Here is a 57,255-nt window from a genome sequence, read left to right on the forward strand (position 1 = left end):
CAAAGAACTCATAAGTTGCATAAATGATTGCGTTACGAATTTGCATCACTGCTACTTGTTTGCGTGAACGCAACCACAAATGGCGGTTATCCATCAAGAAGTCTGTACCGTGTTCTTTTGGAGTGATTGGATAATCTTGAGATTCACCGATGACTTCAATGTCTGTAATATCCAACTCATAACCAAATTTTGACCGCTCATCTTCTTTGACAATCCCAGTCACAAAGACAGACGTTTCTTGGCTCAAGCGTTTGATGGTATCAAATTTTTCAAGACCTACTTCTTCACCGAATTTTTCGATAAAGTTTGGTTTGAAAGCTACACCTTGGAAGAAGGCAGTCCCGTCACGCAATTGCAAGAAAGCAATTTTCCCTTTTCCTGATTTGTTAGCAACCCAAGCACCGATAGTCACTTCTTGACCGACGTAGTCTTTAACTTCAATGATGGTAATCCGTTTTGTCATAATACATCTTCCTTTTCTCGTTAAACTTGTCCGAAGACATGATCACCTTTCATTTTACCACAAATAAGAGCCGATAGCTATCTCTCACAATCTAAAAATCCGGCTTTTTTTACGAAAACTGACTTTTAATAAAAAAATAAATCAACTTTTTCAAATTCTTGAACCGATTTAAATATTTTATCCTATATTTTGATTTTTCAAAGGAAAATCCTGTCATTTTAAGTCTCAATAGCAGTCATTTTTGACAAGTAAAAAGCTTGCAAGTTATACTATCAGTATGTATAAGGAGGAAAATATGAAAAAGAAAATTCAACTCACCACGGGATTGTGTGCAGCTGTTTTAGCCCTCAGTCTCGCAACAACCACTTTTGCTGATGAGCAGACAGCCCCTGTCACTGCTCCTATCTCTGAACGACAAGATACGGTTGCTCCTGTTTCAGTCATTTCAGAGAGTTCAGCTACTGCAATTACCAATGAAACAATATCCCCACTTCCGAGCGAAGAAACAGCTAGCCTGACGGCTGAGGAATCAACCCCAGCTCCTGCTGAGACTCCAGTTGATCCACGAATCTCTGAAATTCGTGTCATCCATCGTCGTCGGACTCTGAAACCAGACTTTTCACCAGTTGCATCTTCAACAGATATCGTATACAAGACAGTTAATGCCCGTGCTTTTACTGAATATGACGTCTCTGGAAATGGACCAGCAACGGTTACAGACGAAAACGGAAAAACATAGTATCGAGTAAGATATTCTGATCTCGATATCAAAGATGGATTTTCATACAATAGCGCTCCTGAAAAAGGCACTGCCACCGCGCCCGTCATTGAAGTCATCCATCTCTATGATGATATCGATTTGAATCCGGAAGTTGTAAAACGTGCTCGTTTTGTAGACGAAAAGGGACAAGAAATTGCACCTTCCCAAGAAAACAGCGTCGAGCGGAGCCTCGATTTGGCTTATGAAGCTGGTCTACCAACAGCACCCGCTCAAATCCAAGCTAATGGAAAAACTTATACCTTCCAATCAGCTGACAAAGAAGAATTGACCTCCCACAAACTTCATGTTTCTAACTTGGTTACTGTGACCTATTTCTATAAAGAAGTCACCACACCAATTGTTGAGAAACCGTCAACACCTTCTGTTCCAGAAAAACCTGTTAAAAAACTGCGTCTTCCAAAAGGAAATAACGGAGTGAAAACACGTGTACCTGTTAGTAAGAAGACTCAATCAAAACCTTCAACACCAGAAGTAAAGAAATTCCGCCTTCCAAAAGGCAACAATGGGGCTAAGACCCGTGTTCCTGTAAAAAAAGGGAACACTATTCTTTCTGTCGATTTCTTATAATTCTAAAGAAAAGAGGCTGGGACAAAAGTCCTAGCCTCTCAATTGTCTTTGGATTGTCGATCAAGACGCAGTGGTTGAGTGGGCTCTACTACGCTGATTTCATCAGCTTTTACAGCCCTACTCAACTGTGCGGAGGTGGGACGACGAAATCGAATTCTAACGAATTACCGATTTCTGTCCCACTCTCTTAATTTTTAATTTTCCATAAATTGATGCAAGCGGCGAACAGCTTCCTTCAGGGTCTCCGAGTCAGTCGCATAGCTAAGACGGACATTCTCTGGAGCTCCAAATCCAGCACCTGTGATGAGGGCAACTCCCACTTCTTCCAGGATGGCAGTTGCAAACTCTGTCACATCCGTATAACCTTTCATCTCCATGGCTTTTTTGACATTTGGGAAGAGATAGAAAGCTCCCTGTGGCTTGATCACATCAAAACCTGGAACTTCGCACAAAAGAGGATAAATGGTGTTCAAGCGCTCCTCAAAGGCTTGACGCATCACCTCTACTGAGTCTTGTGGACCTGTCAAGGCTTCAATCGTAGCATACTGAGAAACAGCTGTCAGATTGGAAGTTGTCTGACCGGTTAGCTTACTCATGGCTGCAATGATTTCTGGGTCACCCACCGCATAACCAACCCGCCAACCAGTCATGGCATAGGCTTTGGAAACCCCGTTGATGACAACGGTTTGTTTGCGAATGGCTTCGGATAAGCTTGAGATTGGAACGAACTCATTCCCGTTATAGACCAGGCGACCATAGATATCATCTGCAAGGATGAGGATATCATGCTCAACAGCCCAATTTCCAATGGCTAAGAGTTCTTCCTTGCTATAAATCATACCTGTCGGGTTAGATGGAGAATTCAAGACCAAAACCTTCGTCTTTTCCGACCGAGCTTCTTCCAATTGTTCAACGGAAACTTTAAAATCATTGACTTGGTGCCCCTTGACATAGACAGGAACCCCTTCCGCCATTAGGACCTGGTCCCCATAGCTGACCCAGTACGGTGTCGGGATAATGACCTCATCACCTGGATTGAGCACAGCCATAAAGAAGGTATAGAGCGAGAACTTCGCTCCAGTCGCAAAAGTGACTTGGTTTGGTGATACTGAATATCCATAATAGCGTTCGAAATAGGTATTGACGGCAGCCTTTAATGCTGGCAGGCCGGAAGCAACCGTATAAAAGGAAGCCCGCCCATCCCGAATGGCTTCTACTGCAGCATCTTGAATATTCTCAGGAGTGTGAAAATCAGGCTGGCCCAAGGTTAGAAAGAGAATATCTTTTCCTTCTGCCTTTAATTTTTTTGCTTTGGCATCACTTGCCAGGGTGACACTTTCTTCCATCTTTAATACACGATCAGAAATTTTCATACCTTACCTACTTTCTATCTGGGACTAGTTCCAGACGAACCAATTTAGACTTAGACTCTACCAGAAACTGTCTACAATACCTATATTATACACCATAGATTAGACTTGGAGCAAGATTTTACTAAGGATTCAAAGAAACTTTACTACTCCTTACTATTCGACAAAAAAATAATTTGACACTAAAGTTAACAGTCATTTTTTCTTCTGTTGATAAATCCATTATCTTGTCACCCGCCTGTAATCTATTTGATATTAAGGCTTAATAGCGTCTAATACTATTTATTGCTAAAATGAAAGTATGAAGAATTTAGAAAAACTATTTGAAGAAGCCCAAACAGAATTAAAAACCATGATTGTCTTTCACAAGGCGGAACGGACTTTTCGTGCAGCAGAGTCTCATGTCTTTAAGGATCATCAGTTGACCCCTACTCAGTTTTCCGTTTTGGAAACCTTGTACAGTAAGGGGGATCTCCGTATCCAGAACCTGATTGACAGTATTTTAGCGACCTCTGGAAATATGACCGTCGTGATTCGAAATATGGTGCGTGATGGATGGATCAAGCGCGAAATCGATCCAGATGACCGTCGTGCTTGTATCGTTTCTTTGACAGAAAAGGGCCGTAAAAAAATTATCGAAGTTCTTCCTGATCATATACGTAATGTTCAAAAAGTCATGGGTGTCTTTAGCGAAGAAGAGCAAAAACAACTTCAAACTCTTCTGAAAAAATTAAAGGGCTCCCACTAAATTCTAACCATTCAATTAGTCGTGTTCATAGCCAACTAACTACAGTTGCCAGCTATGAACACGTTTTTTGATTCTTGAAAAAAAGTACTAGTCTCTGTTGACTAGTACCTTCTATTTTACTCATATTTCACAAAGACTAATTGTTTTTCAGTTGATAAGTCAGACTGGTATGCAAAGCCACTAAAGGTTAGCTGCTTCATCTCTTCTACCTTTGTAATCTGCTTCTCTAATAAAGCTGTCACAAAAGCCCCACGCGCTTTCTTTGAAATGGTTGAGTGAACCTTCAACAGCCCATTCTTCTCTTCAAGGAATTTAAAAGTCACCATCCGATCTTGAATCTCCTTAGAAAAGACGGTTTCAAACTCACTGGAAAGCAAAGAAATAATTAGATCTTCCTCCTGAAGAGCTTGATCATAGCTAGCCTTCCAAAAAGTCTTTAAGGATTTCCCCTGGACCTTAAGCTTCATGAGAAAGTCCAAACGATGGGGAGCAATCGGAGTAAGGGCCGGAATCACCCCATAAAGAGCTGAGGTGATCAAGAGATGGTCTTGCACATAAGCCGCTTCTGCTTCCGTCCAGTCCGTACGGCGGATATTCCGGTACATGAGACCGTCGAAGAGATTCAAAGCTGGATAGGTCTTAGCTGTACCCGACTTGAGCGCTCGGATTCGTTGCTCTTCTTCACTTGCCCGCTCTTCAGTAATCTTATAAAGTGAGGCTAACTCTTCTAGAGATAATGAAGCTAAGGCATCGATGACCGCTTGTGTCTCATTTGATACAGGATAACCCGTTTTTTCTGGGGTATCCAGATTCATTTCTTTTGCAGTTGGAATTAATAGTTTCATAGATTTATTGTACCATATTTCATTTTCGCTTGACATAAAATTACCATCATGTTATCATCTAGTTATTAAAACTAGATAACAAAGAGGTAATAACTATTTTATTCAACTACAGTTATCCCAAGTGGGAAGAAATTCCTGATATTGACCTTTATTTGGACCAAGTCCTCCTCTATGTCAATAAGGTTTGTGCGCCTTTTATCTCAAAGACAGACAAGGGCTTGACAGCCTCCATGGTCAATAATTACGTTAAACACGGCTACCTGCCAAAACCAGATAAGAAGAAATACAAGCGACAGCAGGTTGCCCGTCTCATTGCTATTACAACCTTAAAGACGGTTTTTTCGATTCAAGAGATCGCGGCTACCTTGAACCTCTTGCAGAGTCAAGCCAACTCCGCAGACCTCTACAATAGTTTTGTGGACTTTCTCCATGAAGAGAAAGAACCTTTAGCACCCATTATCGGATCTGCCTGTCGTACCGTTTTGCTCTACCAAGAAACCCTATCCTATATCCATGTTCATTCTGAGGAGGAAAAATAAAAGTGAATTATGCTAGTAAATTAAGTAAACGATTATCCTTTGGAGAAGAAATCGCAAATAGTGTCACCCATGCAGTCGGGGCTGTTTTGATGCTCTTTCTCATTCCAACTTCTGCTATCTATAGTTATGAAACACATGGGACTTTAGCAGCTGTCGGGACCTCGATTTTTGTCATCAGTCTCTTTCTCATGTTTCTCTCATCGACAATTTACCATGCCATGGCCTATGACTCACCTCAAAAGTATGTCCTTCGCATTATCGATCACTCCATGATTTATATTGCCATTGCAGGTAGCTATACACCCGTCGTTCTTTCTCTCATGAACAACTGGTTCGGCTATGCCATTATCCTGATTCAATGGGGGACGACTATCTTTGGGATACTCTACAAGATTTTTGCTAAGAAGGTAAATGAAAAATTCAGCTTGGCCCTCTATTTGATTATGGGATGGTTGGTGATTTTCATTATCCCACAGATCATCAGCCAAACAAGTCCAACCTTCTGGGGTTTGATGCTGATGGGTGGCCTGTGTTATACAGTTGGAGCTGGATTTTACGCCAAAAAGAAACCTTATTTCCATATGATTTGGCACCTCTTCATCTTAGCCGCTTCTGCTCTCCAATATATCGCGATTGTGTATGTCATGTAAGACAGTGACTCTCTTATAGGGAGTCACTTTTTAGTTGCTTTTTTACACCCAATTGACTACAATAAAGAAAAATTGTACGGGGACAGTTATGACAACCAAATACCAAAAGATTTTTACTACATTGAAAAACCAGATTGACCAGGGGATCCTAAAAACTGGAGACCGCCTGCCTTCCGTTCGCCAACTAGCCAGTCAGTATGCCTGTAGCAAAGACACCGTCCAACGGGCCCTTCTCGAGCTCAGCTACAAGAACTACATCTATGCCAAGCCCCAAAGCGGCTATTATGTCCTGGAGGAAGAAACTGGAAAGCACACAGACCTACCTCTCCGACTCAAGGAAGATCGATTCCAGGCCTTTGAAGACTTTCGGACTTGTATCAACGAAACCCTTGTCGGTCGTGATAATTACCTCTTCAACTACTATGAAAAGCAGGAAGGTCTAGTCGATCTCCGTCAATCTATTGCCTCTCTCCTTCGAGAAGATGCCATATACACCCAGGAGCAACAAATCATTATTACCTCAGGGACCCAGCAAGCTCTCTACCTCCTAAGCCAGGTAGCCTTTCCGAACCAAAAAGAAGAAATCTTAGTAGAGCAGCCAACCTACTATCGTATCAATAAGCTCATCAAAGACCAGGACTTGCCTTACCAAAGTATTAGTCGTTCGCCCAAAGGAATTGACTTTGATCAATTGGAAACGATCTTTAAAACCGGCAGGATCAAATTTTTCTATACCATTCCCCGCTACCATTATCCTCTGGGACATAGTTATAGCAAACAAGAGAAGGAACAGATTTTGGCCTTAGCAGAACTCTATGATGTCTATATTGTCGAGGACGATTACTTGGGAGATTATGATCCACATTTTTCTCCTAGCTTTCATTATCTGGATGCATCTGACCGGGTCATCTACATCAAGTCCTTTTCTACCAGCCTCTTTTCTGCCCTCCGCATCACTTCTATGGTCCTGCCCCAAGCTCTTCTTGCCCCTGTCTTAAAACTCAAGGGTACACTCGACTACGAAAGTAACTTGGTCATGCAGAAGGCCTTGAGCCTCTATATTGATAATGGCATGTTTGCAAAAAACAAAGAGCTTCTGCACCAACAGCAATTCATCCAAAAAGAGCAAGCTTCTTCCCTACTCCAGCAACATTCCCTATCCGTCCCTGTATGGCCGGTCATTGGAGGAGTCTTACTAGATTTAAGACAGGTCCCTTCGGTCGCTCGACTGAAACATAGCGGTCTCCCTCTCCACTTCTTCGAATCTGCCTATATTCAAAGCTGTCCCTATGCCTTTGCCCGTATCAATCAGGACAAACTGGAAGAGGTTTTACCCCAAATTATCGCTTATCTATGATTCAATCCCACCCTTCTATTTCTTGAGTAATTTTATATACAAAACTATGTTACGAAAATATTACATTTATTACAAAAATCACTTGACATCTGTAACAATAGGAGTATAATCTAAGTCAGAAAGATAAAGAGGTGATATTATGAAACGATCTTTGATTCGTTGGACTGCAGCCTCTCTTGTGGCTGCATCACTTGGACTTGCTTTGGGAGGGTGTGGCTCAAAAGATAAAACAACTTCCTCATCCGAAAAAGCTTCTAGCTCAAAAGTTGAGAAAAAACCAAAAGCTAGCTTAAATAAAAAAGCTACAGTTTCTTCTTCTCAAGCAAAAGAAAATACTACTCCTTCAAGTCAGGCAAGTAACCCGTCAGCTTCAACTGAACCGAACAAGGCAGAAGATACATCTTCAACTGATCAAGCAGTTGTTCCTGCAGCACTTGTCGGCACTTGGGTAGGATCTAGCCCTCAGGCGGATAGCATCAAAATGACTATTGAAGCTAATGGAGATATTACAACTGTCGTTAGCTTTAAAAATGATAGTGAACCAACCCGCACAGCCACCTATACTGCAAGAGCTATTCAAGCATCTGGTAATGTCTATTACTGGGAGTCAGAAGGTCTTAATGGCGCAGATGCTCTTCTTCCTGGTATTACTGGTTTAGGAGTAGCAAATTTCCGCTTCAAACCAGGATTTATCCTTGAGGAAGGTCATTATACTCCGATAGCCTTCACAACAGATATCAATACAGAATTTGACTATAGCAATTACAGAGATTTCCACTTCTCATTGACCAAAGAGCAATAAGGACAGGAAATTCTCTAATAAAAAAAGAATGTTGACCCTCAACATTCTTTTTTTATGTTTTATTCACTTTCACAAATCAATTGGGTTAAACCCTTACTTCTTAGTCAGGGCCCAGCTCTTAGCCACAAGCTCAAAGAGAAGATCATCCTCCACTCGACCATCCAAGGGAATGCTGATCCAGTACTTCTTGTTCATATGATAAGCCGGATAGAAATGGGGTTCTTCTAAGAGTTGGCTGACATGATCCTGTTTAAGATTTAAGACCTCAATCTTCCCTTCCTGCCTCGCATCTAGCTTGGACCAGTCTATCTTCATCAAGACGCCAAACCATTTGAGATCCTTTTGATGACGGAAGACGCCCGAGTCCGGAGAACGGTCCCAGAGGTATTCGATAGGACGGTCATATTGCCGGCTGATCCAATCCACCAAGCGCTTGGTCTGAGGATACAAAAAATCTTTGACAGCAAAACAGGAGCTTCTGATATCCTCTAAGGCCTGCTGGCAAGCTTCTCTGACTTGGCCAACATATTGACCAACCATCTGGTCCATATGAAGCTGCACATAGTCGTCGCCTGTCTCCTGATCCACTAGCCAAAAATGCACTTGCTTACTTTGGACAGTCACATAAAGTTTGAAGTCTCCATCCAGGATCTGTTGATCATAGTGAAACTTCTCTCCCTGCTTTGAAAACCCATAAGCTAGAGCTTTTTCATTGTCTATACTGTATTTCTCAAAATAATCTGGTAAAAACACGTACTACTCCTTTCCTCCAGTATACCAAAAATCAAGAAAAAAGAGCTGAGATTTCTTCCTCAACTCATATATCTTTAAAAGACAACACGAGTTCCATGGACCTGATCCACCCCTGGAACATCAAGGAAAAGCTGACGATTCTCCAAAGAGACTCCTCCACCTGCCAAGATTTCTAACTGGCGATCTGCAAGCTGGGCATACTCTTCGTAGCGTTGCAACCGTTGTTCTAAGTCTGTTTCTGGACTGCCGGCTCTTGTTAATAGTCTCGTCACGCCTACTTTCTTCATCCACTCGATACTCGCAGCTTGATCTTCTAAAGGAATCTGGTCAAATGCCATATGCATGGTCAATTCAAATCCTTGACTGGCTTCGATGAAACGAAGCATGGCATCTTTATCCAGCTGATTGTCAGCAGTCAAAGCCCCAACAGCTAAACCATCAACACCCAGGTCACGGGCAATTTTCCAGTCTTCTAACATTATGTCTAGCTCTTGCTCAGAGTATACAAAATCTCCACCTCGTGGACGAATCATAACGATGACCTTTGCCTGATAATCTTTAGCAAGCTTCACAGCCTCTTTGATCACACCATAGCTTGGAGTCGTACCTCCAACCGCTAAGTTATCACATAATTCTACACGACGCGCTCCTGCTTGAAAAGCCTTCTCTAACAGTGTTATGTTCTCTGCACAAAATTCATATAACGGCATCCTAAATCTCCCTGTATTTGAAATCGTTTTCTTGTTCTACCTTACTCTTTTTTCATTTCTTTGTCAATTAGAAAAACCATCAGCCTCATCAGAAACCAATGGTTGATGCTTAATAGGAAATTGGAACAATAATCTGTAATACCATGTTCCCTTTTTCGACCTTCGCAGAATGGATTCGGTAGCCACTTGTCGGCATGGTCAATTGGATTTGATTCCCTATCATAGTAGCTCCTGTGCCCTCTTGGTTAACTTTTTCAGCAATCTTTGAAGCAACCAAGCTACGTGGAATCGGCAGATGTCCAAGACGGGCCCGTTCTAGGTTCAAGGTCAATTGTTGATCCGTCACACTAGCTGAAAAGTCCATGCTCACCATGGTTTCCACCGGTCCCAGTTCAATCGGAACCTGAACATTGATATACTCTCCATTCATAGCAACTGCTGTATTGAGGAGAGTTTCATCTGTCATTTCCCCTGCCATGGATTTAATAACTTGGCGCAATTGAGGAGAATTCAGTTGAAGCTCTGTTTGCAGGCCAGAAGCAGTCACGTCTGCTGTAGAGAAGCCTTCTTGAGCCAGATCTACCAGCGAAGTATTCACTGTTACATTTTTAAATTGCTCTTGAGTCGAAACCTTTGCTGGTATCAAGAAAACTGCTAAGACAATAACTAGGAGGAAGGTCAGTCCGATGAGTCGTTTGATCCATTTCCACATATGGTCACCTCTTTTCGTTTTGATGGATAGAAGAGAATTCACCTCTATCACTATTGATCTATTCTTTTTAAAATACGACTTCTATTCTACCCTAATTTTTCAAAAAAAGCGAACGAGAGGAATAAGGTGCACATAAGAAAAGAGGTGGAAAAAATCCCAACCCCTATTTGAATGTTAATGGAATTGCATCCCACCATCCACGATGATGGTTTGTCCTGTAATGTAGTTTGAATCAGGACCAGCAAGGAAGCTAACCGCTGCAGCGACATCTTCGGGTTCGGACAAACGTTTAAGGGTAATATCTTTAGCGAAAGTTTGCATACCCCATTCGTCATCTTTACCAGCGTTCTTACCAACTTCATGAGCGATATCATACATCATTGGAGTCTTAACGATACCAGGTGCATACGCATTGACAGTAATACCTGAATCAGCCAAGTCACGTGCCAAAGTTTGAGTGATACCACGAACTGCAAACTTAGTACCACCATAGACAGTCAAGTTAGGGTTACCTACAACACCTGCTTGTGAAGTTGCATTGATGATTTTTCCGCCATGGCCAAGCGCCTTGAATTGAGCTTGTGCAGCTTGAGCACCCCAGATGACACCACCAACGTTGATGGCAAAAGTGCGTTCAAATTGTTCTTCTGTAATCGTATCAAGTGGTGTAGTTGGAGCAACACCAGCGTTGTTAACGACAACATTTAAATCTCCAAAATGATCCACAACTTTTTGGAAAGCTGCAGCCACTTCAGCTTGTTTGGAGACATCAGCAACGACCGCAAAAGCATTCTCTGCTGATAACTCAGCTACTGCTTTTTCTGCTGTCTCAGCATTGTAGTCTAAGACTCCGACCTTGAAGCCATCTTGTACCAATCGTTTTGCAATCGCAAAACCGATCCCTTGACCTGCACCTGTGACAATAGCTACTTTAGACATATGATTCCTCCTTGGTATCCCCGATACCAGCAAACGTTCATAGAAGAACAGCAAAGGTTGACAGTCAGTTTTGGGTGAATCTATCATAAGTTCCTTCCAAAACTATGCTAACAGTATACTCCTTTGTGAAAAAAGTGTCAAACTCTAGCCTGTTATTTTCTAAAGTATTTTACAATCTATCTTATCTTTATTTAGTAATAGATTAACTGATTATAATAATTTTGAAAAGGGTTTTATATCTTGACAAAAACACTCCTATTGCCTATTGTTTTGGGCCTTATTTCATGCTACACTAATTATAAGACAATCAAATAATAAGGAGATCTAACAATGAAAGAATTCATGGATAAATTGAATAACCTACCTAAACCAGTTCAATACATTATTGCGATCATTATTTTCTTTATTGCGTTTTACATTTCTTATAGCTTGTTTTAAGTTAGAACGTACAAAGCTCTCTTTATCTGATACAGTATTTTAAAAGAGAGTGGGACAGAAATCGGTAATTCGTTAGAATTCGATTTCGTCGTCCCACCTCCTCACAGTTGAGTAGGGCTGTAAAAGCTGATGAAATCAGCGTGGTAGAGCCCACTCAACCACTGCGTCTTGCTCGATAATCCAAAGACAATTGAGAGGCTAGGACTTTTGTCCCAGCCTCTTTCATTTTTTAAAACATTTTAAAGACTGCTACTGCAAGTACTGCACCGATGATTGGACCAACTACTGGGATCCAAGCGTAACCCCAGTCACCATCTCCTTTGTTAGGAATAGGAAGGAGGCTGTGCATGATACGAGGTCCTAGGTCACGAGCTGGGTTGAGAGCGCAGCCTGTAGTTCCACCGAGAGACAAACCAATCCCTGCAATCAAGGTACCAACGGCAAAAGTACCAAGTCCTGCTTGAAGGTCATAAAGACCAAGTGCAAAGATGGTCAATAGCAAGACAAAGGTTCCAAGGATTTCACTGATTAGATTGGAAGTAGTGTCTTTGATAGCTGGACCTGTACTGAAGGTTGCAAGGATATTTCCAGGATTTTCTTCTGCTAGGTAATGCGGTTTGAACTGTAACCAGACAAGGACTTGCCCCACCATGGCTCCAGCAAATTGAGCGATGATATAAGGAATCACAGATGCCCAAGCTAGTCCACCATTAAGAGCAACCCCAATCGTCACCGCTGGATTCAAATGTGCCGGACTTAACTTGCCAGAGATAAAGGCTGCCACTGCAACTGCAATCCCCCAACCAAGAGTAATGACGATCCAACCTGAGTTATGGCTCTTCGTTTTCGGAAGAACCACTCCTGCTACAACCCCATTTCCCAAAAGAATCAGGATTAAGGTCCCTAAAAATTCACCAAATAATTCTTTCATATGATTTATTTCTCCATTATAAAGAGGGGCCGGTCAGATATTCTTCTTTCCAACCCCTTTTTGTTTTTCTTAATTTTTTAATGCTGCCAAGTCATTGTTTTCCAAAGCGACTTGCAAGTCTTGACGGTAGCCAGCTTTTTCTTCTTCTGACCATTCATAGAAGCGTCCCATTTCATCCAAAACAGGTTCGACAATTGCATCTAAGCTATCTCGCATGAAGAGCATGTGGTTCGTCCGACGAAGAAGGAAGTCAACTGGGCTAAGTGCCAATTCATTGCGCATTGCATAGTGAAGTGATAAGGTATCTGCTAGGCTCAATCCAGGTGCTTGTTCCACGCTATGAGCAAGGGCGAAGACCTTAGGTGCATTAGAACCGTATAGGTTAGCTAGGTAGTGAGCTTCCTTGCTATCCAAGCCACGAGATACGCCAAGTTGAGCAAAGGCTTCGATTTCAGAATCCACGTTCGTTGGGTTAATTTCTCCACCTGATACTGGATAGGTCTTAGAGTTGATCAATTTGAACTGACGGTCAAATTCTTCCTTGAGAATGGTCAAGACACGCTCCATCGCTCCTTCAGCCATCTTGCGGTAGTCTGTAATCTTCCCACCAGCCAGGGTCAAAAGACCATTGTCATCGCGGTCTAAGCTTGATCCACGAGAAACAGCAGATGGATCCAAATGTTTTTCAGAAGTGCTGCCTTCCAAGTGGCTGATTGCTGATTCAACATCTTCACGCGATTTTTCTTTAGAAAGATAGCCTTCAACTGTTGCAATCAAAGCATTAAAGCTTTCATCACTGATAGTGCCGTTGTTTCCACCATTGTAGTCAGAAGCACTGTTTCCTGAGATCAACGGACGAAGACCAGCCCAGCTACTTTCGATATCATCGATGGTGATGTGAGCTTCTGGGAAGCGGTTATTCACGATTCCTAACAAGTAGTCGACATCTTCTTGAGTTACTGTTGGATGCTCTAAGTCGCCAGTGTAGTCCGTGTCAGTCGTTCCGAAGTAAGTTTTGTTTTCACGTGGCAAGACGAAGACCATCCGACCATCTCCAAGACCAGTATCAAAGTAGACTGGTTGAGAAACTTTGATCTTGCTTGAATCTACGACCAAGTGAACACCCTTGGTTGGACGCATTTGTGAATGCTGCTCTCCATCGTTTGAGAGGTTACGCACTTTATCGCTCCAAGGACCAGTTGTATTAATCACCAAACGAGCCTTGATTTCAAAGACTTCATCAGTCAAGAGATCACGCGCCACTACACCTGTGATCTTGCCAGATTCATCAAAGAGGAATCCTTCAGCTTTTACGTGGTTAGCAATGAGGGCCCCATCTTGGTTGGCACGTTTGATATTTTCAATCACCAAACGAGCATCGTTGTTACGGAAGTCTAGGTAGACCCCACCTCCGACTAGACCTTCTTGTTTCAACTCAGGCTCACGAGCCAACACTTCTTCTTTGGTCAAGACCTTGTTGGCAGCTGGAGTATTGCTGACACCTGCCAAGAGGTCATAGAGGTCCATGGCTACCTTAAGACGGAAGAGGCTAAAAGTTGCCCCATCTTCATCATAGACTGGTAAGAGCATTGGGTCTGGTTTTGGAATATGAGGAGCAATTTGTTGCACTACTGCACGTTCTGATACCGTATCTGATACCACTTCTACGTCAAATTGTTTGAGGTAACGAAGTCCACCGTGGACCAATTTTGTTGAACGGCTTGATGTCCCTTCCGCAAAGTCCTGCATTTCAATCAAACCTGTTTCAAGACCACTTGCTGCTGCCTGCAAGGCTACCCCAGCACCTGTGATCCCTCCCCCGATAATCAAAAGATCCAGGGTGCGTTCTTGCATTTTCTTAATCGATAATTCACGAGTTTTCTTTGAAAATTCCATAATTCTTCACTTTCTATCCTACTGAAGTCTTGACTAGTCTTCAATTTCTGCAAAGAGTTGGGTAGCTTTAACAGCTTTCTTCCATCCCTTGTAGAGTTGTTCTTTACGAGATTCGTTCATAGAAGGCTCGAAGAGTTCACCAGTTGCATTGAGTTCTTTCAATTCATCTAGGTCTTTCCAGTAGCCGACTGACAGGCCAGCAAGGAAGGCTGCCCCCAAAGCTGTTGTTTCCAAGTTTTTAGCACGAGCGATATCAATACCAAGAATATCCGCTTGGAACTGCATCAAGAAGTTATTCATAGCTGCTCCACCGTCCACTTTAAGGACTTGAATAGCCGTCTTAGCATCAACCTGCATAGTATCGATGATATCCCGTACTTGGTAAGCAATGGATTGAAGAGTCGCCTTAATAAAGTCTTCTTTGGTTGTTCCACGAGTCAAGCCAAAGACAGAACCACGAGCATTTTGATTCCAGTATGGTGCTCCTAGACCTGTGAAGGCCGGTACCACATAAACTTCATCATTGTTGTGAGAATCACGCGCATATTTTTCAGATTCAGGTGAGTTTTCCACCATACGAAGACCATCACGAAGCCATTGAATGGCACTACCCGCGATAAAGATGGATCCTTCTAAGGCATAGTATACTTTCCCGTTAATTCCATATCCAATGGTAGTTAGCAAGTTATTTTCAGATAGCTGCATCTCTTCACCTGTATTCATGATGATGAAAGATCCAGTACCGTAAGTATTCTTGACCATACCTGGTTCGAAGGCCAACTGTCCAAAGAGGGCCGCTTGTTGGTCACCCGCCATACCAGAGATAGGAACTTCTCCACCGTAGAAATGGAAAGGAGCTGTTTTTCCATAGATTTCAGAGTTTGAACGCACTTCTGGAAGCATAGCCTTAGGAATATTGAGGACTTCCAAAATCTCATCATCCCATTTTAGGTCTTTAATATTGTAGAGCATGGTACGAGCAGCATTTGAATAGTCTGTTACGTGAGAAGCTCCGTCTGTCAACTTCCAAACCAACCAAGTATCGATGGTTCCGAAAAGCAATTCTCCTTTTTCAGCCCGTTCTTGTGCTCCTTCTACATGGTCCAAGATCCAGCGAATCTTAGTTGCTGAGAAGTAGGCATCAATGACCAAACCTGTTTTTTGGTGGAATTTTTCGACATACCCTTGGCTCTTAAGCTGTTCAGCTAAAGGAGCAGTTTGGCGAGACTGCCAGACAATGGCATTGTAGATTGGAAGTCCAGTATTCTTATCCCAAACAACGGTTGTTTCCCGTTGGTTGGTAATTCCGATAGCTTCGATTTGTCCTGGTTTGATGCCACTCTCGATAAAGGCACCAGCGATAACAGACTGAACAGAGTTCCAGATTTCATTTGGATTGTGTTCAACCCAACCAGCTTGAGGGAAAATTTGCGTGAACTCTTTTTGGCTAGAGCTTACTTTTTCTCCTTTTTTATTGAAAATGATGGCTCTTGAACTTGTTGTTCCTTGGTCAATTGCCATAATGTATTTTTCTTGTGACATGAACTGTCCTCCTGGGAAAAAGAAATATTCTTTAGGAGACGTACTCCTTACATTTTCTATTATACAAAATAAACCGCTTTCATGATCATCAATTTTTTTAAGAATTTTAAAAAATTTGAGTAGATGGGTTCAGAACCCTTATTTCATAAGGATTTCTAAGACTTAGAAAAAATGAAATTTTTAGAAAAATCTAATAAAAAAGCCAGGCAGAACAATTCGTTTAGAATTTGTTCTGCCTAACCTCAAATTTTTAATTACTACTAATTCAGCTCAATAATATCGTAAAAGTCTCATTAAGCATTGAATAGCTTTATTAACCTTCTTCTTGGTAGATCATCTGGCGAATATTGGCTAGATCGATCATATCTAAATCATATTTTAAATAATAGACAGGAATCCGCTGGGTAAGGCTAATCGGATTGTTGGTCACGATCAAATCGTAATCTGAAGCTGGATCAAAGGCTTCAATGGTAATAAAACGATTGTACTCTAAGTAGCGCTTGAGGACTTCTGTCATCCGTGTATAGCCTAAATAGCCCACTGTTAAGTCTAAGCCGATCTTAATTTGTCTCCCACTATTTTCTGCGATATAATCCATTAACTGGAGCCACTCCCACTTTATTTTTTTATCCAGTGCTGTCCCTTGGCAAAAGATTGGAAGTTTGCTAAAGATAGTGTCTGCTACTTCTCTATAATCATGACTACTAAAGACATAAGGATTGTGGCTTTCAAGTTGGTACTTATACTTGTCTTGAAGAAGGTAGCCTGTAAAAAGATATACCTGTCCACAAATTTGGCTTAATTCATTGGTCACAGGGCCTTCGATATAATCCCCTAATAACTTCTGCGTTTTCATCTCTTGAATGAGTTGCGTTGTCAAATTACCAATCTCTCCCCCAAAGCCTAAGATGTACTCCATAGTATGAAGCGGGAGGATCCGATGGGTGACAAGGAAAGCAAAGAGGACTAACATCTCTCCATCTTCATGGCTAAGAGCGATGTGTTTCCCAGAAAAGAGCTGGTTTACCCGACGAAATAAGCGTTGGTAAAAAATGTTGTCCGTATAGCCCTTCATCTTCTGTTCAATTTCTTGAAACTGACAGGCATTGATCTTAAGTCGTTGCTGGCTAATGTGGGACCATAGAACAAAATCCAAGCGTTGTCCTTGAGACAACTGGGCACCACAGAGCTCTTCTAGGGTTTCAATTTCGGTTTGCCTTTCTTTCTTGGCAAGTTCTTGTTTCCAGTCTGCACTAGCCCAAACCTTTCGTAGCAAGCCAAAATAAAAATAACGAATTTTATGTTCAGGTCCCTTGAGGCGCCCATTTTGAATTGAAATAGAGAACTCAGTTAATAATTTATTCAAGGCAGAAATATGACGCCCTAGTGTGGCTTCACTAATCAAGAGTTCCTGAGCTAGTTGCTGGGCTTGAAACTGGCCCTGATAAAGCAAATAAATCAATAGTTGGTACTTGATCGAATTGTCCAAAAAAGCCCGTCGAATGTCACGCCCCTTGGTATCCGAACCCACAAGAAGGCGAAGATTTTCATCTTCTAGTTCAATGGAAAGGGCCAGCTGATTCTCTTTGGCCTTGTCATTAATCAGTGCAAGATATTTGTTCAAGGTTGCTTTGGAAAATTCCGTCTCAGCCATCACTTCTGACAGACTACTTGGGGAATGCTGTTGCAGATGTGACAAGATTAAAAACTGTCCACCCTCACTTTTTTCCATTAAATCAGCTAAATGCATTTTCAGAAAACCCTTCCATTATTCTATCTTTAGAGTACCATAATTTGCCCAAAAGAAAAAACAATCTGTTTCTACCCTCGTTAGCAGAAACAAAAAGAGCCCTAAGACTCTTCTAAGTCATATTTCAAACGCTTATAAAGATCTGCTCTGATCTAAGCGATTTAAGAATTCCATAGTCGGGCTGTCCTGGTAAAGTTCTTTGAGAGGAATCTTATAATAGGCAGAGATTTCGTCCGAAGTCACACCGTAACGAATCAGGAGATTATAAATACGATTTAAATCATGACGTAATTCCTCCGTGATGAGGACATTATCTCTTGTTTCTTTTGTTTTCCAAGAATAAGATGGCAGAACTTCTTTGGTTTCTATTAAGATAGTTTGTAATAAGGTTCCCCCATGACTATTCTTCTGAGAGATATCTGCCCCAAGTTCCAACATTTTCTCGAAAACCTTGAAAGACTGGTCCGCCTTTTCCTTAGACGAATACATTTCATATTGGCCATTCCAACGTTTGATCATGCGCCTGCAGTCAAATACAGCTCGTCCACCGGCTGTTTGGATGACCGGTTGACAAAATGGATTCAGCTCTGTCGGCTCTTCAATAAAGTTAAGATCTGCCCCTCTATCAATGAGTAAGTCTGCAATATCTAGATGTCCCGATTTGATAGCGACTTGAAGAAGGGATTGCCCTTGATCTCTTTTGGGTTTGTCACCCGAAACAGCATTGACTTCTTCTGGCTTTTTATCCAATATCTGACGGACGGCCTCTAGATCTCCTCTTCGCAACAACTGAAAGGTTTTTTGCATGGTCTTTCCCCCTTGAATCACCGATAATCCTAACTCTGAGTTCTTCGTTAAACTAATTATATCATTTTATAGACTTCTCTATGAAGTCCTATATGTTGGAATGCGTCATTAGCTAAAAAGTTTTATTTTATCACCGTATAAAAAACCTCCCACCGAAATTAGATGAGAGGTACAACACTATTTCTATGATTTTCGTATAGCCACTAGCCAAGAGGATACTAAGATTTCGAAAATAATTTGCTCATTTTACCTCCGTAACAGGAAGATAAATCAGATAGATCGCGCCCTAATCCGCGTCAACCCACAGATGGTATTGTTCACAATGGAGACATCGAAAGAGATAGCCACACATAGAACCATCCTTGACTAAGTATTCAGCTACATCCTGAAATTCATTACGTGCTTCGTATTCTGCTAAGACTTGCTCAGCAATGCCCATTTCTTCCAGTTCACGAGTGCCAACTGTCCCCAGATAGGCACAGTAGTCTTGGCAACAGGAGAGCCAATATTCGCCCTGCCAACTACTATAGCCAGGAGTTTGACAGAATAGGATCTGGTCTTTTTCCTTATCCATGACCACTTGCCAATCAGCATCTTGGATAAACTCTGCTTCAAACATCTGGGCAGCACGACCAGTAAAGATACAAGTTGGACAGAGATGCCTTAGCTCCTCCACACAATAGGGTCTCAACGCATAATAGATAGTGTGTTCTTCCCCACATGAAGGACAGTTCTTGAGCTCCCCTTCCTTAAAGGCACCCGTCGCTAGTGGATCCGGATGATAGCGGAAGGTTGGCAAGGAACTGATTTTCTCTTTATGAGTCTCTTTTTCTTTTTCAGTCAAAGGACGAGGGAGAGCAAAGCGATCTCCATGACTATGACTCATCTTTTCTAAGGTAAAAAGTTTCTTAACTTGCTTGCGATCGGACTTGTCTACTAGCTCTGAGAAGAGAGCAAAGGCACTGGTATACAAGCCCAACTCTTGGTAAACATCCACCAAGACCTGCTTAGCTTCTGGAGTTTCCAGTAAAGCCAGCCGATCCGCAAATTCATAGAGAGCTAGCACGCTGGATGAATCCTTATCTTGTTCTTGGAACTGCTTTTTAAGGCGGATATATTCTTTCATAGAATCGTTCATAGGACTACTCGCTTTCATTTTTAAAGGAATCAAATCGTAGATTCTATTTTTACAGATGATTGTATTCTAACGTGAATCATGTACTTTAAACCCATACCTACCTGTATTTCGTTTGAGCCTCTCCACCAGCTCTTCATTCCGCCTGCTTTTCCCAAAAAAGAAGGGAATAGTCTTTCCATTTCTAAGCTCGATATAAAAAGTATAGCGAGCCCCACCACCAGATCGTCCACGAAAAATTGCATAGGTGATTTGCTTGATCTCTTTCAGTGGGATGCTACGACGACTGAAACACAGAGCGACATGGATATAGAAGATTCCACGGCTAATATGGAAAGGAGCAAAGAAGGGACCTCCACTACGTTTCACGATTGTCCTTCTTCTCAGGAAAAGGAGAAGACTGAAAAAGAGCAAAAAAACTAGCACATATAGAATCGGAGCATAGTCCATTATCTTTCTAAATTCTAACACGCTGTCCTTCATACTCTACTTCATCTCAACCCATTTTTCATTATCCATGATAAAGGGCTTAGCCAGACCTTCGCCCGTGTAGTCTTGGTATTTGGTCTCCAAGTATTTGTAGACATCTTCCTTGGTCGCAAACTTGATCGCTTGATAGGGCTCTTCAAAGGTCAGCTTTTCGACAAAGAGGTAGCCGTCCTTGGCAGGAACCAAGACACCGACGTGCCCGACAAATAGGGTATTGCCATCTAGGTTATCATGAACGATGACGGAAAGCATGCGGGCATTTTCATTGAATTTGAAATTGGCAAAATACTCTTCCATCTTCTTGGCGTGAATCTTGACATCCGTTGTCGCCTCTGTCGGAACCCGTGAATAGAGAATGTTAAAGGCTTCCTTGTCTGCCTCATCGAAGACTTTCCCTTTCTCAATCGCATCATTGTCCACGAACAAGAGTTCACTGTCCGCCTTTTGCTTAGGGATCTCGATGCGGTTCTTCAACAAGGTATAACTATTGATCCGGCAGTTGGTTCCAACGAAATCTCCCTTTTTCTTGGTCCACAAGTCACTAATCTTCTCCACATCGTATTCCGTCTTTTTGAACGTACTAAAGTCGCCCGTCAAGCCAACAGAGCCAACAATGCTATCATAGTCCGTTACTAGACCCAAAAACTTATCTACACTTTCCTGATCCAAATAAGCAGACAAGAGAGCGCGCACTTCTTCGACACTTTCCTTGCTATTGAGGTTGCTGTAAGTTCCCTTGTAGTGCTCCTTGTCTGAACTGGCCTTTTGGACAGTGGAGCTTTCCTGTTTTTCCTTGGATTGCTTTTGGTTGGTCCCACAAGCCGCTAAAGCAAAGATCGCCAAGGCACAGCTAGTAAGGAGCGTGATTTTTTTAGATGGTTTCATAAACTGGTTCCTTTTCTATATACTAAGATGTTTTGTAACATTGAATAGCGTTTTATAACATGATTCTTTTCTTTTTCTTATCGAATCTCCTTATCCTATATTATAGTTTAAAACGGACTTAGCTCCAACTATTTTTCACGAAATGAGGAAACTTTATAGGTAGCAAAAAAAGAGCTGGCAGACTATCCAGCTCTTCAATATGTTACATTGGACTTGTTTTGTATTCATCCCTGTTCAACTAGCAATTACTGGTAGAAAACGTGTTTTGATCATCATTATGCCTCTTTTCATCATTTTCTATCCTAGCTATTTTATATTCATCAGCCTCTTTTAAGTTCTTCAAATCAAAATTAAAATTATTGTTTAATTCAACCAATCTACTTGAGCATGTTCTATTGCGTACTCAGCTTCTTCTTGAGTAAATTTTCTTTTTTTGACAAGTAATTCTAATAACTCCTCTTTTGACATGTTTCCAGGGTTTGCAATAGCTTCCACTTTTTTCACAGCTTCCTCCTTCCAATCGAAATTAACTTGTTCTATAGCATAGTCAGCCTCTTCTTGAGTAAACAGTTCAACATTTATAAGTTGCGAAACTAACATTTCTTTTGAAAAATGAAACATTTGAAGTGATTTTGCTTTTAAAACAGCTTGCTCTTTCCAGTCTATATTAAGTTTATTCATAGCGTACTGGCAAGCATCCTCTGAATACCACCTTGTTAGATCTTGTTCAATTTTCTGTTTCGATAAATGAGAATTTTCTGACAAAAAGAGAGCTTTTACATATGCATCTGTAGATTTATTTGAATTTTTATAATCATAATACTTCGTACTAGAACTTGAAGTCTTACTAGAACTTGAAGAAGAGTATTTTTTATAATCATAATACTTCGTACTAGAATTTGAAGAAGAGTATTCTTGTACAGGATAGGTTACCTTTGATCCTGAATGTGAATTTTGCCATTCATTATAACTTCTTTGATAACTATATACCATAAAAGCTATCCATATTACCATCATTCCAACCATCGCAAAAATAACTATCAAAAATTTTTTCATAATGAATACCTTTACTTGTTTTTCTCCAATGGAATATTTCATCTCTATGAAACTGCTTTCATCAGTATTATATCATGAAATATTGTTCATTTTTATTTACTAGTGTAAAAGTCTTTATGCTAGTGAATAAAAAAGTGACTGCAATCTTTCAACTGCAATCACTCATTCAATTGTGAGATAAAAAATAACAAAGTATTATAAAAGATTATTTAATCTTATGTTTGTTCATCTTTTCTTCAAAGATAGCTGTCATAATGACACGCAATTCTTCCCGTTCTTTTTCAGGAAGGTCTCCTTGACGCTTGGCCACGGCATAGAGTTCAGGATAGTGCATAGCTACACGTTCGATGGTCTTTGTTGTTGCATGCCCTCTGACAAAGAAAGGAATACGCTTGATCCATTCTTGCGGGACAAGAGCGAGCAACTTCTTCGCCGCTTCTTTATCAGAAATCTCAGCTGTACTCAAACCTTGGTTGATTTGTTCTTGTTCTTTTTCTGTAAAATCTTTTAATTCCATATCCATCTCCTTATTCTACTAATTTCTTTACCTAAGGACACATTATACACCTCTGTAGGGGGAAAGTACAATTAAAGGAACTGAAAAATAGAACAAGGGTAAGCCATCCCTCATCTATCTCTTAATCGTTAAATCATATGAAGTTTATTAATCTCCAATTTATTGTGGAGCATCTCCTTTTTGCTTTAAGTAATAGTCACTGTTCAACTAGCGATTATAGATAGTAATCGTGTTTTAATCATCATCATGCCACTTTTTATTAATTTTCTATCCTAGTTATTTTAGATTCATTAGACTCTTTTAGGTTCTTCAGATCAACACTAGAAGTATTGTTTAATTCGACCAATCAATTTTAGCATGCTCTATTGCGTACTCGGCTTCCTCTTGAGTAAATTTTCTATTTTCAACAAGTATTTCTAACATCTTTTCTTTCGTAATCTTGCCACCTCTTACATAAGATTCCGCTTCTTTCACAGCATTCTCCTTCCAATCGAAATTTACTTGTTCTACAGCATAATCAGCCTCTTCTTGAGTAAATAGTTCAACATTTATCAGTTGCTCTGCTAACTTTTCTTTTGAATAACGATACTTTTGAAGTGATTTTGCTGCTAAAACAGCCTGCTCTTTCCAGTCTATATTAAGCTTATATACAGCGTACTGGTTGGCGCCTTCAGAATAATTATAAATCTTTATTTTATCTTTTATAGCCTGCATCGAAATAGGAGAATCCGCTGACAGATTTTTAGCTGTTTCATATGCCCTTTTAAATTCTTTTTCTACTAAAGTTGGAGAAAAAAGTTTTTTAACAAGCAAATTAAATAATAATTCGAAATTATCATTATATTCATCAATTGGATTAGAGTATTTTTCTACAGGATAAGTTTCTTTTGTCCATGAATAACTCGAATGATTATGAGCTTCTTCATAAGCTTTAATATATCCATTATACATAATAGCGAACATTCCTATCAACAATACAAAAATCGCAAAAATAAATATCAAAAATTTTTTCATAATGAATACCTTTACTTGTTTTTAGTCAAATTAATTTGTTATTTTGTTCTTAATAAAAAAATATTGTAAACTCTACGGTCTCATTCATACAAATACTTCCTTACTATATTTGTCTTTTTCTTTAAGGATAGGATAGGATAAACAATCTGTACCCTATTCTTCTTTTGGTTGGACTTGCGTATGGGCTAGCAGATCTCCTAGATGCCTCTTATCTTTCCGAAACACCGTCATTGCCAGTAAGGAGACTGCGAGTGAAGTCGCCGAAATAGAGAGGCTAATGGATAACATATCAAAATCACTATAGAAGCCATGAATCGTGCCCATATGACCGAGTTGCCAAGGTAAAAATTTGATGACATTTCTAATCAAGCTTGCCTGCACTGTTTTTTTCTGGTAGACCAGTTCAAATCCCGCTTTTACCTTCCCCAAACTCCCATTTTTTGCATAATCCAAGAATGTGAACAGGAGCATGATTGGCAAAACAGAGGTGAAAAATACAAGCCACTGCGACTGAATTTCTATAAACTCTGGGACACCATTAAAAAAAATGATGTAAATAAGCATAGAACCTAAAAACAGAAGAAGTAAATAAGCTAGAATGAAAAGATAATCGAATAGAAATTCTATCATTCTTTTTTTAACCGAAATAGGATTGTTTGCTAAGATCTTCATCGCCGGCTCCCCCTTTCTCATCTCCCATTATAATATAAGGGCACAAATAAAGAAACCATTTATATAAAGAGGCTGGGACAAAAGTCCTAGCCTCTCATTTGTCTTTGGATTGTCGAGCAAGACGCAGTGGTTGAGTGGGCTCTACTACGCTGATTTCACCAGCTTTTATGACCCTACTCAACTGTGCGGAGGTGGGACTACGAAATCGAATTCTAACGAATTACCGATTTCTGTCCCACTCTCTTTCTTACTAATTTTCCCTATAAATAACAAAGCCATTTGGCTGAATGATCAAGCGATCATCGGAAATGCTTCCAAGACTCATCAGATCTGCCTGTCCTCTTTCTAAGACAAAGTCTGTCTTCGAGTGGTTAAAGTAGGCTTTGAGAATCTGACCCTCATATTGCCATTCTACTACCACCACATCTGGCTCTACTTCTTTCAGACTCACTTTACCATACTGAATCATGCCCGCTACTTCTTTTCGGAGCTGGATCAATTCCTTCATAAAGTTTAGCATGTCATTGTCCACTGACACGCGATCCCAGGGCATGACACGGCGGCAATCTGGATCTGGACCACCGATGAGGGCTAGCTCCGTTCCATAATAAATACAGGGCGTACCCCGTTGCAGATAGAGGAAGGCGAGAGCAGACTTGACAGATGGAAGATCCCCTTTTGCCGTCGTCAAGATGCGCTCTGTATCATGCGAGTCTAAGAGGTTAAACATAACCTCAGAAATCTGCTGCCTGTAGTACATAGACTGGCTATTGATTTCCCAAATGAAGCGTTGCGTCTCCTTATGCCCCCGCAGGAAATAATCCTTGATACTTTCAGAGAGGGGATAGTTCATCACCGCATGGAACTCATCGCCCTTGAGCCAAGGTTGGGACGAATGCCAGATTTCCCCGAGGATATAGAGATCCGGCTTCTTGGCCAAGACCGCTTTACGGAAATCCCGCCAGAATTGATGGTCGATCTCATTGGCCACATCCAGTCGCCAAGCATCAATATCAAACTCTTCAATCCAGTAAGTCGCCACCTTCAAGAGATAGGCCTTCACCTCAGGATTAGCCGTATTGAGCTTAGGCATAAAGCCCGCAAAGGCAAAAGCATGGTAAGATAAGTTGCGACTATTCCACAGATTTTCTGAGGAGACAGGGAACTCTTTGATATGGAACCAGTCCTTGTAAATCGAATCCTCCCCGTATATGACCACATCCTGCCATTGGGGTGAATCATAGCCAATATGGTTGAAGACGGCATCCAGCATGATCTTCATCCCACGCGCATGGGCCTCTTTCACTAGCTGGCGGAAGGTCTCCTTATCTCCAAAATGTCGATCAATTTCAAAATAATCAATGGTATCGTACTTGTGATTGCTCGGCGATTCAAAAATCGGGCAAAGATAGAGCCCTGTAATCCCTAGATCCTGCAAATAGTCCAAGTGATCGATGATCCCTTGCAAATCACCACCAAAGAAATCCAATACTTGAGGAGCAATAGAGGCATCCCAAGGACGAACACCTTCTGGGGAAATGGCTGGATTCCCATTGGCAAAGCGCTCAGGAAAGATTTGGTACCAAACCGTCTGAGCCACCCAATCTGGAACAGCACACCCATCAATCTCATGGATAAAGGGAAGCTTAAAACCGTTCATGACGAAGTCCAGGTTCTCCTTGTTGTAGGCTGCCACACCCCGATCTCCGTACAAGACCTTCTCTCCCGCTGTGTCCTCTAATTCAAAGAGGTACTGGATCCGGGCATGGCGGACAGATACCGACACTTGCCAATAATCAAAGAGGTCGTCTGTCGTCACCTTGTCCATTTCCTTAGTTGCCTCATAAAGATCCTCTATAAAAATAAAGGGATCCCCATAGTGCAAGACAATTCGTTTGATATCTTCTTTCTTGGTCCGGATGCGAATGTGAAGCTGGCCGTCCTTATAAAGATAGGCGTACTCCGATTCAGGCCTGTGATAAATCGCTGTTAATTCCATCTGTCTCGTCTCCTACTATACTCTCTTTTCATCATTTACCAATTTATGCAAACGATTCCATAAACTATTTCTAGTATACTACTTTATAAAAACGTTTGCAAGATTCTGAGAGATCATTTTAGATTACTCACTTTTTATAATTGTATTGCAAAACAAAAAGCCCAGCAATTGGGCTTAAAGATTTTTGTTGAAGCAATGACTTTACCTTATAAGCATCACTTTATACTGTTTCCTACTAAAATATACTACAGATCTATATTTCTGTTAATAGTTTATTGAACAGTTGTTCGAGCTTACTAGTATCTCCATAAACTGTTCCATCCATATATAAGTGATAGATATCATCATCTAAACCAATTGAAATTTCACATTCATACCCTTTCATCAAAGCTAAAGAACGGATAACTTCTCGTTGAGTACGACCATTTCCTTCTCGAAATGGGTGAAAATAATTTAGATTATCTAATATCTCAGCTAAACTTTTACAAATCTCAATTTTATTATTTGCGTTAAGTAAATAGTTTGAAAGCAAGGTATTTAAAAATTTTTCTGCCATATCAAAAGACTGAACTGGCATAAAAGCATTTCCACTTTTAGAGATATTTACTTGACGGTATTGACCTGCCCAAGTATACATTCCTTCAAAAAGAAACTTATGAATCTTTAAAATATCTGAAACAGTATTTACTTCAATTGGATTAATAAACAGTTTTAAACTTTGGCTTGCTACTAAACGATATTCTAATTCTCGTGCTTTATTATCATTTTTCTCATTAAATTTATTTATGAGAACAGATGAATGGGGATAGGTGTATAAATTATCAGGGTCTATATAATCATACCCATCATATATTTTTCTGACCATTATCCAACTCCTAATGCAACTGCCTCTTCTCTCAGTCGCTCCACGTCTTCTACCGTGGGATGCCATCCTTCAATCATATTGGTGCTCAGAGCAAACCAGACGCTCTTAAAAACCTTTTTGTTGTCAAAAATCACACCCATAATCATCATTTTTTCTTTATCTATATCTAAGGTCATATTCTACCTCCGTCCTATTATTATAGCATATTTTCAATCATTTTAGTTCTCCTATTTAGTACTTACCCTACACAAAGAGCCCAGCGATTGGGCTTTCTCATTATCATAATAACTTATACTCATTCCTTACTTGTATGCCGCTTTCCAAGACTTAGCGCTTGCTCTTCTGACATTTCAACTACTTTCGCAAAGTTGGTATTTCGTGGCATGCTATCTTTAGAATACCAATAAACATCCGCACTCCCATTTCTGGCCACATAAACAACTGGAGCTAGTTGAGGAATTGGTGCTGCAGGCTCGACAGGTTGGACTGGCTGAGCTGGCTCTACTGCTTGACTCGGTTGAGGGGCTTGACTTGGTTGCGTCTCTACAGAAGGACTAGCAGGTTGAGGTTGACTACTTGGTTCTGTCGGCACTAAAGATGGCTTGGCAGTCCCCTTGAGATAGTCAATGGTCGCATTCTTAGAGTAGTTGTCCAAGGTAACGGTGGTGATCCCATAAGCATCTACTGACTCTTTGGGACTACTTAAATTGATTGGTAGAAGGTTGCCATCTCGATCAATTCCTACATATTGCAAGGTCACCTGCCGAGGAATTAATTCATCCCCCGTATAGACCGGAGTCACCTTGTAGTCCAGCCAATAATTGGGGTGGGTGGATAGCCAGCTATCGAGTCGTTTCTCGTAGTAGAGCATGCCCTCCACATTGCTATCTGCTGTCCCTTTATAATTCCCCGTATTGGTCCAGGCAGTTAGAGGAACCAGATTTTTCCCTTCATTGGTCAGACCGCTAAACTGATAGCCGATCAAATGCCCTCTATGGAACAACCAGGCCTTCTTTCCTTTATTTCCATAAGCAATCTTATAATTGTGCCAGCCAACCGGATTATAGCTGAGACGTGGTTCTCTTTTTTTCTTTGGCTCATCCTTGTCCTGCAGCTGAATATGAGCGGAGGTTGCACGACCCAAATGATCAAAATCCCCCAGTACTAGCTGCTTATTGCCATTAAAAGGCAGTAGATGAAGACTCTGGTAATCGAGTCCAGTTTGCTGAGCTTGGGCCCCTTGAACAACGACCAAGAACATAAAAACCGAGACTATCGCAACAATAACATTTTTCAAAAACCGTTTTGTAACCATGATAAACTCCCGTATTACTATCTAGTATTATTATAGCAGAAAAAACGGTTACAGACATAGAAGATAGATAATTTCTTCTCCTATTTCAATTATATGTTTTTAATGAGTTTATTCTCACTTTAATATTCTTTAGTATATAAAATACGGACTATTATTTAAATACATAAAATAATACACAGCTTTCCTAAATCAACTTATATTCATACCACTCTTCATCTACTTTCTGAAATCCCAAAGCCAAAAACATTCTTTGACTTTGAGTATTAAAAGGATAAATTTGAGCAGTTACCCTAACCATTTCTTTCTCTTTGGCCATCTGTATCATTTCAGAAATACACCGTCTTCCGATCTGTAAATTCTGATACTCTTTGCTGATCACTATAGAAAGCTCTGAATTATCTTGAAGAGTCACATCTCCAACTAACACTCCCTCATATTGGATATAAAAGCAAGAACCATGTGAAGTTAGATAATCATACATTTTATGAAGTTTTGTAATATCGTAAATCTGATCAGTATTATCCACTTGTTTGCAAACATCACTATCTTGATACCAAAGAAGGGAGATGGCATCATTCCTATAATAAGGTATAAGAGTGATCTGATCATCTACTATTCTATTCATTATTACTTATTCTTATTTCTATTTAGAGGTTTCTTCCGATACTTCAATATTCCCCATCAACCAATTGGACATCTTTTTGCCCTTGTCTTTATAAGGATTGGGAGGAAACAAGGTGAAAGGGGGAATGCTGGCATCTGGGAAGAATAGTTCTACGCTTATCGTTCGCTCGCGATTATGATCAACGTAGGCTGTAAAATAGATATGGTAATTTCCACTAACATCACCACCATTATCATACTCTCCTCTAGCAGTATTTGGTAAGAGCGTCACAGATTTTATGTCTTGCTTTTCCTGAGCTAAGTGTGCGATGATCTCCTCCTTAATAGTAGCCTCATGATTTCTGACGAAATTCCCATCATCACTATATCCAGGATGATCACTAAGAGAATAGAAAACAATGACCATCAGAAAGGGTAGGGAAATTAAAAAAATAATTAGCTTATTCGATTTTAACATGTGGGTCCTTACTAATCTGAATCAATATTAAGAAATCTCACCCTATAGCTATCTTTGGTATATAAAAATTCTAATTGAAGGGTCATATCCACTAATTCTGAATTAGAAGTCATCTCATAGTCAACGGCAAACCCAGAATGGTCATTATAATCATAAATCTCCAATTGAGAATACTCATAAGGTGGATGGAAATTACATGCCACTCCATATTCATCAATCGTGTCAAAATCATTTAATTCAAGTGTTTTTTCAACATATCCAAAGAATTCATTTAAATCGTCAATCTCAGATTCGTCAACATAATTCTTTATATCTTCATAATTTTTTAAGTGAATATCTTTTAAAATATTTGTGATAACCTCTATAACTTTTTCTCTTTTATAACTATCATCTCTCTTTTTAAATCTATCGAAAAATCCCATAGGGAAATCCTTTCTCACTGTACATATTAGTTTACTGAGATGTACTTATCCCATCGCTTTAAGGGCCTATCCAAATAAGAATAAGACTGATTTTTTATCTAATCTAGGAATTATGAATTAATTGCTCCAATTCTACTTCTGAAAGATATCCATGATTGTATAGTTTACTTAACAAGGCTTCATCTACGGTAATTTCATAATAGTCAGTTACAAACTCATGAAATCTCTCAAAGCTATCAAAGAGGTAAGATAGCAACCATTCTCCGCCATCCTGATCTTGGTAAGTCTGTTGATGCGCGTGACCGCCATACCAGATAAAGAAGGTTGTTTCATCTTTTTGTTCTTCTGAATAAAGTGAGACATACTTTTCATCCAGTCCTTTATAAAAACTATCGATGATATCTTGATTCCACTCGTCAGCACCAAACTGGCTTAAACTACTTTCATGATCAAAGCCTTTTATAAGGATCATTTTATCAGTCAAAATCACATCTAAAGAATCACCAGATCCATTATCAATAAGATAGCGGACTCCATAGTCTTCCTCAGTCTTAATCACGAGTCTGAGCCAATCCTCACTCGGATCTGTCAGATATTCGTCAATGACTAGCAAGGCATCTAAGCGAGTCTTTATCTTGTCCCAATTAATCTTTCTCATCTCTAAAAACCTCCATCTTATTCTTGCTATTTATCAAGATCACAAGCCCTATAACGAGCTGTTAGATAGCCTGAAAAGCTAATCTGAGGGATATTCCACTCATTAGGCAAATAAATGGAACAATCTACCTGATCTCCAAGAGGAGAACTTGCTGAAAAATCATATCTTCCCAAATCTTCGTTATTGGAATTTCTTTCGATTTGGTCAAATTCGCAAACCAAAAAAAGTCTTTAAACAGTAACCAGATTTGCTCGGCATCTTCGTTTAATAGGGAGACTTTCAAGTTGTAGCTAATTCCGACCCTACATCTTTTTTTGAATCCTGACTCATCAGCCTTACAAACTTTTATCGATCCCTTGTCATACTGCCAGTTATCACTATCTAATAGGGGAAATTGAACAGATAGATTGTCTTTAAATCCCTGCATAGTATCAAATAAATCTTTGGAGGCGGCTTCGAATAATTCTAGTTCTTCCATAGTCTTCTCTTTAATTTTCATAGCTAATCACATTTCGATTTAATCTGCATCGACCCAGATCTGGTATTTTTGACAATGGAGACATCTAAACAAATAACCACAGATAGGCCCGTCTTTGACCAAGTAGTCTTCTATCTCTTGATATTCTTCACGCGCTTCATAGTCTGCCAAGACTTGCTCAGCGATTCCCATATCCTTCAATTCTCGAGTTCCAACTGTACCCAAGTAAGCACAATAATCTTGGCAACAAGAAAGCCAATATTCTCCCTGCCAACTAGAGTAGCCTGGGGTCTGACAAAAAAGCAGCTGATTCTTTTCTGGATCCAATTCACCCTGCCACTCGGCATCTTGGATAAATTCCGCATCGAATTTCTTAGCTGCTTGACCGTTTGCAATACAAGTTGGGTAGAGATGTACTATCTCTTCAATACTATAGGGTCTAAGAGCATAATAAACATTACTTTCTTTCCCACAAGATGGACAAAGCTTGGCTTCTCCTTCAACAAATGAACCTGTAGCTAAGGGATCTGGATGATAGAGAAAATGTGGCAAGTTTTTTAACAAGTCCTGTCTTTGCTTCTTCTCTTCTTTTCTTAGAGGACGAGGAAGGGCAAAACGATCGCCATGACTCTGACTCATTTCTTGTAAACGGCTCAGTTTCTTTAATTGTTTTCGGTCTGGTTTATCTAAGATTTCGGTAAATAAGCTATAGGCACTAGTGTAGAGACCCAATTGGTCATAGAGGTCAACTAAGACTTTTTTAGCTTCTAAATTCTCAGACTTAGCTAATTCATCAGCTAAATCATAGAGTGCCGCAACACTGGAAGAATTTCCATCTTGTTCCATGTATTGATTTTTTAAAGTAATATACTTTTCTAGAAATGGATTCATGGGGCTACCTTTCTAATGGAATATAAAAACCTTAACAAATGGTCACTAAGACATTCCCCTTGTGGTTTAAGATTTCCTTGTAAAAGGCTTTCATTTTGACAAAGCAGGTTAAAATATCATCCTTGATTTCTTCCTCTTCCTCAAGATAATCCCAAATATCAGGATACAAGTCGGCTTTCTTGCATGCTTCCATACTAAAGTCTTTCAAAGCCTTGTCCATATCAAATTCTTCTAAAGCTTGACTGATAGCCGAAATTCTCGATTTTTCAGTATAGGCGATATATTCAGATACATCCTCTAGAGGAGTCACCCCTAAAACCGCTTCTCTCAAGGGATTGTCATCCAAAAATTCTGAACTACTAAATCCTGTCATAACAAAGAGAAGAGCATCCCACATTTTGTCAATATCTATTAAGATATCATGAGTATCAGCGGAATCCTCAGCAAAATCTAACAAATCATCTTCTTGGTTAGAAAGACATTTTATTTGTTCTAATTCATTGTCTGGTAAATATTGATAATTGGCAATCATTCCCATGATTTTTCTCCTTTGAATCTTGTAGGATAATACTGATGTTTTTAGCTCTATTTTATAGAAAATGCTATAATGGAGCTAAGAAATTGTTTTATTGAATGTTAAATAGAGGGAATAGTCATGTTCACTAGTATTGTTTTAGGGTTTTATGCTCTTTTCTTTCTATCCTTATCCTTTACTATCTATCTCTATATCAGACTCGTAGTTGCGGTCAGACAAGGGAAAGATGTCCCAAAATGGATCTATAAACTTGGCCAAGCTGTTCAAGGAAGAATTCACGTTGACTATGAAGAAACCACTGATGCTAATGCCCTTAAAGAGATTCATTGGTTCTTGCTAATCTATTTAATCGTAAATCTACTCGTATTGGCTGGCTTCTACTATCATGGCAAGAGCTTTCCTCAAGCAGTTTATGAATGTTTGAAAAAACAATTTTTTATCGTACTTGTTAGTATGGTTTTAAAAAGTATTGGGAAATTTATCGTATTAGCTATAAGCAAAAACTTTCATAACAGTCATGTCTATGCATCAACCAACGCTTTTATCGGGACAGCTTTTTTAACGAGTTATGTTTTTATGTTTTGCATGATGATGAGTGGCCTTCCAGCTCAACCCGTTCCAGTAACCATTCAAGATACCACTGTCATTATCGGGGAGACCAAGGCTTCCGAGCTTTTAGACCAAGGCTATACCTTTGGAGATAAAGGCGCAGAGAGCTCCATCACCAATCCCAAAAACGACCACTTCTACTACGGTCAGCTTCTCGAAGTCAAGCGGGATAATCAATCCTTTGGCTTTATGAGCCTTGCCCCCACAGGTAAAGATACTGATCAGCTCAAAAACTGCATCATCACCTATTACAGATCACCTAAGGATAACAAGCAACTAGAAGAAATTTCCATCAATCATGTCAAGCTAGCAAATCTCAAGCTCCAAGATTTTCAAACACGAAAATTAATCGATATCTTTGAAGTCAATCCAGCTGATTATAACGTCTCTGATAAGGATAACAACTTTATCCTAACCATCCAAACAGCAGATTACGACCTCTGGAAAAGATACCGTATTGAATCCAAGTTCAATTCAGATGGTTCGATTGATAGCTATGGAGTCAGAGCCCAACATAGCATGTGGGAATGATTCACCATTTCCCCCTTTATCACATAAGCATTAAACTGGAAAAATATCGTCGATAAGTTTATAGGTTTCGATGAATCGAAGGCCAGAGGAACCTTTATCTCTAGTGATTTCTTCATAAATATCTTCTAAATTTTGGGCAGGTGCCAACATCCAAAGACTAAAAGGTCTAAGTTTCACCTGTCCAATTTTTTCAATATTTTCTAATAATTGCCCTAAATCTTTGTGATTGAACCAGCAATCTGTAACGAGAGCAAACTTTGTATTGTCCATCTTACAGGAGATTTGACTGGTCAAAAAATCATCGATGGAGGGCTTTTTTGTTTGTAAGAGATGTGTGCAAGCCAAATGATACTCAAGCTTTCTAGGACTCTGCTCAACCATAGATACAAAGACAAGACCATACTCATCTTGGAACTTAACAGCAAGGAGATCTCCTTCTTCAAAATAAGGTTTGCGTTTAGTTTTGGCTTTAGGGACCTTTAGAGGCATAGGATTTTCAGTTTGCAACTGGATAGCAAGTTTATCCAAGAACTTTTGCCTTTGCTTCAAAGCCTTTGAATCTATTTCCAACCAAAATGGATCAGCCCCTTTTTTGATAAGCTCCAAGGTTTTATCTCTGATATCGTCTGTCAGGTGACCAATCTTCCACAGTGAGTAGGCAAGAGCAGTCCAATAAATCTCTGTAAAAAAGTCTGTTTGACAGTAATCTTTCTCCGCATCGAGGATATCCTTGATGATATTCGCTACATGTTCACCGTCTCTATAGCGACCAACTACCTCATTGTAAATGTCATACCCTTGATCACTGTCAATGATTTTAACGCCATCAATTGCCATTCTCAACTCCTAATGTTCAATCGACATCTTATTTCTAAATCTCATAACTTATTTAATCTTATGCTTGTTCATTTTCTCTTGGAAAATATCTGTAAGAATTTGTCGCAATTCTTGAGCTTCTTTTTCTGGAAGTTGGCCTTCTTGTTCAGCAACAGAGTACAATTCCGGATACTCAAGAGAAATTCTCTTAATTGTACGCGTGATAGCATGTTTTCTAACAAAAAAATGGAATCCGTTTAATCATATCTTGAGGAATTAATGCGATAATCTTATTTTACAAGATAGGTTTTCCCGATTTCCATTTTCATGATAGATATTTCTCCTTAAGAAGCTAGATAGTGCTAGATGTTTCTCTTTACTGCTCAGTCCGTCTACTCAAGCAGTGGCATACACTCACAAAGAACTTTGTTTGACTATTGAATATCTTCCATCGCTTCTTTCACATATTCTTCGACATCTTCAATCTCTACAAACAGCGGGTCTAAGTGGCATAAGAAGTGCCAATCTTCAGCGCCACGTTTTCTGTAGAGAATCGCTTCGCCGTCTTCACTTCCGAAAAAGCTTCTGTCAACTTCATATCCACAGCGTTCTAAGAAGTCTTTTGCCTTGCGATAGTTCGCTTCTCTTGCTTCGACATAGGCTTTCACTTCATCGTTGTTAACGACATACGCATCGATTTTTGAATATCCTTCGATCACTTTATCATTTTTAACGGATAGATTCGAAATTTCTTTCCAAATAATGTCCACATTTTCCTCAGAATTAAACGAAAATCTAGATAAAGGGACAATATTTCCATTGAAGACAATCTCCATATAATCCGGTAGATTTTTTGGATTAAAATACTCCACATCAAAACTATCTTCTTTTTCTAAAGTATATCCCGGGATTTGCGCTACAAAGGCTCTTCCCTCTTCTAAAGAATCAAACACGACTAAATCTTTTTTATAATCACCTTGATACAATTCCAATATAACCATCGATAACCCTCTGTCATTCAGTATCGGTCCGCATAACGCCTATCTATTATTTTATTACAACCGTTTCTTCCCATCGTCTGAGGACATCCTTTAAAGGCTCATCTAGATAGGTATAGGCCTTTTTCTTAATCCAATCAGGTATACCATAAGCAGCCTCTGCTATACTCCCTGTGATGGCACCAAGAGTATCACTATCCCCACCAAGAGAGATGGCATTTCGAATAGCATCTTCAAAATCTGTACTTTCAAAAAAAGCAATGATGGCTTGAGGTACCGTATCCTGACAGGTTTCGTTGAAATGATAATTAGGACGAATGTCATCGAGTGATGGAGAAAGGTTATATCCGTACTCTTTCTCTATGTATTCCTTGATGCGTCTCTTACATTCTGCCGGATCATCATTGATTGGTTGCTCGTAGTCGCCACAGTAGCCTCCAAAGTAATAACGACACAGAAAGATAGCATCAGACGTCGCCATTGCCCCTTTGACACCCTCTGGATGATTATGAGTCACCTCTGCAGAAATTCTCGCAAGATTTCTACTAGATGGCCAAGTACCTGTTCGTGCATAGAAACCACAATCCATCATCCAAGCACAAGGAGAAACACGCATTGCAGAGCCATTGCCAAAGCTATTATAAGGGGAACAATCATTGCTTTGAATCCATGTATTAAACCTAGGCCCGTACCCAGCATCGGGATACATTCTACCATATTTCTTCATGGCATCAATAAAGTCATCCTTCTGACCACCGTTCATGATGGCTTCAGCAACAGCACAGGTCATAACCGTATCGTCTGTGAAAAAACAATCCTCACGAAATAATGGAAAGTCTTTCGTTTTAATATTGCCCCATTCGTAAACAGAACCTACAATGTCTCCTACTATTGCCCCTAGCATAAGAATCCTCCTTACAGCATATCAAATTTTCAATAGGTCACTCTTTAAAAATGGTACCACCAAATCAATCCACTCTTGAGGAAGGTAAGCCGATAGATAGCCATGGTTATAGCCCTTTGCTTCATACAAAATCGTATTTGGATGTAGCTGCTGAAATAATTTCGCTGATGCTTTCACACAGTTCAATTCTTTTTCACCATAGATATACAGAACCTGCGCCTTGCTAGCAGAAATCGTGTCCTTGAGCTTGTAACGTCCCATATAGGTTTTGTAAATGGTCACCAATGTTTTGATAGGTGTCCTTGGCAGATCCTCCAAATAATAAGCTTTTATCTCCTCTGGATAAGCCAGTTTAGGATAGAGTTTGTCCATCATGCTTAATTGAAGTTTGCAAGAGAATTTACTGAACATCAGTTTACCAAATAGAGCTACTAGAAAGATGCTGATTTTACCTAACCTTGGTTGAGGAATACAAAGACTTCCATCTATGATGGCCTTCTCAGCTATCTTGCTGTCTAATGATAAAAGCTCCATAGCAATTTGACCACCAAGTGAAACGCCACCGATCGCAAACAACTTCCCACCATAGTTTGCTTTGATATAGTCTAGGATCTCCAAAGCAGAATCTTCCGTAGAAACATAATCGATGTGATATTCTTCGCCGTGGCCATTCAAAGTGGGTAGAATAACACGGTAGTCTTCTGACAAGATCCGCGCTTGACGAAGATAATTCCACCAAGAACTACCACCGCCATGTATCAGTAAGATAGGAGGCAAATTCCTATCACCAAATTCATGGAATTTCATATTTAAACTCCTTACTGTAGGATTTTCACTAGATACATCCCTCGTTTGACATAATTGTACTGATATTTTAGACAGAGTTTTTATTATATATCTCACAAAAAAGAATAAACCTGCCACTCCTTTCTGAAATCTATACCTCCACCTATTTCTCCAGTTTTATCACCTTATCATAGCGCTTCAAGTCCTCTTCACTATAGTGATGAATCACTTCTACGAGTGTTTGAGGGAGGGAGAAGAGAAGTTGACTGATTCTCTCTTGATTTTTAAAGTCCAGATTGGCTTTGACCTCATCAGCTAGGATAAATTGGCGATTGTGATAGAGAGCACGGGCAATTTCCAAGCGCTGCTTCTCACCGCCTGACAGAGTCTGGTTGCTAAGGTTTTTGTTTTGAAGAGCTTTCAAACCAGTTTGATGCAGGATTTCGTCCATCCTTACAGTATCAAGTTCTTGTCCCAAAGCAATATTTTCCTCTAGGCTCAAACCATCAAAGATATGACTAGACTGGAGAATGTAAGCTCCTGCCTGATAGAGTTCATCCGAGGTTAGTTCTTGCCCATGGTAGCGAATCCGACCATGACTAGGTTCAATTTCACCATAGATTAGGTTCAGTAAGGTTGTTTTTCCAGACCCACTTTCTCCGATAATGGCAATCTTTTCCCCTTCCTCAATAGTAAGGTCACAAGAGGCTAGGATTTCTTGACCATCACGCTCAACACTGACTTTCTCTAACTGGATAGGAAAGACGGAACCTTCGAGAACAGAAGGCATATCCAAGTCTACTCCCAACAATTTTTGATATTTATCACAGAGAGACTTGGCTGATTTTCTAGTATTGATAAAGTAAGATAACTCCTGAAATTGATAGCCAATATTATACGATACGAGGTAAATCCCTACAAAGCTGGCTGCAGATAGGTAGTTATAATAGGTCATGAAACCACCAATGACAATAGGCGCAACAGAGCAAAAAGCATCAATTCCATTGATAAAGAGACTATTTATAGTCCGCTGCTTTTCATAGGCGATTTCTTCCTTTAGAGCCTTGTGCAAATCTTTAGAGAACAGTTTGTAAAACAAGCTTTGTCCCCGATAATACCGTATGGAACGAGCACCTGCGATCATATTGGTTGCTTGAGAGACATAGACTTGATTAGCTAAGGACTTCTCCTTCGTAATTTCATCCAAACGTTTAGAGCCAATTCCACTACAAAGGACAGGTATCGAATAAAAAATGATAAAGAGCAGACCAAGATAAAAGTTAGTCCAAAGAGCGTAACAGATAGAGACGGTTGTAAATCCCAAAGAAGAAATGATAATAACAGTCGGCTCAATATAATTATCTTCTAGCTGTTTTACATCATTTTCCAAGTCTGACAAAACTTCTTCATCCGCTATCCGACGGCTATATAGAAAAGTCTGAAAGATCCCCTTCTTAATACCCGACTTGAAGTCTGTCAGCACTCGTGCGTAGTAATAACGTTTCCCCGCCAAACCCAGCAAGAGAATCAGATTTCCAACAATCCCCCAAAACAAGACCTGCCATAGCAAATGCAACTGGTGATTGGTAAAACTGGAGACAATATACTGAATCAAAGCTGGTGTAATAATAGCCTCCAACCAAGTAATCATAATCGCTATAAAATAGAAGAATAAGTGCTTCTTGGTTACATAAGATCTAAGCATAACGTATAAACCTCCTAAAGTTATTTACCAACTTAGATAGTCGCTCTTTAACTCTTTGCTAGGATACAAACACTTTAAAAATATTTCATTCAAATATTTCTAAGCTACTACCAGAAGAACTACAGATGCAACGTGGTGCGTTTGTGGGACTCAAAAGGTTCGGGGAGTTCAAAGCTCCAGTGGAGCTTTGAAACCTCTCGCCTTGAAATGAAAAAGCGAGATCTTTAACTAAGTTTCTATAACAAACTCACATATTCTAATTGAAACGAGTGCTCACTAAGTATGTCAGGTAGTCCTGTCTGTATGTGGAAACATATTTATAAAGCTTTTAACGTTAGCATAAGGTTATCGTTAAAAGATATTACCTAGACAAACTAGGATTTGTTCATTTCATTAAATCAGCTATTTCTTTCTTCCCATACGCCTTTACATTCTGAATTACATTCTGTTTCCTCTTTATTGATTCAAACAATGATATATCTAGTAGATTTGCGAATTCTTCAAACTGAATCTGCCCGATTCTTCTTATTTCTTTAAGTTTCTCAGCATCTCTTACCTTTCTCTCTGCCTCACTTTTTGGGTATCCTTGCCCAAATGGCTCCGAGAAAAGAGCTTCTATTGTTCTTTCGAGATTTTCAGTACCTGACCATGTATAATCTTCACCTAATGGTAATGATATCGCATTTCCATTATTAATCTGGGCAAATAAATAGGCATCATTCGGTGTAGGTGCATACCCGCAAATGACATCAGGCATACTATTACAAGCAAGCATCATTCCTTGTCCAGAAGAACAGCCCGTAACAACGAAATCAACTGTCTTACTTGCCAACAAGATACCTACAAGAATAGAAATCTCTATATACGAATATTTTTCATTTTCTTCTATCGTACAGCCAAAATTTATAACCTCAGATTTCTTTGGAGCGTACTTTACTACAGCATCATAGATTATTTGATTTTTGGGCGCTTGTGAACTTGCTTGAATAACTCCGATTCTCATACTCCCCCCTACAACTTCTAATTTAATTATTTCCTTTTCTTTGGTTTTGATGCAGGTAACTCATCATACATTGAATTAAATAAGCCGGTTAAATATTCTTTGTTGTCAACATCATCTACCAATAGCATTTCCTTTGCACCTTCATACGGCAATTCGTATTCTACATTCGGCATATACGCTATTGCAGATTTGACAGGCTTCACTAAAAATCTATCATCATAAATTCCACCCATGATTTTCCCTCGATAATAAATTATATATTCACCCATCATTGCTCTATATGATATTTCTTCCAACTCAGACAATTGTTCTAAAATGAAATCTAAATATTCTTTACTTGAAGCCATTTTTGCTATCTCCCTTAATTACTAAAATTTCAATAGTCCATTTTCATCAAATTGAAAATTGGGTCCCCAAGAAACTTCCCAATAATATCCATCTAAATCCGAAAAATATGCTTGATATCTACCCCAGAAAAGTCCCTGTGGCTCTTTTACAATTTTTCCACCTGATTTTACTAATTCTATTACTAGCCAATATAGTATAAATTAAATAAGCAATAAAATGATAATAAAAATAACATAGCAGCCAGTCTTACAACTTACTACTTTTCATATGATAATTTACAAATGTCTTTCCAGCCACTCGATCTTTTTAAAATCCTTATTGTTATTGTGATCATTTCGATAGGAGTCTTGAGAAGAAGCTTTGTAAATACTTAGATACTGCTCCAGACTTGGAAGACGAAAAGTGATGCCTTCAATGTGAATAAGCTCTATATCCGATTCCGAAACTCCTGCAAAATCAGGTAAGGAATCGATACTTCCAAATTCAACACTCACTCTATCCTTTTGGAATTCATGCTCATGAATATCTATTAAGACGTAGCCTAAGTCTTTCATCACTTTCATTATCTTGTCCCAGTCATAAATTCTGAGATGATCAGGTGCTTCCCAACCTCTAGGGTCACCAGGCACATGAATGTCAATGTCAGACGGCCCCCAATTTTCTTTCGTTCTAAACTCCAATCCAAAAGAACCCATCAGTGTCGGTGTAATTCCGACTCGATTTAAATGGAAACAAATGGTTTTAAATTCTTTAAATAAGATACTCATGTTAACTCTAAACCTTTCATATAAATGTTCGTTATTTCTATTTTATTACCTTGAACAAAATCATTTTCATTTTCTAGAGTATATCCAGTTATTTTAGATACAAAGTCTTTTCCATCTTCTAAAGAATCAAACACGACTAAATCTTTAGAATAATCATTTTGGTACAATTCCAATAGATACATCTTTCATTCTTCCAATATTTGAAAAACTAACCGATATTCTATGCAACTTACAACCTAATTATCTATCCTTAGTATACACATATATTTCATAACGAAGATAATTAAGTTTGGTTTATCCAGGATCTACATCTATAGAAGTTATTTTGTAACCATCCTCATTGTATAAAAATTCTAATTGTAGGGTTAAATCTACTAATTCAGAATTAGAGGTCATCTGATATTCAACAGCAAAACCAGTTTGATCATTAAATTCATAAACTTGTAGTTGAGAATACTCATAATTCGGATGGAAATTACATTCTACACCATATTCATCAATTTTATCAAAATCGTTTAATTGTAATGAATCGTCAATATATTCAAGCAACTCTCTTAAATCATCAACTTCTGAACCATCAACATTATCCATAATATCTCTATAATTATTTAGATGAATTGCTCTTAAAATCTTTTTTAGTACTTCAATTACTTTTTCTTCATTTTGGTAGTTCTCTTTGTACTCAAAATCATCGAATATTCCCATGATAATACTTCCTTTTCTAGTAGTTAATTTTAAAGCTTTTAAAGCTTATGTATAGTAAAAATGTTTCTCTAACAAGCTGACACACTCGGCAGTTCGGAATTACCGTATCATTTTGTCAGATTCCCTCCTCATTCTACGAGTCCTATCGCATGGGCAGATTATCTACTTCGTTGATGCCTCAGCTCGTACAAGCAGTGATACTGCCTCAACATGTGATGCGTTTGTGGACTCATTGAGGATTATTTGCGTTTTACTAACAAACTTACACACTCGGCGGTTCGGACTTACCGTATCATCTCGTCGGTGCCCCTCCTCATTCTACGAGTCCTATCGCATGGGCGGAACATCTCCTTCTACTTCGCTGATGCCTCAGCTCGTACAAGCAGTGATACCGCCACAACATGATGCGTTTGTGGACTCAAAAGGTTCGAAGAACCTTTTGAGGATTAGCTACGTTTCACTAACAAGCTTACACATTCGACGTGTGCTGACGTTATCTTCCTATACTATGAAACGAAATAAAGACCGTCTAAATATTTGAAGTAAAACATTAAACGTAACTTATCCGGTTACTTAGTACGTCTTCAACATATAGCACAGCATTAAAAATTTTGAGGAAATCGTTCTTACTAATTTGCCCTTCCCATCTTCCATGATTAATCATATGTCGATTCGGTCTTTCTAACGTGAAGTTTTTAGTATCTGCGAAGAACAGCTTTAACCATTCTATAAATCCAGAATCTCGTAAAGATTGATTAGTAAACTCTGAATCTAAAAAATCCACCGCTTTATACCCTACCTTCAACTTGTTGCCGGTATTGCTACCTGCTTCTGCAAATCTATTCAAAGCACCGTCAATTATAATTGTTGCAACTGTGTAAGCTGCATAATAGTTTTCCGATTGATAGCTTTGAACCATAGATTGAGTCAAAACTGATGGAATAAACTGAGATTGCTCTAATTTTGTAATTATATTTTTATCCTCCAAATCAGATTCTAGTAACTCAAACCAATACTCCTCTACTTCCTCAAAATCGTCAATCTTAACATCATAAAACAGATCATAATCAAGGAAATATACTACCCAACCTCGTTCAGCTAAAATATTTAGCTTATACTGTATATCCTTTATTTCCTCTTCAGTATGAGTAGTTGTAGTTTCTAAGATTTTTGTAAAATTAGATAAATCTTTAAAAATCGTTGATTGAAAATTTTTTAAAAATGCTTGCAGAGTTGCCGACATAGAACTAATAGAATCAAAAGGAATATTGGCAACTTTCATTGCATCAGTATAGCTCTTAGTTAGAGTCCCTGCAGCATCTATAAGAGTTTTATTAGTCGCAATCTGTATGGGATTAATGAAAGTCTTAGCCATTGAACTAGCTGCAGCCTGGATAGATTTATTTGTTGGATAATTGACTACTTTAGCAATTTTTTCTAACGGTTGTAGCATCCTGGCGATTTGTTCAGCATTCATACTTGCATACAACTTCGCAAACTCAGTCCTAGTAGCCGCTACACTCCCTATAGTTTCCTTTGGTAATTCCATCTTTTCATCATCCAAAATTATATCTCACCTCCAACTATCCTTCCTTAGCAGATTGCCCACCTAACTTCTTATCTGCATTTTTCTTTGAGTTCACTAGTACATCATATAATTCAAATTCTATCTCGATAAAATAGATAAACGCATCCGCAATTTCTAAAAGGAGAGGGTTAACCTCTTCTCTGATTGGAAGACCAACAGAATAATGAGGGATATCTTCTTTATTACCCCACCAACTCTTATGAACTGCTATATCTGAAAAATGAACATAACCGGATGCTTTCACATAGACATCATCAATCTCAGGACAATAAACTGATATTCTTTTCCTGAGATTATAATCCGTCATCTTATTTCCTTCATCATCATATAGTTTTCGGACAGGTGTACCTTTTAAAACCTTCTTTATAAATTCTGACCTATCTGCAGCTATAAAAGCCGCAAAAACTCTCATCAAATTATCTAATTGTATCCTGACTAAGATACCTGCACAAGTAATATTCCTAGTTTCTAAAAGGTTTGATATTCCATCTAAAATATCCACTGTTCGTCCAATGGCTGAAGAAAAAAACAAATCTTCTTCAAATAAATGTTCCCCTATTACTCCAGCAGCTAAAGTTATAGCTTCTTTTCTTAGGACCTTGAATCTATCTATTCGCTTACTGAGTTCTTCAAAATAGTCCTCATTCAACATTTTCAAATTAATTGATTCATTAGACTGTGATAATTCATCATTACTGCTCATGCCGTACTAGATCTCCATTTTATTGTTAGTTCTATTTTACCGTATAAAAACAAAAAAGGCCACAGCTAGAGTGCTACTCTCTTAGCTATGGCCTTATAAATTAACTTCCGTTCCTTCTAAAAATTTGATAGAGATGCTGCCGTCTTCTCCAAGACTAATTTTCTCAAGAACCTGGCACATCTTCCTTCCATTGAATTCTTCCTGATTACTATTAAGTGTCTCCTTTAATTTAGCTGCATGGTACCTCTCCAGCTTTTGTTCTTCTCTAAAGTTATCCCACTTATCTAGTAGCTTTTCTTTATTTTCCCTTAGAATTTCTAAAGCTCTAAGGAAAGCTTGCTGCAGCGTTTCCTCATCAATATGGCGATTAGTACAGCCCTGAACACCTTTTACCTTGTACCGGTTATTGCACTGCCAGACAGGACGTTTCCCTCTGCTCGTGGTCCAGTTCTTTCTGCCAAATAGTCCTCCGCATTCTTTACAGAATACTTTGCAGGTGAAAGGGTTTTGTTCGCACTGGATAATGTAAAAATTGATGTGATTGTCCTGCCTAAACTGATTTCTCCGCTCTACCTCGAGCTTAACCAAGTCCCATTCTTCCTTATCAATGATGGCTTCATGGTTGCCTTCGATATAGTATTGGTTGACCTGTCCTTGATTCTCACTGCGCTTCTTGGTCAGAAAATCTACCGTATAGGTTTTCTGCAGGAGGGCATCACCCATGTACTTCTCATTTTGGAGCATCCTTTGAATGGTAGTGGGGTACCAGTTGGCTTTCCCATTCCAACCTGGAACCCCTTCTTCTTTTAAAGTTCTCGCTATACTTTCTGGCGTTTCTCCTTGTAAAAAATCCCGAAAGATTCGTCTGACAATCTTGGCTTGCTCCTCATTGATGACAAGATTTCCATTCTCCCCTTTATCATAGCCTACAAACTTGATTGTGTTAACTCTTATTTCGCCCCGTTCGAACTTCTTTCGAATCCCCCATGTCGCATTCTCTGAGATAGAACGAGATTCGTCTTGGGCCAAGGAAGAAAGAATGGTCAAGAGCACCTCACCTTTGGCATCCAAGCTGTCAATATTCTCCTTTTCAAAGGTAACTCCAATTCCAAGTTCTTTTAACTCCCGAACATATTTCAAGCAGTCTAGCGTGTTCCTAGAAAAACGGCTGATAGACTTCACAATGATTCTATCTACTTTGCCTTTTCGGCAGTCAGCTATCAACCTATTAAACTCTGTGCGTTTCTTGGTATTAGTTCCTGAAATCCCCTCATCCGCATAAATATCAACCAACTCGTAGAGAGGATTCTGCTGAATATACTCTTTGTAATACCGAACCTGGTTCTCATAGCTTGATAGCTGTTCGTCTTGGTCGGTGGATACTCGGCAGTAGGCCGCCATTCGGATTTTCTGAATGTGTTGCTTCTGCTCGACTTGTATCGTTTTCTTTGCTGGAATAACTGTAATATTTTTTGCCACCGATGTTCCCCTCCTTTACCACTGTGGGCTCATGGATACTCCAATCCTGTACTACACTGTCTGGCACGCGCATGCCGATGCAGGCGACCTTCCCTTCTCGGATATACTTGCTGCAGACCCACACAACCTTTCCTTTGTAGTACTTCTGTCGTTTTAAAGTAGAGCCACAATGCTCGCATTTCAATAAGCCACTCAAAGGATATCGTCTATTGTAATCAATGCTTAGCTTTGCCTTTCGATTCTGTTTCAGTCGCTTTTTAACGGCTTCCCAATCTTCTCTGGATACAATAGCTTCATGGTTATCTGTAATCAGGTACTGCTGCACCTGACCTTTGTTGAGCCGTTGCTTGGCCTTGATTTCCGCAAAATAGTATTTTTGTAGGATTGCATCTCCCTTATACTTTTCGTTTTTTAGAATATTGGTAATGGTGCTTGAATACCATCGCCCACCGTCTACCGTAGGAACTTCCTCTTCATTGAATAGCTTTGCGATAACATGAACTCCCATACCAGATAAATAAAGGTTATAAATCCGTTTGACGATTTTAGCTTCTTCAGGATTGATGATTAACTCGCCATTCTCATCCTTGTCATAGCCTAAGAAACGCTTAGTGTTAATCACTAGCTCTCCTCGCTGGAACTTCTTCTGAAAAGCCCACCGTTGGTTCTCACTCATGTTGCGCAGTTCTTCTTCTGCATAGCTAGCCAGAACCGTAAGCATGACCTCTCCTTCGTTTGATAAGGTATGGAGATTTTGTTCTTCAAAGAAGATATCCACTTGAATAGTTTTCAGTTCCCGGCATACTGCAAGTAATAACTCAGTGTTTCTGGCAAAGCGAGAAATGGACTTAGTATGAATGACATCAATCTTTCCTGCCCTACAATCTTCCAACATCTGCTGAAAGCCTGGACGCTTGGCCAGTTTTCCTGAAATCCCCTGATCATAATAAACTCCGACAAACTCGACATCTTTTTTATTTTTAAAAAAATGATTATAGTAGGCTTGCTGATTGGTGAGGGATTCCTGCTGTTTTTCTGTCATGGTTGAAACCCGCGCATAGGCACAAACTCTTATCTTTCCTGGCTTCATCCCATTCTCCTTTCTTCCTTACTATATATCACTCTAAAGGCCAAATTTATCAAGTATTCAGCCCACTCATTCAAGCTTTTTCTAGTTGAAATGCTGTCTATGTAAAAGGCCCGCATGGACAACCACACAGACCTTGATGGATTATTCAATTCGTAACACTTGACCGGGATAAATCAAATCCGGATTCTCAATTCCATTGATAGCCGCTAAGTGCTGGTAGTTCGTGCCGTACATAGCTGCAATAGCGGAAAGCGTATCTCCGTTTTCAACGGTATAGTTGGTAGTACTGGATACTTGAGCACTTCCCGTAACCTGCAAAACTTGCCCCGGATAAATCAAGTCAGGATTGGCAATCCCATTGATTGCCGCTAATTCCTGATAACTTGTTCCATAAAGAGACGCAATAGCTGATAGGGTATCCCCCTCTTGAACCGTGTAAGTCCTAGTTGACGCTGGTGCTGGAACCGCAGGGCGAGGTTCAGGGATTTGGCCAGTATAAACAGAACGCAAATCCCGATACATATAGTTGGAATCCACTCGACCACTGATACCGCCAACAACTCCGTCACTAGTAAACTGCCAAATATCTGTTGGAACAGAACAAGCAGCTACCTGCCACTGAGCTACCCAATTCGTATATTGGGATAAGTCACCCATATTCTGGAACCAGTACAGGCTCGCATACACACCAGCCCAGTAACCAGCGGCTTCTACATTGTCACAAAACAGTTGACAAATAGCCGTAGAAGTTTCCCAGCTCACACCTCCATTGTTGGCTTTCCAACCGTCCGCATCTTCCATGTCAATGTAGAGAGGCATAGAAGGATGAAATTGCCGGACAAAATTCAAAAAGGCATTGACCTCAGCTTGTGCTTCTCCCAAATTTCGAGCATAGCTATAATGGTAAAATCCGTACGGAATGCCAACCCGCTCACATTCAGATGCATTTCGCCGTGCACACAGGTCTTCCGCAAAGCTACCCCAAGACGAACGAATAATGACAAAGTCAACATTGTTTTTCAACTGATCAAAATCAATAAAACCATTGTGTTCGCTGATATCTACTCCAAATAATGCCATCTTATTTTTCCTCCGATTTTAATTGTTTCAAAGTTTGTTTGAGTTTCTCTGGAACTGGCAGACCAATCCGTGCCGCATTTTCTATAATACTGAGCCCCTCGTTAGACAAGTAATAGAAAATAATAGCGGTTCGGATGATGCCTCCCTGTTTCAAGATATGAGTATCAATAATCTGCCCCATAGCCACTAACATCAAAATGACAACTTTTTTAAACAGTCCTCGAAAACCAACTGCACTGGATAGCTTCTTTTCAACAACTGCTGCCATCAATCCACTGATATAATCAATAGATATAAAGACAATCAAGGCAAAAATAAAACCATCCCAATCGCCAAAAACACTTCCTAAAAGTCCTCCTACCGTAGTAAATAGTACTTTATTCGCAAAAACTAACTGCTTCATGATGCATTTTCCTTTCTATGCGGTTCACTCCAGTCGGGATTTCCCTTTTCATCAAATTGCATGATATAAAAGTTTTTATGGAATAACTCAGACAAATTCATGGTAGGGACTGTCGCCCCCCACTGAGTCAAAGCTCCCACTGTTTCAATTTCCATCAATTGACGTCGACCTTCTTTAATCACGGGACGCTTTTGTACTTCTCGGTACATATAAAAATCCTCCCCCTCATTCTTGCAGCGAATGAACTCACCATTCTCGCGCATATAAGTGAGTGCCGCCACCAAATCAAAAGGTTCTATAATTCTACTTAGATCAGGTAGTAATTCCTTTTCTTCCATCTTTCTTTCCTCCATCTATTTTTAATGGTGTAGTCGCTTCTTTGAGATTAGCTTCCAATTCTTCTTTCTTCTGAAGGAGAACTTGGTAAGCTTCCTCTTTATGCGTCAATTGAATGGCTAAGAGGTTCTTTGATGTCACCTCATCAGCAAGCTTTCTGCTCAGCTCTTCAATGGTTAAACGAAGAGCCTGATTGACTTCTTCTGGTTTCATTTGTTTCCTTTCTTATAAACGTCCCACTAAGCTTCTGGTATCCCACCAAGCTGGATGCCCTTCACCATGATTAGCCCGATACTCATAAAGTACTCCAATGCTATTAGACAAGCGTTGGAGAATCTCATGGAGTGAGACATAATTTCCACTTGTATCTAAATAAAGCCAAACGTCCCCAACATTAATAGTCGAGTCTCGTCTATCCTGTTTTCTGCTTGGACGGAGCTGAAGCTTTCCTGTTGTTGTCATAACCCAACCATCTTTATTATCATAGGCAGAACTGGCAAAGGACAATTCATCTCCAACTATATCAAGTGAGTCAACATTAACCCCATTCCAAGCCCGAATACCGACAAAGCCACCATCATTAGAGCTTTCATTGCCATAGCGATTAGACCCAATGACCGTCACACCAGCCCTTCCCTTACCATCGACATTTCCTGTCGCAAACTTAATGAACTGGGTTGGATAACCAGCTAGAACTCGTTTCAAGGCAGCTTGGTCTGTATAATACAAAATTTGACCCGCATTGAGACTGATTTCCATAGCTCGGTTAATGGCTGTTAGGATACCACCTGATATCTTGTTCGCAGATAAAGTTACAGACTGCACCTGGCTGATGAAGGCATGATTTGAGAAAAGTTTCCTCAAGTAAGCTTCGGTCGCAGATAACTTGTTAAACAAGGCATCATCTACTTTCAGTTTCTCAGCCGTTACTGCTTCTGCACTTAAGATTGCGGTGGTGACTGATCCCGATTCAAAGTTGGCTGTCTTTAACTTATCCACCATGGCAGACTTAATCACAGCATGGTCAATCCACGTTTCACCAGTAATATGAGTAAGTCGTCCATGAATCCAATTCCGACCGTCTGCTAGAAGATTAATACTGTTTAAAACTCTACCACTAGAAGTCAAATGCTGAACCGACCAACTGTTTGCGAGCTGAGTTTGAACAGTAGAAACTCTCTGGGTCAAATCCGTCACCTTGGTCACATAGGAAGAATCTGTCAGGACAATCTGGGCCAAGTTATGTTTGACACTGTCTTCCTTTGAGCCAATGAGCCGTGAGTACAGATTAACTGTTTCCTGAACCTTTTGAAAATCACTGCTGTTGGTCTTGCCATTGACTGTCTGCAAAATTTCTGAAAAGCGTCCCTCCACTGTTTGAGAATAGGAGGCAATCTTGGTTTCTGTGTACTGCCGGTCATCCTCTGGAGCTGGACTCGGTGTCGTCGCAATTGTCCCATCTTCCAATTGTGGATCCCGAATATAAAGAACATCACCAACAAGCCAGCCATTCGAATAACATACCCAGGACCAATATCTCTCAAACTTCACGGTAAAAGGATGAACAAACCGATGCCATTCAGTTTGAAGTGTCACGGTTGAAACACCACCGGTCTCAAAACCAAACCGAACAACTACCGACCGACTCGCTTTCATGTCGGCCGAATAGACCATTTTCTTCCCTTGCCATTCAGCCCCCCTTAAATCAAAAATGGGCTTATGAAAGCCACCATTCCCTGCTTTGGTACAAGTAGCTTTGAGATAGTATCCACTTTTGGCATTCGTATCCGGTACCCGTTCAAACTTCCATTCTGATACATTAGACGAGAGGGGCAACAGACCATCAAAATCATAATGACGAATGTAGTTGCGCCCACCAATTTGCAAACTCTCAAAGCGACGATTTAAGCCTTTCACATCTTCTGAATAGGAGGCTTTTGCGACATAGTCCTTGGCTACTTGCTCTCGGACAGTTCTGGCCTGATTGGCTGTTTCCGTCCGTACATACTGCTCCAGTCGTTCCCGCCGTTCACCATCTTTTGAAACATACTCCTGAACCTGTTGGAGAGTTGTTTCAAGACCGGATAGAGTTTGCTTGACTTCTATCTTACTGACAAAAGTGCCCATTTTCTGAAGAATTTCTGTTTGAAAAACTTTCAAGTCTGCTGTTGTTCGATTCGTTACTTCTTGGACATTGTTCAGAGCTTTCTGAGTGGCTCCTGTCTTGCCTAAGGCTTCTTCCGTCTTTTGAGTAATCGTATGAAGAGTCGACTCTGTCGATTTCGTAAAAGCAGTAAACGAACTCTGAATCTGATCACGAGTCTGAGCTGCAATTTCCTCTGCCTTTGCTTTTGCCTTTTCAATGCCATCTAATACCTTACTCTCTTGCTTCTCAAAAGCAGCATCAAAGGCCCTATTGGCATTTTCTAAAGCTCGTTCAACCATCAAATCATGGCTGCCTTGAGCAAGGGTTAAGATGGAATGAGCTGCAGCCGTCAATTTTGAAGAGGTATTATGGCCACCTTCTCTGACTTTATCGTCAAAGGTCAATGAGAAATATTCTTTAGTCAGTGCATCGTATTCATAAGCCACGGCTTGCTTTAACAAATCCACATAATGCTTTCGGCTTTTTAGAGTGACCCAGTCTCCCAAATGAACCGTTTGACCATCTAGCTCATAGGCTTCTATCACAATGGCATCCTGCTCTCGGTCAATCTTATCATGATAGAATTTACTCTCACCCCATTTTCGCAATTCTTCAAGGGTTTTAAGATTGTTATTCGTGAACTCTTTTTCATTGATGTAGGGATAAGCATCAAGCAAAGGACTGTCAATAGTCACGGTTAACGTCTTCTCTTCTTTAGCTCCTTCTGGTTTAAAGGTCGAATGAACATGGATACGTGTCACTACAGTTTGCGAACTTCTATTCCGTTTGTAGGATTTCAGGTTCTGATGAGTCGTAATAATGACACCACGATTCTCTCCTCGGTGCTCTTGAATAGAGAATAAGAAATTATCTCGAGTGACCTCACCTTCCCAGGTTCCAACAATGGAATGCGCTCCATCTAGCAGTACACTGTATAGTGTTGTTGTCTCTTTGGTATTGAAATCCCTGTGCTTTACGATATCACTGGTAAAAGAGAAAGGACTAAGACTAGTTTTGGCTGCCTGAACCATACTGGATAAGGCCGTCATACATCCGACCTGAGAATTTCCAATTGGCTTAATGGAATGCTGCATGACATCATCCGTAATGTGATAGCATAGTACCTCCACATGTTCATCCATCTCAACTGGTTTCTTAATCCGAAACAGCTGTTCTCCCAGTTCAGGTACAGGAGCCTTAATGAGTTTATCTACCTTCAACTGACGATAAAGATGGCTGTCCGTTATAGGATACTTGAGGGTTAAGGTAAAATCTCCATTCAAGGTTTCCTTTACCCTAGCAGATACCGCTTCATAAAGGGGGATACCGTTCCATTTAACTGTTTGTACTTCCTTATCCAATAAATAAAGCATTAGGCCCACCCCCAGACAATCTCAAAACGAATGGACTGAATCCCAGTTCCCAATACGACTCCCACTGTTTTATCTTTTGAAGAGTCAATCGTCAAAAAGTCACCAGACCAATTGATTCTTTTTCCTGATAAGGCTCTAAAACTTGGTTTGTCAGGGTTGTTATCCATCACTAGTGTTTCACCAGACTCTATTTTCTCCAAACGAATAACCTGACTACCAATCGTAAAACTGGTTTCAGTTGAAGTGTTTCCCATTATGGTCAATTGGGGAAAAGCCAAAGCCGAACCTTTCGTTCGCAAAGCACCATTTTGAGTGAATGACTGACTATCTGTATCTTTAAAGAATTTTGTAGGATGGCATTGGAAGGTCGCTTCCATCTCATAGACTCCATGCTTGTCCTTTATCATTTTTGAAACAAGTACCTTATAGCACCAAAGACGGACTGTCTTCAACTGCTCACTCTCCAGCCAAAACTGTTCTTTAGAAAAGAGAGTCAAAAACTGAAAAAGTTCTTCTTCACTTGGCTTGACCACATAAATCTTAAATGTCAACTCCATCACATTTCGATGCTTGTTGGTTTCCATGACGGCACCACTGATCCCTCTATGCTCAAGGAGCTGAGTCTTGCTGCCTTTCATGACAATCGGTGGACTGTTTTCCACTATTACCTTAAAAGGAAACGAAGAGGTATGCACTCCATCAATGACTAATTCATTGTATCGAATCATGTTCCCAATCCTTTCAGTTGTTTTTGCCTAGCGAGTTCTTCTGCCAATCTTCCTGCTACATGTTCTGCCAAGCGTTCTAAATCCGCTTCTTCTCTGATCACAACATCTGAAATAGTGATAGTAATCTGTGGCAGAGCATCCAAGGTAGAAACAATTCCACGACCAATCTGACCCAATGTTTCTCGGTTTAAGGGAAGAACCGCTTCTCTGCCTGCCTCCCCTCCTGCTAAGAGATTCGTACCATTTAGGCCAAAGATGGTTGGCTTGGTTAAAATCCCACCCTTGGCATACCATTCAATCCCAATCCGTGGAATATCCCCCTTTAACCAATCAAGCGGATTGGCCGACCCGCTGACACTAAAGTGCGGCAATGGAATATGCGGCCAAGAGATATGAAAATTAAAGAGATTCTTTATGGCATTGATTGCAGAGGATACGGCATTTTTAGCCCCATCAATCGCTCCAGAAATGGCATTTTTGATTCCATCCCAAATATTTCGAACAGTTGAGAAGATGTTGTTTAGGACATTTGATATGGTCTGCAAGATCCCATTCCAGATATTGGATAGTGTGCTTGCAATCCCCTGAACAATCCCTGTCACCGTGGATTGAATGGCATTCCAAATGGATGAAAATAAAGAAGAAAGGGCTGATAGAATATTTGAAACACTATCTCTGATACCGTTCCAGCTATTCACTATAAATTGCCAGATGGCATTAAGAATGGTGCCAATGATGGACTGAATCCCTTCCCATATGGTAGATACAATTTGCTTAATGGTTTCCCAGGCACCAGACCAATCCCCAGTGATCACTTGCATGACCAATGTGATAATGCTAAGAATAACATTTAGGACTGTTTCTATTATCGTCTTGATAATATCCCAGGCTGTTGTGACAACGAGCTTGATATTCTCCCAAACAGCTGTTAGATAAGGCCCAATTAAATCCATAATGGTGGTGATTACCGTCGAAATGGCATTCCAGACTGTTGTTGCAGCATCTTGAATCAACTGGTGATTTTCCTGCCACCAAGAAACCAAGGTTCCCCAAATTTCCATCACAAAGTCTACGACTTGTTGAACGATGAAAGAAATAGCTGAATAGATAGCATTCCAAGCATCCGTAACAGCTGCTCTGAAAGCTTCATTATGTTCCCACAGTTCCTTAATACCAATGACCAATAAAGCAACAGCCGCTATCACCGCAAGTACAATCCCTACAATCGGAGCAGCCGCAGCTAACATCCCTCCAATCGTCGTCCCAAGAGCTAAAGCTGCAGCTTGTAAGGCCACAATAATGGGTAAGAGAATACCCGCAACAGTCACCAGTCCACCCACAACCAGAATGAACTCCCGCACAGGTTCCGGAAGATTCACGAACCATTCCGCAACACTTTTTAAAAGCGGAACAAGTTGTTGAAGAAACGGAGCTAGGGTTTCTGCAATTGCTCCTCCAACTTCGGCCATGGCCTCTTTAGCTGCATTTTGTGCAAGCGTGAACTGATCGATAGGGTCAAGCGTTGCTTCATAGGTGGAAGCAACCACACCCTTTGCTTTTTCTGCAGTTCCTGCTAAATCATCAAAAGATAGAGCTCCCCTCTTAATGGCATCCACCATCCGTGGAGCAGCTTTAGTACCAAAGATACTGGATGCAAGCGTTAAGGCTTCCGTTTCACTAGTGCTGTTTCGGATTTGTTCGACCGTTTCTCTTAAGCCTTCACTCAGTGTCTTGCCCTTAGCCGCATAGTTGACTGCTGCTTTGGAGAGGGAAGAAAGAGTAGCCGAAGAATCGACCCCACTTTTTTCAAACTGCCCCATAAGAGCCACACCCTCATCAAACGAAAGTCCTAAAGCCTTAATTTGTGGAGCACCTTGAATGGCTTTGGTCATCAAATCCTGAACGCTGACACCAGTCGCCTGGGCCGTATAAGTGATGGTATCTAAGACCCGATTTAAATCACTCGTCTCAAGTCCATATGCTTCAATGGCTTGTTTTGCGGAAATGGCTGATTCCGTCACGTCCGAACCATTGATTTCTGCGTACTTAATCAAAGTCGCAGAAGCGTCCTTTAAGGCATCACCAGTCAACCCAAACTGGGTATTAAGCTCACCAACAGCACTGCCCACTGTTTGAAAGTCCGTTGGAATTTCAGTCGCAAGACCTTTTGCAATATCTGTCATCTCATCCAGCGCTTTTCCACTGGCACCGGTTTTGGTGACGATGATATCCATCCCTTCGTCCACTTCCCGAAAAGCTTCCAGTGTTGCTTTTCCGAAGTCAATCAGCTTCTGACTGATTTCGTTCAGTTTTTCACTGAAGTTGGCTAGAATCTCAGACCTTAGAAGATTGTTAGTTTCTACTAAGCTGTGGTTGGCATTATCACTTGCTCCACTCATGCTGCTCATCTCATCTCGCAGATGATGATAAGCTGTCTTGGTTTCATTGAGTGACTTTTCTAGTTTATTGGCTTCAACTGAGTTCTCACCGTATTCAGCCTTGGTCAACTCTAACTGCCGTTCTAAATTGGCAATCTGTTTCTCGACAATCTCTGACTGAGCCGCAACCTTTTTCTGAGCAAGGGCCAGTTTTTCAGATTCACTGGCATTACGACCTAGCTGACTTTCTTGCAACTTAAAGGAGGAAGCGACTTTCTCACTCTCTGATGCTAGTTGATTTTGTTCAGCTCCTAAAGCAGCTAGTTTACTTTTGTTGCTGGTGACACTGGAGCCATTTTGCTCCAAAGCTCGGTTGACACCCTCTAGCTTATTTTCATAGCTTTTGAGAGTGTTCTGAGTGATTTCGACCTCTCTTTGAAAAGCCCGATACTGATCAGCTCCGATTTTCCCGCTTTGAAACTGAGCTTCTACCTGAGATTGGGCTTGACGTAGTGTCTCTAGCTTCTCTTTGGTTGTTTGAACTTGCTTGGCTAAAACCTCTTGTTTCTGAGTTAAGAGAGTGACATTGCCTGTGTCAAATTTTAGTGCCTTATCAATTTGTTTCAGTTCTCGGCTTGCTTCTAAGGCTTCGTGGTTCACCCCTTTTAGAGCTTTTTGTAAGGGCTGGGTATCGCCTCCAATTTCAATTGTGATTCCTTTAATGGTTCCAGCCATACCCTACCTCCTTACCGCTACATCAAAAGTTATCAAAGTCTGTCTGCGTAGCCTTGCGAGTTCTATCTGCTTCTTTGGTACGCACTTCCACATAGTCTGTCTGATAGTCCAAGGCCATGCCAATCGTTATCTCTTTTAAATCTGACATGGATAGTCCTGTCTCTTTACAACAGTGAAGATAGGATTCTACCGTGAAGGTTTCTCTACTCGCTTCTTCCGACGCGTCGACTTTTTTCTGGTGGTCATTCCTTGATTTAACAATTCCATCAGAACCGGTCCTACTGTTTGAAGCGGAAATTCTTCTAAGCCCATAAAGAACTCTTCAAAAGGTTCAATAGATGGGTTAGCTGATTTGGCAAAAACCCAAAAGAGCCGGTGGAAAAACGTCATATCAAAATCCGCTAACATGCTCATATCCACATCCGATGCAGATAAAGTTTTGCCTTCTTCTAGCTGTTCAGCTTTTTTTAGAATCGACTCCGCCTGCAACATTTGAAACAGATCCTGAAAATAATCTTTCCCAAATTCTTTTTTATAGGCAATCGGTGTGTAAGCATTAGTAGCTAGCTCAATGTACTTACCTGATAACTGAATCATTTTTCGCATGATTAACCTCCCGGTTTCACAGTTGGCTCATAGACTTTTGTAAACCAAGTCTTTTTGACATCTTCTGGGGTATCCTCTGTGGTCCTGCGACGGACTAGCTTATCAAGCGGCCGAGGACTGGCTTTGAATTTCAATTCCACTTCATTGATGTCTGAACCGCTCTTTGTTTTAGAAGCTACTGTTGGCCGGCTTGCATAACAATAATAGAGCACATGGAGCGTTTCTTTCTTATCCCCTTCAAATCGGAACATCAAAGCAAAGTTTTTTTTCTCACTGCTTGCAATTTCTGAGATGACTTTACTCTGGGCATCAATAGTTTCTCCCAACACTCGAGTCAAAAATTCCTGTGTCAAAAGAGCCAGTTTCAGAGTTCCTTCATAGCCATCATTAGATTCTGTCGTATAAAAATTGATGTTGTCTGCTTTATAGGAACCAGAATCCCCTTGTGGCTCCAAGGTCAGCTCTGCAGCACCCCTAAGTCGCTCCACTGTCCCGTAGGTCAGCGCCCCATCATCTCCTTCTCTGGTTACTTCTGCCCAATGGACATCCTGCAGACCAAAGGTGACTTTATTTTTCTCCATCGGATTTTTCCTTTCTATTGACTTAAATGATAAATAACCTGATACAGCTTTTCTGTATCCAGATAGGTTTCTTCCTTGTCAAAAAAGAGAGAATGACTATCGAGTGCCGCTTCTATTTTCTCTTCTAAACCAAGGTCTTTTTTCTCGGTATAAAGCTCCAGTCTGACTTGACTTCCTTTGTGATAAGCCAGATTATCTGCTCCATAATTCTGAGAAGCAGGAAACCAATACACCAAAAAGGGAGG

At 40.1% G+C, this 57,255-nt stretch carries 62 protein-coding genes and 3 pseudogenes (2 of these 65 cut by a window edge); 8 read left to right on the plus strand and 57 right to left on the minus strand.

Annotated elements, in window-relative coordinates; genetic code table 11:
* A protein-coding gene (gene asnS / locus ABT997_RS00560) for an asparagine--tRNA ligase (RefSeq protein ID WP_023023415.1) crosses the window boundary here: on the minus strand, positions 1–463 show its start. 881 nt of this gene lie to the left of the window's left edge; only the first 463 of its 1,344 coding nucleotides appear in the window; the start codon lies at positions 461–463; the stop codon falls past the left edge of the window.
* Between the two features lie 295 nt (positions 464–758).
* On the opposite strand from asnS, the gene ABT997_RS00565 reads away from it, so the two are divergent.
* Positions 759–1,202 (plus strand): hypothetical protein, encoded by a 444-nt coding sequence (locus ABT997_RS00565; RefSeq protein WP_350018514.1) that lies wholly within the window; start codon positions 759–761, stop codon positions 1,200–1,202.
* 120 nt (positions 1,203–1,322) lie between these two features.
* Positions 1,323–1,811 (plus strand): hypothetical protein, encoded by a 489-nt coding sequence (locus tag ABT997_RS00570; RefSeq protein WP_350018515.1) that lies wholly within the window; start codon positions 1,323–1,325, stop codon positions 1,809–1,811.
* Between the two features lie 194 nt (positions 1,812–2,005).
* Here the strand turns inward: ABT997_RS00570 and ABT997_RS00575 are convergent, their stop codons facing one another.
* Complete coding sequence (locus ABT997_RS00575; protein WP_120701871.1) at positions 2,006–3,184, minus strand: pyridoxal phosphate-dependent aminotransferase; 1,179 nt, start codon at positions 3,182–3,184, stop codon at positions 2,006–2,008.
* A 298-nt stretch (positions 3,185–3,482) separates the two neighbouring features.
* On the opposite strand from ABT997_RS00575, the gene ABT997_RS00580 reads away from it, so the two are divergent.
* On the plus strand, positions 3,483–3,929 hold the full coding sequence (locus ABT997_RS00580) for a MarR family winged helix-turn-helix transcriptional regulator (protein WP_023026886.1): 447 nt from the start codon (positions 3,483–3,485) through the stop codon (positions 3,927–3,929).
* Positions 3,930–4,045: 116 nt separating this feature from the next.
* Here the strand turns inward: ABT997_RS00580 and yaaA are convergent, their stop codons facing one another.
* On the minus strand, positions 4,046–4,774 hold the full coding sequence (gene yaaA / locus ABT997_RS00585; protein ID WP_023026887.1) for a peroxide stress protein YaaA: 729 nt from the start codon (positions 4,772–4,774) through the stop codon (positions 4,046–4,048).
* A 95-nt stretch (positions 4,775–4,869) separates the two neighbouring features.
* Here yaaA and ABT997_RS00590 point away from each other — a divergent pair, with 95 nt between their 5' ends.
* From ABT997_RS00590 to ABT997_RS00605, 4 genes are all read left to right on the plus strand, one after another.
* Positions 4,870–5,313, plus strand: coding sequence for a DUF1836 domain-containing protein (locus tag ABT997_RS00590; RefSeq protein ID WP_350018641.1), 444 nt, complete (start codon positions 4,870–4,872; stop codon positions 5,311–5,313).
* A 2-nt stretch (positions 5,314–5,315) separates the two neighbouring features.
* Positions 5,316–5,963 carry a PAQR family membrane homeostasis protein TrhA gene (trhA, locus tag ABT997_RS00595; protein WP_023026889.1) on the plus strand — a complete coding sequence of 216 codons (648 nt, stop codon included), beginning with the start codon at positions 5,316–5,318 and terminating at the stop codon, positions 5,961–5,963.
* A gap of 88 nt (positions 5,964–6,051) precedes the next feature.
* The gene (locus ABT997_RS00600) at positions 6,052–7,320 is read left to right on the plus strand and encodes an aminotransferase-like domain-containing protein (RefSeq protein ID WP_350018516.1); all 1,269 of its coding nucleotides are present in this window, start codon (positions 6,052–6,054) and stop codon (positions 7,318–7,320) included.
* A gap of 139 nt (positions 7,321–7,459) precedes the next feature.
* Positions 7,460–8,122 carry a hypothetical protein gene (locus ABT997_RS00605; RefSeq protein ID WP_023023430.1) on the plus strand — a complete coding sequence of 221 codons (663 nt, stop codon included), beginning with the start codon at positions 7,460–7,462 and terminating at the stop codon, positions 8,120–8,122.
* Between the two features lie 93 nt (positions 8,123–8,215).
* Here ABT997_RS00605 and ABT997_RS00610 read toward each other — a convergent pair whose 3' ends face one another.
* The 27 genes and pseudogenes from ABT997_RS00610 to ABT997_RS00740 form a co-directional block, all read right to left on the minus strand.
* A complete protein-coding gene (locus ABT997_RS00610) occupies positions 8,216–8,875 on the minus strand; it encodes an MmcQ/YjbR family DNA-binding protein (protein ID WP_023023432.1) in 660 nt (219 codons plus the stop codon).
* Between the two features lie 74 nt (positions 8,876–8,949).
* Entirely contained in the window at positions 8,950–9,585 is a 636-nt protein-coding gene (locus ABT997_RS00615) for a copper homeostasis protein CutC (RefSeq protein ID WP_023023434.1), read from the minus strand.
* Positions 9,586–9,694: 109 nt separating this feature from the next.
* The gene (locus ABT997_RS00620) at positions 9,695–10,297 is read right to left on the minus strand and encodes a hypothetical protein (protein ID WP_129822000.1); all 603 of its coding nucleotides are present in this window, start codon (positions 10,295–10,297) and stop codon (positions 9,695–9,697) included.
* A gap of 174 nt (positions 10,298–10,471) precedes the next feature.
* Positions 10,472–11,236: a (S)-acetoin forming diacetyl reductase gene (locus ABT997_RS00625; RefSeq protein ID WP_023023545.1), complete on the minus strand. Its 765-nt coding sequence runs from the start codon at positions 11,234–11,236 to the stop codon at positions 10,472–10,474.
* Between the two features lie 667 nt (positions 11,237–11,903).
* Entirely contained in the window at positions 11,904–12,605 is a 702-nt protein-coding gene (locus tag ABT997_RS00630) for an MIP/aquaporin family protein (RefSeq protein WP_155171704.1), read from the minus strand.
* A gap of 69 nt (positions 12,606–12,674) precedes the next feature.
* A complete protein-coding gene (glpO, locus tag ABT997_RS00635) occupies positions 12,675–14,501 on the minus strand; it encodes a type 1 glycerol-3-phosphate oxidase (protein WP_117744339.1) in 1,827 nt (608 codons plus the stop codon).
* Between the two features lie 33 nt (positions 14,502–14,534).
* On the minus strand, positions 14,535–16,043 hold the full coding sequence (gene glpK, locus ABT997_RS00640; RefSeq protein WP_023023551.1) for a glycerol kinase GlpK: 1,509 nt from the start codon (positions 16,041–16,043) through the stop codon (positions 14,535–14,537).
* 313 nt (positions 16,044–16,356) lie between these two features.
* A complete protein-coding gene (locus ABT997_RS00645; protein WP_350018517.1) occupies positions 16,357–17,793 on the minus strand; it encodes an AcpB/EbpR/MafR family transcriptional regulator in 1,437 nt (478 codons plus the stop codon).
* Between the two features lie 132 nt (positions 17,794–17,925).
* Complete coding sequence (locus tag ABT997_RS00650) at positions 17,926–18,600, minus strand: ankyrin repeat domain-containing protein (RefSeq protein WP_195213809.1); 675 nt, start codon at positions 18,598–18,600, stop codon at positions 17,926–17,928.
* 286 nt (positions 18,601–18,886) lie between these two features.
* Positions 18,887–19,738 (minus strand): CbrC family protein, encoded by an 852-nt coding sequence (locus ABT997_RS00655; RefSeq protein ID WP_343093685.1) that lies wholly within the window; start codon positions 19,736–19,738, stop codon positions 18,887–18,889.
* Between the two features lie 66 nt (positions 19,739–19,804).
* On the minus strand, positions 19,805–20,218 hold the full coding sequence (locus ABT997_RS00660) for a hypothetical protein (protein ID WP_343093686.1): 414 nt from the start codon (positions 20,216–20,218) through the stop codon (positions 19,805–19,807).
* Between the two features lie 3 nt (positions 20,219–20,221).
* Positions 20,222–21,109 (minus strand): DUF4300 family protein, encoded by an 888-nt coding sequence (locus ABT997_RS00665; protein WP_343093687.1) that lies wholly within the window; start codon positions 21,107–21,109, stop codon positions 20,222–20,224.
* A 363-nt stretch (positions 21,110–21,472) separates the two neighbouring features.
* The gene (locus ABT997_RS00670; RefSeq protein ID WP_314369653.1) at positions 21,473–22,207 is read right to left on the minus strand and encodes an Ltp family lipoprotein; all 735 of its coding nucleotides are present in this window, start codon (positions 22,205–22,207) and stop codon (positions 21,473–21,475) included.
* A gap of 163 nt (positions 22,208–22,370) precedes the next feature.
* Entirely contained in the window at positions 22,371–22,682 is a 312-nt protein-coding gene (locus tag ABT997_RS00675) for a hypothetical protein (RefSeq protein ID WP_343093689.1), read from the minus strand.
* A gap of 333 nt (positions 22,683–23,015) precedes the next feature.
* Entirely contained in the window at positions 23,016–23,696 is a 681-nt protein-coding gene (locus ABT997_RS00680) for an Ltp family lipoprotein (protein ID WP_350018518.1), read from the minus strand.
* A 153-nt stretch (positions 23,697–23,849) separates the two neighbouring features.
* Entirely contained in the window at positions 23,850–24,389 is a 540-nt protein-coding gene (locus ABT997_RS00685; protein ID WP_350018519.1) for an RDD family protein, read from the minus strand.
* A 229-nt stretch (positions 24,390–24,618) separates the two neighbouring features.
* Complete coding sequence (locus ABT997_RS00690) at positions 24,619–26,367, minus strand: glycoside hydrolase family 13 protein (protein ID WP_350018520.1); 1,749 nt, start codon at positions 26,365–26,367, stop codon at positions 24,619–24,621.
* Positions 26,368–26,620: 253 nt separating this feature from the next.
* Positions 26,621–27,232 carry a Fic/DOC family protein gene (locus ABT997_RS00695; protein WP_023023568.1) on the minus strand — a complete coding sequence of 204 codons (612 nt, stop codon included), beginning with the start codon at positions 27,230–27,232 and terminating at the stop codon, positions 26,621–26,623.
* Positions 27,232–27,408 (minus strand): hypothetical protein, encoded by a 177-nt coding sequence (locus ABT997_RS00700; protein ID WP_141760623.1) that lies wholly within the window; start codon positions 27,406–27,408, stop codon positions 27,232–27,234. Before ABT997_RS00700 ends, ABT997_RS00695 begins: the two co-directional genes overlap by 1 nt.
* Before the next feature lie 119 nt (positions 27,409–27,527).
* Entirely contained in the window at positions 27,528–28,547 is a 1,020-nt protein-coding gene (locus tag ABT997_RS00705; protein WP_350018521.1) for a DNA/RNA non-specific endonuclease, read from the minus strand.
* A 184-nt stretch (positions 28,548–28,731) separates the two neighbouring features.
* Positions 28,732–29,172: a GNAT family N-acetyltransferase gene (locus ABT997_RS00710; protein WP_049483189.1), complete on the minus strand. Its 441-nt coding sequence runs from the start codon at positions 29,170–29,172 to the stop codon at positions 28,732–28,734.
* 18 nt (positions 29,173–29,190) lie between these two features.
* Entirely contained in the window at positions 29,191–29,628 is a 438-nt protein-coding gene (locus ABT997_RS00715) for a hypothetical protein (RefSeq protein ID WP_350018522.1), read from the minus strand.
* 11 nt (positions 29,629–29,639) lie between these two features.
* Entirely contained in the window at positions 29,640–30,050 is a 411-nt protein-coding gene (locus ABT997_RS00720; RefSeq protein ID WP_350018523.1) for a DUF7668 domain-containing protein, read from the minus strand.
* A 103-nt stretch (positions 30,051–30,153) separates the two neighbouring features.
* On the minus strand, positions 30,154–30,708 hold the full coding sequence (locus tag ABT997_RS00725) for a hypothetical protein (RefSeq protein WP_350018524.1): 555 nt from the start codon (positions 30,706–30,708) through the stop codon (positions 30,154–30,156).
* 26 nt (positions 30,709–30,734) lie between these two features.
* Positions 30,735–31,207, minus strand: a pseudogene (locus ABT997_RS00730) (hypothetical protein).
* Between the two features lie 18 nt (positions 31,208–31,225).
* The gene (locus tag ABT997_RS00735) at positions 31,226–32,077 is read right to left on the minus strand and encodes a CbrC family protein (protein WP_350018525.1); all 852 of its coding nucleotides are present in this window, start codon (positions 32,075–32,077) and stop codon (positions 31,226–31,228) included.
* A 31-nt stretch (positions 32,078–32,108) separates the two neighbouring features.
* Positions 32,109–32,615 (minus strand): YfbM family protein, encoded by a 507-nt coding sequence (locus ABT997_RS00740; RefSeq protein WP_350018526.1) that lies wholly within the window; start codon positions 32,613–32,615, stop codon positions 32,109–32,111.
* 117 nt (positions 32,616–32,732) lie between these two features.
* Between ABT997_RS00740 and ABT997_RS00745 the strand changes: the two genes are divergently transcribed.
* Positions 32,733–33,752, plus strand: coding sequence for a hypothetical protein (locus ABT997_RS00745; RefSeq protein WP_350018527.1), 1,020 nt, complete (start codon positions 32,733–32,735; stop codon positions 33,750–33,752).
* Positions 33,753–33,782: 30 nt separating this feature from the next.
* On the opposite strand, the gene ABT997_RS00750 is transcribed toward ABT997_RS00745, so the two are convergent.
* From ABT997_RS00750 to ABT997_RS00880, 27 genes and pseudogenes are all read right to left on the minus strand, one after another.
* Positions 33,783–34,589 (minus strand): hypothetical protein, encoded by an 807-nt coding sequence (locus tag ABT997_RS00750; RefSeq protein WP_350018528.1) that lies wholly within the window; start codon positions 34,587–34,589, stop codon positions 33,783–33,785.
* A 48-nt stretch (positions 34,590–34,637) separates the two neighbouring features.
* Positions 34,638–34,860: pseudogene (locus tag ABT997_RS00755) on the minus strand (hypothetical protein); the annotation flags it as partial.
* 142 nt (positions 34,861–35,002) lie between these two features.
* On the minus strand, positions 35,003–35,569 hold the full coding sequence (locus tag ABT997_RS00760) for a hypothetical protein (protein WP_350018529.1): 567 nt from the start codon (positions 35,567–35,569) through the stop codon (positions 35,003–35,005).
* A gap of 46 nt (positions 35,570–35,615) precedes the next feature.
* A complete protein-coding gene (locus tag ABT997_RS00765; protein WP_350018530.1) occupies positions 35,616–36,470 on the minus strand; it encodes an ADP-ribosylglycohydrolase family protein in 855 nt (284 codons plus the stop codon).
* A gap of 21 nt (positions 36,471–36,491) precedes the next feature.
* Entirely contained in the window at positions 36,492–37,277 is a 786-nt protein-coding gene (locus ABT997_RS00770) for an alpha/beta fold hydrolase (protein WP_350018531.1), read from the minus strand.
* Between the two features lie 142 nt (positions 37,278–37,419).
* Positions 37,420–38,961: a streptosactin export ABC transporter GggC gene (gene gggC, locus ABT997_RS00775; RefSeq protein WP_003003557.1), complete on the minus strand. Its 1,542-nt coding sequence runs from the start codon at positions 38,959–38,961 to the stop codon at positions 37,420–37,422.
* 385 nt (positions 38,962–39,346) lie between these two features.
* Positions 39,347–39,964 carry an RpiB/LacA/LacB family sugar-phosphate isomerase gene (locus ABT997_RS00780; RefSeq protein WP_350018532.1) on the minus strand — a complete coding sequence of 206 codons (618 nt, stop codon included), beginning with the start codon at positions 39,962–39,964 and terminating at the stop codon, positions 39,347–39,349.
* A gap of 26 nt (positions 39,965–39,990) precedes the next feature.
* Positions 39,991–40,311 carry a TfoX/Sxy family protein gene (locus ABT997_RS00785; protein WP_350018533.1) on the minus strand — a complete coding sequence of 107 codons (321 nt, stop codon included), beginning with the start codon at positions 40,309–40,311 and terminating at the stop codon, positions 39,991–39,993.
* A 21-nt stretch (positions 40,312–40,332) separates the two neighbouring features.
* A pseudogene (locus ABT997_RS00790) lies at positions 40,333–40,494 on the minus strand (VOC family protein); the annotation flags it as partial.
* Positions 40,495–40,587: 93 nt separating this feature from the next.
* A complete protein-coding gene (locus ABT997_RS00795; RefSeq protein ID WP_350018534.1) occupies positions 40,588–41,079 on the minus strand; it encodes a phosphoribosylanthranilate isomerase in 492 nt (163 codons plus the stop codon).
* Complete coding sequence (locus tag ABT997_RS00800) at positions 41,076–41,261, minus strand: hypothetical protein (protein ID WP_125330025.1); 186 nt, start codon at positions 41,259–41,261, stop codon at positions 41,076–41,078. Before ABT997_RS00800 ends, ABT997_RS00795 begins: the two co-directional genes overlap by 4 nt.
* 112 nt (positions 41,262–41,373) lie before the next feature.
* Positions 41,374–41,784 (minus strand): DUF7668 domain-containing protein, encoded by a 411-nt coding sequence (locus tag ABT997_RS00805; protein ID WP_125330026.1) that lies wholly within the window; start codon positions 41,782–41,784, stop codon positions 41,374–41,376.
* 550 nt (positions 41,785–42,334) lie between these two features.
* The gene (locus ABT997_RS00810) at positions 42,335–43,333 is read right to left on the minus strand and encodes a hypothetical protein (RefSeq protein WP_350018535.1); all 999 of its coding nucleotides are present in this window, start codon (positions 43,331–43,333) and stop codon (positions 42,335–42,337) included.
* Between the two features lie 34 nt (positions 43,334–43,367).
* A complete protein-coding gene (locus tag ABT997_RS00815) occupies positions 43,368–44,075 on the minus strand; it encodes a hypothetical protein (RefSeq protein ID WP_200771874.1) in 708 nt (235 codons plus the stop codon).
* Between the two features lie 93 nt (positions 44,076–44,168).
* Positions 44,169–45,533, minus strand: coding sequence for a recombinase family protein (locus tag ABT997_RS00820; protein WP_433916224.1), 1,365 nt, complete (start codon positions 45,531–45,533; stop codon positions 44,169–44,171).
* A complete protein-coding gene (locus ABT997_RS00825; protein ID WP_200771875.1) occupies positions 45,421–46,644 on the minus strand; it encodes a recombinase family protein in 1,224 nt (407 codons plus the stop codon). The genes ABT997_RS00820 and ABT997_RS00825 overlap by 113 nt, the downstream gene beginning before the upstream one ends.
* Before the next feature lie 141 nt (positions 46,645–46,785).
* Positions 46,786–47,724, minus strand: a complete 939-nt coding sequence (locus ABT997_RS00830) for a LysM peptidoglycan-binding domain-containing protein (protein ID WP_350018536.1) — start codon at positions 47,722–47,724, stop codon at positions 46,786–46,788.
* Between the two features lies 1 nt (position 47,725).
* Positions 47,726–48,127 (minus strand): phage holin family protein, encoded by a 402-nt coding sequence (locus ABT997_RS00835; protein WP_200771877.1) that lies wholly within the window; start codon positions 48,125–48,127, stop codon positions 47,726–47,728.
* A complete protein-coding gene (locus tag ABT997_RS00840) occupies positions 48,124–48,465 on the minus strand; it encodes a hypothetical protein (protein ID WP_200771878.1) in 342 nt (113 codons plus the stop codon). Before ABT997_RS00840 ends, ABT997_RS00835 begins: the two co-directional genes overlap by 4 nt.
* Positions 48,440–48,676, minus strand: coding sequence for a hypothetical protein (locus tag ABT997_RS00845; RefSeq protein ID WP_200771879.1), 237 nt, complete (start codon positions 48,674–48,676; stop codon positions 48,440–48,442). The genes ABT997_RS00840 and ABT997_RS00845 overlap by 26 nt, the downstream gene beginning before the upstream one ends.
* A 12-nt stretch (positions 48,677–48,688) precedes the next feature.
* Positions 48,689–51,982, minus strand: a complete 3,294-nt coding sequence (locus ABT997_RS00850) for a phage tail spike protein (protein WP_350018537.1) — start codon at positions 51,980–51,982, stop codon at positions 48,689–48,691.
* A complete protein-coding gene (locus tag ABT997_RS00855; protein WP_200771881.1) occupies positions 51,982–52,710 on the minus strand; it encodes a phage tail protein in 729 nt (242 codons plus the stop codon). Before ABT997_RS00855 ends, ABT997_RS00850 begins: the two co-directional genes overlap by 1 nt.
* Positions 52,707–55,823 carry a phage tail tape measure protein gene (locus ABT997_RS00860; RefSeq protein ID WP_288598723.1) on the minus strand — a complete coding sequence of 1,039 codons (3,117 nt, stop codon included), beginning with the start codon at positions 55,821–55,823 and terminating at the stop codon, positions 52,707–52,709. Before ABT997_RS00860 ends, ABT997_RS00855 begins: the two co-directional genes overlap by 4 nt.
* A 22-nt stretch (positions 55,824–55,845) precedes the next feature.
* Positions 55,846–55,971, minus strand: a complete 126-nt coding sequence (locus ABT997_RS00865; protein WP_004186359.1) for a hypothetical protein — start codon at positions 55,969–55,971, stop codon at positions 55,846–55,848.
* Positions 55,972–56,009: 38 nt separating this feature from the next.
* Positions 56,010–56,429: a hypothetical protein gene (locus tag ABT997_RS00870; RefSeq protein WP_350018538.1), complete on the minus strand. Its 420-nt coding sequence runs from the start codon at positions 56,427–56,429 to the stop codon at positions 56,010–56,012.
* Between the two features lie 2 nt (positions 56,430–56,431).
* Positions 56,432–57,010 carry a major tail protein gene (locus tag ABT997_RS00875; protein ID WP_200771884.1) on the minus strand — a complete coding sequence of 193 codons (579 nt, stop codon included), beginning with the start codon at positions 57,008–57,010 and terminating at the stop codon, positions 56,432–56,434.
* Between the two features lie 14 nt (positions 57,011–57,024).
* Positions 57,025–57,255, minus strand: partial view of a hypothetical protein gene (locus tag ABT997_RS00880; RefSeq protein ID WP_200771885.1) — the 3' portion only. Its footprint extends 87 nt past the window's final position; 231 of the gene's 318 nt are visible here — the last part of the coding sequence; its start codon lies off the right edge, out of view; the stop codon is at positions 57,025–57,027.

Origin of the sequence: Streptococcus australis (assembly GCF_040226615.1) — a bacterium.
In the GTDB taxonomy this organism is placed as follows: Bacteria; Bacillota; Bacilli; order Lactobacillales; family Streptococcaceae; genus Streptococcus; species Streptococcus australis_E.

Bases quoted from the DNA above. Each gene is read 5' to 3' on its own strand.
- ABT997_RS00800 (WP_125330025.1), bottom strand. From the start codon at position 41,261: ATGTATCTATTGGAATTGTACCAAAATGATTATTCTAAAGATTTAGTC.
- ABT997_RS00875 (WP_200771884.1), bottom strand. From the start codon at position 57,010: ATGGAGAAAAATAAAGTCACCTTTGGTCTGCAGGATGTCCATTGGGCA.
- ABT997_RS00765 (WP_350018530.1), bottom strand. From the start codon at position 36,470: ATGCTAGGGGCAATAGTAGGAGACATTGTAGGTTCTGTTTACGAATGG.
- ABT997_RS00630 (WP_155171704.1), bottom strand. From the start codon at position 12,605: ATGAAAGAATTATTTGGTGAATTTTTAGGGACCTTAATCCTGATTCTT.
- ABT997_RS00715 (WP_350018522.1), bottom strand. From the start codon at position 29,628: ATGTTAAAATCGAATAAGCTAATTATTTTTTTAATTTCCCTACCCTTT.
- ABT997_RS00615 (WP_023023434.1), bottom strand. From the start codon at position 9,585: ATGCCGTTATATGAATTTTGTGCAGAGAACATAACACTGTTAGAGAAG.
- ABT997_RS00785 (WP_350018533.1), bottom strand. From the start codon at position 40,311: ATGGCTTCAAGTAAAGAATATTTAGATTTCATTTTAGAACAATTGTCT.
- ABT997_RS00745 (WP_350018527.1), top strand. From the start codon at position 32,733: ATGTTCACTAGTATTGTTTTAGGGTTTTATGCTCTTTTCTTTCTATCC.
- ABT997_RS00850 (WP_350018537.1), bottom strand. From the start codon at position 51,982: ATGCTTTATTTATTGGATAAGGAAGTACAAACAGTTAAATGGAACGGT.
- ABT997_RS00855 (WP_200771881.1), bottom strand. From the start codon at position 52,710: ATGATTCGATACAATGAATTAGTCATTGATGGAGTGCATACCTCTTCG.
- ABT997_RS00740 (WP_350018526.1), bottom strand. From the start codon at position 32,615: ATGGGAATGATTGCCAATTATCAATATTTACCAGACAATGAATTAGAA.
- ABT997_RS00695 (WP_023023568.1), bottom strand. From the start codon at position 27,232: ATGGTCAGAAAAATATATGATGGGTATGATTATATAGACCCTGATAAT.
- ABT997_RS00815 (WP_200771874.1), bottom strand. From the start codon at position 44,075: ATGAGCAGTAATGATGAATTATCACAGTCTAATGAATCAATTAATTTG.
- ABT997_RS00660 (WP_343093686.1), bottom strand. From the start codon at position 20,218: ATGAAGGACAGCGTGTTAGAATTTAGAAAGATAATGGACTATGCTCCG.
- ABT997_RS00860 (WP_288598723.1), bottom strand. From the start codon at position 55,823: ATGGCTGGAACCATTAAAGGAATCACAATTGAAATTGGAGGCGATACC.
- ABT997_RS00865 (WP_004186359.1), bottom strand. From the start codon at position 55,971: ATGTCAGATTTAAAAGAGATAACGATTGGCATGGCCTTGGACTATCAG.
- ABT997_RS00675 (WP_343093689.1), bottom strand. From the start codon at position 22,682: ATGGAATTAAAAGATTTTACAGAAAAAGAACAAGAACAAATCAACCAA.
- ABT997_RS00625 (WP_023023545.1), bottom strand. From the start codon at position 11,236: ATGTCTAAAGTAGCTATTGTCACAGGTGCAGGTCAAGGGATCGGTTTT.
- ABT997_RS00835 (WP_200771877.1), bottom strand. From the start codon at position 48,127: ATGAAGCAGTTAGTTTTTGCGAATAAAGTACTATTTACTACGGTAGGA.
- ABT997_RS00690 (WP_350018520.1), bottom strand. From the start codon at position 26,367: ATGGAATTAACAGCGATTTATCACAGGCCTGAATCGGAGTACGCCTAT.
- ABT997_RS00735 (WP_350018525.1), bottom strand. From the start codon at position 32,077: ATGAATCCATTTCTAGAAAAGTATATTACTTTAAAAAATCAATACATG.
- ABT997_RS00795 (WP_350018534.1), bottom strand. From the start codon at position 41,079: ATGAGTATCTTATTTAAAGAATTTAAAACCATTTGTTTCCATTTAAAT.
- ABT997_RS00780 (WP_350018532.1), bottom strand. From the start codon at position 39,964: ATGAGAATCGGAGTTATTCAAGCAAGTTCACAAGCGCCCAAAAATCAA.
- ABT997_RS00705 (WP_350018521.1), bottom strand. From the start codon at position 28,547: ATGGTTACAAAACGGTTTTTGAAAAATGTTATTGTTGCGATAGTCTCG.
- ABT997_RS00565 (WP_350018514.1), top strand. From the start codon at position 759: ATGAAAAAGAAAATTCAACTCACCACGGGATTGTGTGCAGCTGTTTTA.
- ABT997_RS00770 (WP_350018531.1), bottom strand. From the start codon at position 37,277: ATGAAATTCCATGAATTTGGTGATAGGAATTTGCCTCCTATCTTACTG.
- ABT997_RS00810 (WP_350018535.1), bottom strand. From the start codon at position 43,333: ATGGAATTACCAAAGGAAACTATAGGGAGTGTAGCGGCTACTAGGACT.
- ABT997_RS00720 (WP_350018523.1), bottom strand. From the start codon at position 30,050: ATGGGATTTTTCGATAGATTTAAAAAGAGAGATGATAGTTATAAAAGA.
- ABT997_RS00600 (WP_350018516.1), top strand. From the start codon at position 6,052: ATGACAACCAAATACCAAAAGATTTTTACTACATTGAAAAACCAGATT.
- ABT997_RS00665 (WP_343093687.1), bottom strand. From the start codon at position 21,109: ATGAAACCATCTAAAAAAATCACGCTCCTTACTAGCTGTGCCTTGGCG.
- ABT997_RS00840 (WP_200771878.1), bottom strand. From the start codon at position 48,465: ATGGAAGAAAAGGAATTACTACCTGATCTAAGTAGAATTATAGAACCT.
- ABT997_RS00580 (WP_023026886.1), top strand. From the start codon at position 3,483: ATGAAGAATTTAGAAAAACTATTTGAAGAAGCCCAAACAGAATTAAAA.
- ABT997_RS00645 (WP_350018517.1), bottom strand. From the start codon at position 17,793: ATGCATTTAGCTGATTTAATGGAAAAAAGTGAGGGTGGACAGTTTTTA.
- ABT997_RS00650 (WP_195213809.1), bottom strand. From the start codon at position 18,600: ATGCAAAAAACCTTTCAGTTGTTGCGAAGAGGAGATCTAGAGGCCGTC.
- ABT997_RS00655 (WP_343093685.1), bottom strand. From the start codon at position 19,738: ATGAACGATTCTATGAAAGAATATATCCGCCTTAAAAAGCAGTTCCAA.
- ABT997_RS00750 (WP_350018528.1), bottom strand. From the start codon at position 34,589: ATGGCAATTGATGGCGTTAAAATCATTGACAGTGATCAAGGGTATGAC.
- yaaA (WP_023026887.1), bottom strand. From the start codon at position 4,774: ATGAAACTATTAATTCCAACTGCAAAAGAAATGAATCTGGATACCCCA.
- ABT997_RS00680 (WP_350018518.1), bottom strand. From the start codon at position 23,696: ATGAAAAAATTTTTGATATTTATTTTTGCGATTTTTGTATTGTTGATA.
- ABT997_RS00845 (WP_200771879.1), bottom strand. From the start codon at position 48,676: ATGAAACCAGAAGAAGTCAATCAGGCTCTTCGTTTAACCATTGAAGAG.
- ABT997_RS00830 (WP_350018536.1), bottom strand. From the start codon at position 47,724: ATGGCATTATTTGGAGTAGATATCAGCGAACACAATGGTTTTATTGAT.
- glpO (WP_117744339.1), bottom strand. From the start codon at position 14,501: ATGGAATTTTCAAAGAAAACTCGTGAATTATCGATTAAGAAAATGCAA.
- ABT997_RS00725 (WP_350018524.1), bottom strand. From the start codon at position 30,708: ATGAGAAAGATTAATTGGGACAAGATAAAGACTCGCTTAGATGCCTTG.
- ABT997_RS00825 (WP_200771875.1), bottom strand. From the start codon at position 46,644: ATGAAGCCAGGAAAGATAAGAGTTTGTGCCTATGCGCGGGTTTCAACC.
- ABT997_RS00805 (WP_125330026.1), bottom strand. From the start codon at position 41,784: ATGGGAATATTCGATGATTTTGAGTACAAAGAGAACTACCAAAATGAA.
- ABT997_RS00710 (WP_049483189.1), bottom strand. From the start codon at position 29,172: ATGAATAGAATAGTAGATGATCAGATCACTCTTATACCTTATTATAGG.
- ABT997_RS00670 (WP_314369653.1), bottom strand. From the start codon at position 22,207: ATGAAATATTCCATTGGAGAAAAACAAGTAAAGGTATTCATTATGAAA.
- ABT997_RS00575 (WP_120701871.1), bottom strand. From the start codon at position 3,184: ATGAAAATTTCTGATCGTGTATTAAAGATGGAAGAAAGTGTCACCCTG.
- ABT997_RS00700 (WP_141760623.1), bottom strand. From the start codon at position 27,408: ATGACCTTAGATATAGATAAAGAAAAAATGATGATTATGGGTGTGATT.
- ABT997_RS00870 (WP_350018538.1), bottom strand. From the start codon at position 56,429: ATGCGAAAAATGATTCAGTTATCAGGTAAGTACATTGAGCTAGCTACT.
- gggC (WP_003003557.1), bottom strand. From the start codon at position 38,961: ATGCTTAGATCTTATGTAACCAAGAAGCACTTATTCTTCTATTTTATA.
- ABT997_RS00620 (WP_129822000.1), bottom strand. From the start codon at position 10,297: ATGTGGAAATGGATCAAACGACTCATCGGACTGACCTTCCTCCTAGTT.
- ABT997_RS00605 (WP_023023430.1), top strand. From the start codon at position 7,460: ATGAAACGATCTTTGATTCGTTGGACTGCAGCCTCTCTTGTGGCTGCA.
- ABT997_RS00760 (WP_350018529.1), bottom strand. From the start codon at position 35,569: ATGGTTATATTGGAATTGTATCAAGGTGATTATAAAAAAGATTTAGTC.
- ABT997_RS00685 (WP_350018519.1), bottom strand. From the start codon at position 24,389: ATGAGAAAGGGGGAGCCGGCGATGAAGATCTTAGCAAACAATCCTATT.
- glpK (WP_023023551.1), bottom strand. From the start codon at position 16,043: ATGTCACAAGAAAAATACATTATGGCAATTGACCAAGGAACAACAAGT.